We start from the raw sequence: 57,475 nt of genomic DNA, 5'->3' as shown, positions 1-57,475 counted from the left end.
CAGCCTGATCAGTGTGACCGGCAAGAACCGTTTTCCAGCGCAGCGTTCCCTTGTTGGCATCCAGAGCGTAGACAGCGTTTTCGGACATCTCATCGTTGTTCGTACTGTAATAGACCGTGTTGTTGATAACGGTCAGCGAGGAAGCACGGAGATGGGGTACGCTAAAGTCCCAGAGAACCTTACGCGTGTGTATATCGGCCTTGCGAATCAGTGAGTTCGAAAAAGATCCTCTATTCGCCACCATATAGATTCCAGACGAGGTCACGGCGGTTGGAGTCTTTGGAACTGGTCGTGTAGTAACAGCGTTTCCTTGAGCCTGTTTTTTATTGAACGATAGGAAGGTCACTGTTCCCAGAAGTAGTGCCACGATCAACGCAAGAGTGACGATACTCAGAACCTTTGATCGTTGAGTCCAACCAATTCTACCCGAATCCTTCATGGTATGGTTTCCTTTCCTCAGGGGGGGCTCCCAGAGTAATTACTGTAAGATGGGAAAATTACGATCGCCTGATCCTAGACACATGTCCTTGCGTAACCTTGACAGGGATCGTCTGCCTCAACTATAGAGCCGATCAAGGCTAGTGACCAGAGGAATGACTCACTGAATCCTCATTGTTTCCTCACTCTATCCATATACTGCCTACGTTGACGACCCTCCCCTGTGGACTCTTGAGTGTGTGCATCCTCTGGCATTTCCGTGCCATTGCCCAGTCCAATCTGGTCTAGGATAGCGCCAAGCCGATTCCAGGTGACCCCGTCTGGGAAGAGGCGAATAGCTGAATCCTGCAAGGGGACCTGCCCACGGATCTCGATGGTCGCGATGACCTCATAGCGTTCTGTAAAGAGCGTTGCCGCCTCACGTCTGGCGTGGATGTTCTCAGGCAGCGGGAGCACCACAGGTTAGCTGGTTCTCATTCCACATATTTCCCTGTTTTTCTAGAAAGATGCGTGTATTCTACTGCGGAATGCCCAGACACCATCGGTCATCAGTGTAAAGTACAGTTGTCAAGTGGCTCATACGCACTTTTGCTGATTTAGCTGTTTCTTTTGATCCTTATGCAATTTCTCCTGATGCGTCACCCCTGAGCCATGAAGAACTCGGAGACGCAATTGGTCAAAACTCGCTCGTCCATATGCCTGACGTTTGATCAGTTTGAGACGGTGCACCTGAGCCTCCGTCTGTCCATTGCTGTACTCGGTTGAGAGAGCAGCACGAACCGCGTCATAGTCTCGATAGATCCCAGCAGCCAGACTGCACAGTAATTCATGCGTACAACGACCTGGCGTTCCTCTCCATCGGGGAACACCAGTTCAACCCAGATGGGACAAGGTAACTGAACGGTACGATGCGGGCGTGCCGAGCGAATACGGGTCCCCTTTGGACAGACAGAGAGGGCGAACGCTTCCTGAAATGGGGTAAGCGGACGAGTCCTATCAACGGAGGGTGTCAACGTCATGTCCAGATCTGAAGGGAATTGAGTCATTCTTTCTCCTAAAGAGATAATTAATAGGTATGAAGAGCAGAAGCGCTTTCTCGTTTTTCCTCAGTGTACCATAGCCTCTAAAGCCTGAGTGGATTGACCACGAGCAAACATTATCGCCAGGATATTTAGCACTTGTCATTTTTTCTCGGCTCTTCCACAGACAAGCATGCCGTGAGTCCCATTAACCTCTTGTACTCACAGTGTGAGCTCTCCTTGGAGCACCTCACTGTGCCAGCGGAGACGGCAGCCCTGTTACGGGAAGGGAGGGTAAGCAGACTTACAGGTATACATAGCCTTCAGCTGTGAATCTAGTGGGTCAATCGTAACCAGTTCTATTCTTTACCTTCTGAGAGGAGTGGTTCAACCTGAGGAGGCTTCGTCGCTGCCTCCTGCTATGTTTCGTGCGGAGAAGATTGATAAAGGAAGAGGCTACATGTCACATTGAGAGAACTATCATGTGCGAGATTACAAGGTTTGCCTTACATGCTTGTTGCCAGATCTTCAATTTCTACTCGATTTATCTGGATGTGAGTGGGCTTTTGAGGCTCTAGACCTACCAAGCGTTTCGTATTCCCCAGGGGATGCTGTCAGGGTTCATGTTCCGTATCCTCGGCTCAAACACCTCTAGGTGGATCAAGGATACAACGGGAGCGGGAAACGTGGATTGAGAAGCACCTGGGATGGGAGGTGGAGGTGGTGGAACGCTCGCCACCTCGTGGATGGATCATGACTCTTGAGAAGGTGTTGGTGAAAGTGGCCTGCCTAAGTCCTTCGAGCGCCTGGGTCGACGAACGTACCATTGCTTGGCTCACCTTTTGTTGTCGGCTGGCCAAGGACTACGAATTCTTGCCGGAAAGCAGCGAATGTTGGATCTATGCTTCCCAGATCAGTATGCTTCTGCGTCGCCTCGTACGAGCACCATCATGATGGCTTTGCATACAGTTTCTAACAAGCGCTAAATGCTTGACAAAACATTAAACATGATCTATGTTTAATAGACATTAATTTCCTCATGGAGGCCAATGCACGTATGCCCACGCACTACTAATGCACGCTCAACCACGCTGCTGGTGAAAAAACAGGTAACATCTCTCTTCGTCAAATAACGCTATCTTTCCATGTAATGAAAGAATGATTGGCGGATATCGTTTGGCGAGGCTGTTATAGTTACTTGTCTGTGTGTATGTGTAGTTCTGGTGAGACAACGGTACGAGGCTTATCCTCCTTCCAACCCTTTGTTCTCCATGCTTCCTACCACATCATAAAGAGACTTCTCTGCGCGTTTTTTCGCTCCTGCGCTTGCCCACCAGTATGCAATTGATTATTCTCTGTTTAACGATGAACAAGATAGGCACGATGGGGAGTGACTAGAATATCTGTTACAGGAAGGAAGGGAATTATCTATGCATGACAGAAAAAAGAGTAATCCTTTGCAACAAGGAGATATTGAGCGCTTGTGCCGTGAGGTAGAAGAGGCACATCTCCTCGATCTGGAGCACCAGAATCTGTTGAGTATTGATCTGACCAGTGCCGTTTTAGCTAAAATTCATCAATATTCTACCTGGCGTCGTCTGTGGAGGCCCTCTCGCCCAAAGGTAGTACCTTTACTCGGTCAACATCGCTGGTATTATTCTCGCGCTGCGCGCTATTCATCTCGTTCATACCATGCGTATATTACGCATAATATAACGAGGAACAAGGGATGGCAACACAGCCACCGCAGACGCCTATACAGGTGAAAGAGGTCGAGAAAGAGGTTCTGCTGCAAAAAATATGAGGGCCAAAGAAGAGTGTGAGTGGGCCTCTCAACCTTTCTTAGATTGCTATTCTAAACAGTTTGGCGACTAGGACAACCCGCCCTCTCACATCTCTTTTTGACACGCCTTGCACTTGCCCCACGGCGAAAGCCGTGGGGAGGATGTCAATAGAGGCATTTATGATCTGGCTGAGATTGAGAAATTACGAACCAGTGGTGAGAGTCGCCGCAGGAGGTGTTCCCGCAGGAGGTGTCCCGTCTCCTGGAGGTGTTCCTCCACCCGGGCCTCCTCCTACGCCCACAGGATCTGGTGTTGCGTTGGGATCGATGCCAACGACGATTTCGGCCAAAAAGCCCTTCTCGATCTTATTCTTGTTCTTTTGCGTGAGCGTGACTAGTGCTCCACCTGTGCTGTCTTTGGGATAGATCGAGTCTTGGTTCAGCGTGGTGAACGATTGTGTATTGTTCGTATATGGCTCCAATAACTTGACCTGCTCCGTGACCGCTTCATCAAAAAAGAACTGGCCGGTATGGGAGACATGTCCGCCTTGATAGACACCATCCACAACAGAGCCGCCGATGTGAACTTTCACATGGATATGCACAGCGCGTCCAGTGTACCAGCCAGGATAAATCGTGCTAAACTTAGCTACCCCGCTGCCATTGGTAAGCTGCGTGCCACGCAGGTATGTTTGCCCACTTGTCCCCAGTGCCTCCTCCCCAGAGTAACTACCCAAGGCGTCGCAGTGCCAGATGTCAACTGCTGCGTCTTTGATTACTCCGCATGTTGTGGCATCGACGACGGTCACGCGAAGTTCCAGAGGAATACCTGTTCTGTCCTCCGTAATAGCGCTCCTAATATTCTCCAGTGCCACGTAATAGGGCCCCTCTGTGAGTTCTGAGGCCAGTACGCAGGCAGGTGTTGCCGTGGTTGCTGATGTGGTAGTAACCGTGCTAGATGCAGCGTGCACTATCTCCCCTCCAGCACCAATCAAGGCCAAACCGGTAACTCCTACACCCAACGTGGAGAGGATTGTGCGACGATTGATCAGACCTCTATCCTTCCCGTCCTCTTCGCTTCGTGTCGTTTGCTTGTCTGTCTGATTGTTTCTATCAGGCTGATCCATAGAAACTCCTTCTACTCCTTTTGCTTTATAAGTAAAATTCTTGAGCACCTTTACTTTGCTCAATCTAACTATATTCTCGCGTCAATCGCATATAGATTATTCTATATGCAGAAATGTGCAGAGTGCGGATCGTCCCTCTTATCAGTAGTGGATGCTATTAATTTTACCGTACCTATACCTGCTTCCATTGGTGGCCTGCGCTTGTGGATGGTACTTAAACGGATTTCATATTGGCTGTTCACTCACTCTGCTGGCTCAGCATTTTCGCCAACCGCTGTACCTCAGTGTCTGATCTCGTGTCTTCTTGCCAGCGTTCCAGGGGGATGGCTGTGAGTGGGTATCCACGCTCTTGCATCTGTTCTGCGAGTTTCTCGATGTTATCTGCCACCTCCCAAAGGCGTTCTGGTGTATTAAATCCGAGGCACGCTTGATCATGATCCCAGTAGCAGGTAAGCCTGCCTTTGGCCCCGCTGCTCCGAAGGAGGACGTACCAGTCCCAGAACGTAGCAATGAGCTCAAAGTTGGGGGCTGCTCTGAGTTTGCTGGAGAGTTCTTGTAGCATTACGCATTTTCTTTCTAGCATTGCGTCTCTTACAGAAACGTTGTTATTCATATTGCCTGATGGTGATACTGATTCTGCCTGATTCCGTGAAGAGGTCAACAGGCCTAGTATCTGGAATGAGTTTCCTGACGCTGTGATAGCAGTATCTATGCTCTCCTCCAAAGATGAAGACATCTCCAGAATGAAGAATGATATCTTCACAGGGTCCGAAGCGCTCAAATCCACCGAACTCAAAGATCGCATCCTCTCCCAGACTGATTGAGATGACTGGCTTGTTGACTTTCTCTTCATAGTCCTGGTGGCGTCCGATTGATGATCCAGGGGGGTAGTAAGACAGATAGGCTGATTGTGCCTCATACTCAAAGCCATAGGCATCTGCAACATCTTTGCATATATCGAGAATGCTTGCGGGAATGGATGGAAAGGGGTCTCCTGTGGTGGGATGCTTCTGGACGTATGTGGCTCCGCAAGGACGGCCATAGTAACCCCAGGAGCCAAAGGATGTGTTCTTATACTTGGCCTGTATCAGACCTCCTCCTGTCAAACAGGTTTGACAGTTGCCGCTACAGTCTCGTCTGCCAATCCCTCTCCGAGGCGCATAGTTGCTGTAGAGAGGTGCCGCATTGAGGAGGCATGTACAATCCTGGAGGATCTGTTGTTGAAGGTCGATATTGAGTTTTTTGACAACTCCATACATAGGCGTTTCCTTTCACACGAGATATCCTCGACAACAAGCAGTATAGCGCGCATCTATTGAAAATCTATTGGAAAAACATGAGATATTTTTCATAAATAGTTTATGGATGTTGCAACTGGCTGGGGTGGAAAGAGAAGAGATGGGGCCAAGCTATCGTGGTGAAATGGGGACTCCAGAGAGATTGCAAGGTTATGTAGTATGCAGATCTTTGAGCTCTTGGAGAAAGTGACTCGAACATTTACCTTAAGCTTCAGCTGGAGCGAACTGCAAGAGATATGTGAGGTATGGGGAATGCTGACTCACGGTGATCCAGTCTGGAAAGAGGCGAGTGGCGGTATCCTCCAAGAGGGCCTGCCTTGGAACACGATGGTCGCGATGACCTTATGGTGTTCTGTAAAGAGCGTTGCCGCCTCACGTCTGGTGTGGATGTGCTCAGGCAGAGGGAGCACCACAGATTCGCTGGTTCTGATTTTTTACACATTCCTCATCTTCTATAGAGATCTGCGTGTATTCTACCATGTTGCTATCAATGTGTCTACGCATTGTACTGTGAGCGATCTCTCCCGAGCCGTTGCCATCTGTGAGGAAAAATATGAGAAGGTGGCGGGCCATCTGCTTGTGAGGAACACTATGAGAGCTGATCAGCGTGGTGCGTCTCTCTGCATTGCGTGAGTGAGGAGCTGGATCAGCTCTTCCCTCGCTCTTCTTTTAGGAACGCTGGCTGTGCCAGGGGAGCCAGACCCGGCCTGTATCCTCGGGCCGATAGCGGTTTCGCCCAGAGTGGATGTCGACCTGAAACGCTGTCTGTGCCTCGTGATTCACCATGGTGCGGCACACCAGTTCGTGTCTCCATCCGTGTTTCTTCACTTGGAAGTAACATGTATCACGCAGTTCATTGCCATCTTCCTCAGTCGTTGGAATGGACACCTCGAATATAAGCACATCCTTTGGATCGAAAAATGCTTCGATATGGACCCGGTGTTTTGCCATTGACCAGATGTCGGTCGTTCGTTTGGCAAAAGCGGCTGGGGATGCCCTCTCCAGTCGAGACCCTTCCTGACCTGGTTTTGAACTCTTCAGCTTGAACGCCCAAACAAAAGAGCTCAAAAGAGCTCAAAGGAGGTAAGCTGTTTTCAATGACGTGTCCTGTGACGTCATGGCTTGCCTAATTGTGAAAGGGCCGCGACGGTGAGCGCCTGGAGCCCCGTCTTCAGCGAAAGTTCCCGGTCAGGGGCATAGCAGGGCGAATGGGGGCCTGGGACATTCCCGCTTTTCTGTTTATAGAGCTCAGGATCAGTGACGCCGAGAAAGTAATAGCAAGAAGACACCCCTGCTCCTCCTGGAGTATGTCCATAGAGCGAAAAATCCTCACTGCCGGTCAGCGGCGCTATCTCTTTCACGCGGTCGGCTCCAAAGTACCGGGTGAGCGCAATTGCGACATGCCTGGTTGGTTCAGCATCGTTATAGGTTGCCTGGGAGGCTTCCATTATGGAGACCTCGGGGGGCTTAGGTGCGTTGGATGCCGCCGCTTCTGCCTGTGCCATGCGGGTGAGCGCGGAGTAGATGTGTTGAAAGACCTCGTCTTTGAAGGTACGAATACTGAGTTCGAGTTTCGCCGCATCGGGAATAATGTTATAGCGCGTGCCACTGGTAATCGCGCCAACCGTGACAACGGCCATCTCTCCCGGCGTGATCTCACGTGACACGATCGTTTGCAGACGCATCACCAGAGCAGAAGCCATCACGACCGGGTCGATACTCTTTTGTGGCATCGAGCCGTGCGCGCCGACGCCACAAAGACGAATGAGCACATTATGCTCCGCCGCTAAGGTGTAGCCAGGATGATAGCCGATGGTCCCTGCTGGGAAGAACATGGTATGCTGTGCCAGGGCAATATCCGGTTTGGGGAAACGAGTAAACAGTCCGTCATCAAGCATCGCCTTTGCTCCTTGCATCGTTTCCTCACCCGGTTGCGCGACGATCATCAGCATGCCCGCCCAGGTTTGCTTGCCCTGTGCAAGCAAGCTGGCCGTCCCCACCAAGCAACTGGTATGCACATTATGCCCGCACATATGCCCGACTGGCACTACGTCGCCCTCGCGATTTTCATTTTCACGGTGCTGGCATACGGGAGATTCGTCTTCTCTTCAAGCGGGAGGGCATCCATATCGCCGCGTAGCATGATCGTGGGACCTGGGCCATTGCGGAGCAGGCCAACAACTTCTGTACCCCCCACGCCGCTTGTGACCTCAAAACCGGCATCTTTGAGACGTGAAGCCACTTTTGCGGAGGTTTGAACCTCCTGCATCGAAAGCTCGGGATGTTTATGCAGGTCGATATACATCTCCTCAATGCTAGGATAGATGGTATTCAGATTGTGTAATACGGTGGATTCACGTGATTGCTGCTTTGTTGTCATAGAAGCATCTCCTACTCTAATAGGAATTGCTTATCCTAGAGCTTTGGCACTCTTTCTCTCCTTCACTGGTATGCATCTTTGGAAGAAATCGACTCACGTTTTTTGCTGAGAGTGTACATTGGCTTCAGAAGAGGGTATGCTCCAACAAGGAGGCGATTGTTTGGTCTGTTTGGCTCAATGTGCCCTTGATGTACATACGGAGTGAGGAATATGATGCACCCGATCATCTTCAATACGACCCTGGAAGAGGCCCTCAACCTTGTTGGTACCTTTGCCTTCGCGGAGTCTGGCGCCCTGCTTGCCGTTCGCAAAAACTATGATCTTGTTGGCATGGCAGTGCTCGCTTTGATCACAGCAATCGGTGGGGGCGTCATACGTGATGTGATTATTGGAGCTATTCCCCCCGCGGCATTCACAGATGCGAGTTACTTATGGATACCGCTCTTCGCGGTAGGCCTGACTTTCTTCGCACACCCGCTCCTGAATCGGCTCAATGCCGCAGTCCTTGTTTTCGATGCCGCGGGACTGGCAGTCTTCTGCATTTCAGGCGCGACAAAGGCCTTGATCTATGGTCTCGGACCGTTACCAGCCATTACCCTCGGCACACTCACTGCTGTAGGTGGAGGGATCATGCGTGACATACTCGCCCACGATCAACCTGCAATATTGCGGGTCGGAAGTGAGCTTTACGCTCTCCCAGCAGCTCTCGGCGCAACGATCATTGTGATCCTCGCTCGCTTTCCCGGAAACGATTCGCTCATGGTTGGTCTCACGGCGGTTTTCGTGTTTTTGCTACGCCTCTTCGCGTTGCGATATCACTGGAAGGGTCCCCGGCCCTGGCGTACTACCTCCCACTAAGCCCACCTTCCCTGTGATGATTCTCGGGCCATTTCTTGCACTGTTTTTCTGCTTCCTTGCAGGGTTACTGGTTGAACGAGGGAAGAATACCCTTCTTTAAGATGCCTGTCATCTCTGCTGCGGCATGATGAAGCTGAATTGACAATCAGGGAACTGAGATCCTTTTGTCCAGTCGAGTTTCCTCGCAAAAGCATGTGCTGTGTTTGCCTGAACAAGAGGACGCCTTTCCAAATCACGCTGTATCATCTGGTCAAGGTCGCTGCGTTACCCTTGATCAGATGATACAGCGTGATTTACCTGCTCGCGCCTTTATTCACTCTTTATTTGGGGATAATTCGGCCTCTATGTAACACTTATGAAGTGGTCAAGCTCTTGACAGGAGAGACAGTATCTCCACTCTTCTCTACCGAATGGGAAACCGTTCAATCGCCTGATTGTAGGAAGGTCGAGCATCTGAGAGCGAGAGGCACGAGTTTATCTCCAGGGACTGGGCGTGTAGCATGCCCAGAGTAAGGCTGTACCAGCGCGTCATCGATGCCCTTCTTTTTGTAGCGCTACCCCAACTAATCAGATACTCTGAACAGTTTAGTGGAGTGGGAGGTGGCATATCTGCTTTGCCTGGATGCACGTCGCAAGGAATGAGATATTATTCGTTTGAGAGTGGCAGCCGCTGCCACTCTCAAACTCCTGTACGCCACAGGCACACAGAGGCCGTAAAAACTTACGCGTGAAGTTAGTTGTCCTCAGGCAGAGAAACTGCTACATGCTCTGGCAAGGGTGTCGTTATACGCTGCTTCTTAGGCATAGGTGGTATTCGCAATCTCATAAAGAGAAGCCCGGCCAGGATAATCAGAAGGCTCCCGCTAGCATAGAGCGTATCAATCGGATCCCAGGAGTGGCCAAACAAGATAAAGTGCGTATGGTACAATATGCTCGCAAGATAGCTCACTAATGCTACCACTGCTATATCTGCCAGGCCCAGCACTATTGATGTGGCTGCTTGGAAACGGGCTGTTAGATGAGCAGGAACAAATTGTAGCAGAAGTGGAAACAGAAGCAAGCCTGTCCCCCTTTGTACCATTCCCATCAGACCGTAGAGGACCAGTGCTGGTGTGACTTGAGTTTGTCGAGCATAGACGAATAGAAGAATCCCAGAGAAGATGCATCCGATCCCAGCGAGCTTTGCTATCTTGAAACGTGAGAGCAAGGAAGCGACGACGATGGTCACGACCAGGGTTCCTATGCTCGTCGTAGACTCTAGCACCCCATACAAGCCAGGAGAAGCATGCAGATTCTGTGTTATAAAGAGGGAGTTCATCGCAAGAACGCTATCACCGCAACTATATAAGAAAAAGACGAGGAGCAACATGATGAGCGTGCGACTTTTCACGATGAAGCGCGCGCCTGCGCTCACTTCTTCCAGGAAGGGAGGATGTAGCTCCGTTTTCTGAGGCGTCATTCTTTCCATGTGGCGAAACGGGAGGAAACAGAGCGCGGAAATGAGGGCAAAGAGTGCGCTGAAGAGAAGCGCCCACGAGAACCCCAGCAGCGAGAAGAGAAACGTTGCCAGGAGGGGAGAGACTATGCCTGTGATGCTTCCTATCATTCCCGGATAAACCAGCGTTTGCCCACGCAGTGATTTATCTGTGAAAGTGGCAATGAGCGCCGTTGGTGCTATCATGCTGAATTGCCCACAAAGAGTATCGAGCACGATGACCACATACGCGATTGGGAGCACGACCTGGAGGGGCGCAGATTGACTAAAGAGCAGAGACCAGGCCACCACAGGTACCCAGAAGCAACCGAGCAGGAGTGCGTGTATTATCTTTGCATAGAGAAGGGTGCGACTTTTCGGCCAGCGGTCTATCAGCATACCAGTCAACGGAGATGTAAGGAATACAGCCAGAACCCCAATCGTACTAGTTGTGCCAATCACAAGAGGAGCCCAGGACTTTCCCCCGTACAGACTGACAATCCAGAGTGTCAGAACGAGATTATACATGTCTGTGAACCCATTGGCCGCTAATCCAAGCCAGAAGCATTGCCACTTTCGATCCAGGAACAAGTCGCGCTTCGTCGTAGCGGTGAGCTTTCTAGTCGTCGTTGTCGGAAGAGAAGAAGGAGGATCGTGTTGCATAGCGTATCATCCTTTCGTTTTACAAGCATTGCGTATAGTCATGACTCATCCCGAATTTTGAGGGATAAAGAAAAAAGGACGAGGGTCAGAGGCTTGCCAGAGAGCGCTGATGGCCCAGCGAAGTCGATAAAGCGGTACCGCCACCTGGCGGTACCGCTTCCCTGTGCGATGACACCAGTGGCGCAGGAGCCATTGGCGTAAGTCGAAGAGGAAAGGATGCATTAAGGAGAGCAAGAAGGCATACGCTAAGGTCACCATTAAAAGCAATTTGTGCCGATTTTCCCCCTTCCAGACACGGGGGCTCTCCATTCCCAACTCACATTTGTTGTAACGAAAAGTCAATTCAATTTGCCAACGGCGTGCATATGCAAACACCAACTGCCAGCCCTGCTCAAAGGTGACAACAGGCTCATTGGTGACCAAATACCAGGGCTCGCGTCCATTGCCTGGGCGTGCAACAACGAGCCACAATGGACAGGCATATCCAGGATGTCGCATTGGCACAATATTGAGGCCGTAAGGGCGCAATGCTTGTGCTCGCGTATCCCAGATCAGGCGATGGTGCTGGGCTCGCTTGCCTCGAATGAGTTGCCAGATCTTGCATTCTTGCCCAGCGCCATCACGAACCACATGCCCTTTCTTCCAGCGGATCAGAAAACGCACTTCTGCTTCCTGTAAGGCTACTAACCACGTCCGACTGGCATAGCCTCGATCAAAGACATGCAATACCCGCTCTCCCCAGGCTCCTGCAAGCCATTCGAGTAAGCTCGTTTCTACCTCGTGTTGTGTGGTGGCTTGCGCACCTCGCCGACTCCACCATTGCATACTCACCACCGTTGGCAAGGTCCTGATTCCCGCAAGCAAGACCCCTGTCCACTCCAGCCCTCGAACGACGATGGGAGGACCGCTCATTTGGTTATAGACTCCTGGCCTTACACGACGTAAACGACGTGCTTTACTCGAACGAACCGGGCTCAGTCCCTCAATGGACTGGCTTTCAGCCTTTTCGAGCACACTCCCATCCCAGATGCAGAGCGCTCGCTCGTGTTGTTGTTCTAACGCATCTAGTTGAGTATCTGCTCGTCGCCAGAGAAAAGACTCGATAAGGTGAGCATCCCACTTCTTGGATCGTAACAGGTTGCTGAGCCGTTTCGTTCCTGCGGGAGCATGAGCCGGTGAGGTCAGAAATGCGCCTAATTCACTGAGTAAGAGTCCTTGTCGTTGATTGCGGAAGGTGAGAATGATCGCAATGGTTGAAAGAAAGGTTCGAACCAGCCGAAGATCGATCTGCTGATCTAAAACGGCCAGTAAGGGAGCAAGCAAGGCCTTCAATCGGAGAGCTACCGCCTCTGATGCGATGGCAATCTCTTGAGAGGCTACCGCTTTTGTGTCATACTGCTTTAACAAAGGAACCTCCGAGATAGTTTGCGTTTGTGGTTAAACACAGTCTATCTCAGGAGGTTCCTTTTTGCCTCATCTCCCTCAAAATTCGGGATGAGTCATGTTTACGCTCTATGTGGAAACGCGGGAACGGTTCTTTGAGATGTTAAACGCTGCCTGCCTGATGCTTACAGAAGGGGACATCTGCTCTAAAATGAAGAGTTGATCGCTACTATTGTTTCGGTTGTCTGGGAAAGTTGACGGGAATACTTTTCTCCAAGCGTACCCATTGCCCTTGTTGATAGGTCTGTAGCAGCACAATGCTTATCAGAAACCCAATTCCTCCCGCAACGATACATGTCCATAAAGGGAGTGCGAACAGGATAAAAAGAATGCCAAAAAAGCTGCCAGCGAGCACGCTTGTGATAATAGAGACCATGCTTGCCATCGTGAAGAAGCTCTGCAACCAGTTGGGGAGCATCGACTCTTGTGATATGATTTCCCCATCATCATGCGATCCAAGGATGAAGTAAGGCTGCATTTCCGGGGCATGCTCCAGGTAGAGATGCCGGATGCGATTGATTCCTCGAGAATATACAAGATCAGCCATGCCTGATTGCAAAATGCGCTGAAAGGTCAAAAGCCCCATAAAAAAGAGCGTAGGGAGCACGATCAAGCTAAAGGCAAAAAAGGCAATGGACAACTGGGAGAGTTGCGCCACCAGGGCGAGCGCAACTAAACCAGAAGACACGGACCCGACAAAGAGGCTAGCTCTGCCGTTAGCTTCTGAAATCGTCATCGCTCTGCCCGTTTGCAGATTATAGTGCTCAGTTGTCATAATAGAGACGAGTTGCGAACTCAATTCCCTTGATTTCTGCTCGTCTTGCTGTTGTTCCATCTGTAAATTATCCTTTTCAATTGCTTATTTTTGTGTGCTACTCTCAGTTCTGCTTCCCTGGTTTCTTCTCTTGAAACCAATCGTGGCTACGAGCAAGGGAAACGCCAGGATCGGGAACGTTATCCATTGCGTAAGCCAGTCAGAGAAGAAGGGCGAAGTACTCACAAGGAGATCTGACAAAAAGTGTATCATAGTCGGAATTGGGAAGGGAAATAACAGGAGAGGAATGTTCGCCGCGCCGCTAGATTTACCAGCAGCCGGTCTCTCCATCCTTGGTAGTTTGTGGGGAGCTTCCTTGATCCCGGCTCGCGCCAGCGATACAAGATATAAGGATCTTCAGGGATGGAGCTGGCTCGACCCAGGCGGACACCACAAAAAGCGTGGCACCGCCTGAGCGAGGTGCATTGATCTTAGTCCGACCTCTTCATCCTTCCCTGTATCTCGTAGAATCCCATTGCGAGAATGCCCGCAGCTCCTAGTACCATCCAGGTAGATCGCACGCCAATGAGAGTCATGAGCAGCCCATTGAGCACGTTGCACATGATGGTGCAGACCATGGTAGTTGTCTGCATCAAACCAGTGATTCTCTCGCGGAGCCTGTTCTCCTGCACGACAAGCAACGGTGTGCTGTGCTTTCCCGAATACGGATAGGCGATGCACTCTCCCAGCATTATCGCGAGTGTCAGTGGAAGACTGTGTGACAGCCCGGTCGCTGCGATGAGTAGGAGCGACGCTACCGCGCCAGTCAAGACGCCGCGGATGGATGGTTCCTTCGTCCCTAGCAGACGCGCTGCGAGAGACGATCCGATCAGGCTGCCTAGGGCATTGGCAACCATGAACCAGGTATACGCTTGTAGGCCACCGAAAACTTCGGAGGCAAGAACTGGTTGCGCAACGTAGCCACCGTTTGCCCCAAGGGCCAGGATCAGGCGCAAGATAAGCACCCTTTTGAGGATGGCGTCTTGTGACAAAAAGGTGTAGGCTTCCCTGAGCGTTGCCCGGGCGTCCTTCCTCTTTGCCTTGGTTGGCGCATTCGAGATGGTCGTCTTGGGCAGAAGAAAGACGAGCACGACGATCATCGGCAGGTAGCTAGCCGCATCTGCCAGGTAGGTGATTCCTGCGAGATGCGCCTGGAAAAAGAGCAAGCTCCCTGCAGTGCCACCGATGATTTCTCCGGCCTGAGAGTACACCGAGTTCTTGGCATTGACCTGGGCATACTTCTCACCCGCAATGTCCTTCAGCAACCCCGTCCTGGCAGGACCACTTAGCGCAGCGACGATGCCCCCAGTTGTGCCTATGATGTACAGCGCTATGGTTTCTGTATGAAACCGTGTCAGAAGCAGCGACTGGCACATGAGAAACGCTTGCGCTCCCAGAACGATCGTCCACCGTTCGAAACGGTCGCTGAGTATGCCCCCGAAGAGGGGGAAGATTGCCCCCGGCCAGTAGGCAAGCAATGCCGCAATGGCGAGCGCAACCGGGACGGACAGTGATCCTTGAGATGCAATGCCCATGCTCGTCGAGAAGGCCTGCGTCGAGGATCCTACAGTAGACAGGAACACTGCCCACTGGTAGTAGGCAAGTAGTTTTTCTCGTGACACGAGAAGTCCTTCGGTAGATCGGCTTTGATTGGCCTGGAAGGTTAGTTCGTTGCTCCCAGACAGTGCTTATGTGCTCTCCTTCCTTATCTCTTGTCATTGGCAGTAATTGCGTTCCCTTGCTGTGCTGCTGCAAAAAGGGAATATCCCTCTCGCGCGAGACGTCAGAAGGTGCTCTCATGAAACCTCTGCGAGGAGATTTCGTTGCTCATCTGCGAAGTGTCCGCGCGAAGGCAGCAGGACGATGAGCTCTCTTTGGGGAGAGCGAAACGCACCCAAAGAAGTTAATGGCACCATTTTTGAATAGGTGCACGCAAATATACGCATTATGCTAGCACATTTACTTATGAGATACTAGTATGTTTTTGACCTTCAAGACCCCAAAAAAAGTGTATATTAAAAATGCATATAATAGAGACAAGGACGGTTGGTCTGGGGTAAATTCTCCCCGATACCCACGGACCATCGGTTGCGCTTCCTCCTGGTGCTGAAAGTAGAACAAATAGACCAGAAAACCGAGACTTTGGCAAGGTGGGATAGATGTCTCTATTTGCCTACATCTGTCTCAATAATGTAAAACTAACTATAGCCCCTTGCACTCTTTCTCGTATAATCCATGTTTCCCGACTGGACCAGACTGGGGGAAGCTCAAGATAGAGCAGTAATCTTTAAAAAATTTCACCAAGCCGGGCCAGGATGCCCCCGTCTTTTAAGCGCTGACACTTCTACACAACTATGCGATCTCGAGAAAGAATCCGGAAGCGATGCGTTGCAGGTGCCTCGTTTTTTTCACACGAGAGGCGACACACGTTCGGTGAAAAAGTCGTTTGTCTCGCCAAGCTGAAAGCACATCATTGTGCATCGATGCGCGTTTTTTTCCAACACCTTTCCCTCGCATCAAGTTGAAGATCTTTTGCAAACAGACATATTTGTGTGTAAGCATCAGGCTTTAGCTGGGGGAGTGTCAAAGATCTCCTCACTATGCTCATACGAGGTGCTCCGCCTCGCTCCATACTCTCTGCACATGGTTGCGAAGATAAGTCCAATTTGATGGGAGATAGTTTTGAGGATTGAGTGAGGCGCCACCGCTGGGTGTTGTAGATCGCGCATTTGCTCGGGGAAATTCCAACCCGCATAATACGGGTCGGAATTCTCCCTGCTGACGCGAGTTTGGTATACATTGCAGTTCTGCGGGAATAGGTGAACTCGTGCATGAGGCGGGGCAGGGTCCGTTTCGTGGTGCCTAGCGTACGCCAAGCAAGAGTTCAATGGTCAACTGGTCGAGCTTTTCATATTTGTAGCCTCGCAGCGCCAGTGTTTCAGGATGAAAGTCGATAGCCTTGATTTGCTCTACCGCAGCTTTGCTGTATCCGCCGCTGAAGAGGGACGCGTGGGAGGAGTCGCCACTGTTGACCTCCTGTAACAGAGCCTGGATTTCGGGGTCGGTGTTGAAACGACGTGCCTTCTCTTTAAACACGTTATAGGTGCGCATACAGCCAGTAGCGAAGTCCCAGACGCCTTGCTCGTCCTCAGTACGATAGGCATGAGCATCGAAGTGACGCGGGCCTGTATACTTTTGATCCTCTAACAGTTTGACTAGGAAGAAGAGGTTCTTGATGTTTTCACTCCCGAAGCGCAGATCCTGGTCAAAGCGTGGCCCCTTCTGGTCGTTCAGGTCAATATGGAAGAGTTTGCCAGCCTCCAATGCCTGAGCAACACCATGGACAAAATTGAGCCCCGCCATATATTCGTGTGCCACTTCGGGATTGACACCGACCATCTCTGGATGATCAAGCGTGGCGATGAAGGCCATCATATGTCCGATGGTCGGCAAATATGTATCGGAGCGGGGTTCGTTGGGCTTGGGTTCCAGGGCGAAACGCAGGTTATAGCCATTGTCCAGAACATACTCGCTCAGAAAATTGATAGCCTCGCGCATGCGCTTGATGGACTCAACGGGATTCTTGCTTGCCTCGCTATCCACTCCTTCACGTCCTCCCCAGAAGACATAGATGGGTGCGCCTAGTTCAACGCCCAGATCGATGGCACGCATAGTCTTTTGCAGGGCAAAGGCGCGGACGCTGGGATCAACCGACGTAAAAGCACCATCCTTGAAGACCGGATGCCGGAAAAGGTCGGTCGTGGCCTCAGGCACAACCATGCCGTAGTCGTTGAGTGCTTGTTTGAAGTCGCGTACGATCCGGTCGCGCTCCTGGGATGTGGCGTCAAAGGGAACAAGGTCATTGTCATGCAGGTTAATACCCCAGGCCCCTAGCTCTGAAAGTTTTTTAACACTGTACGTTGGCTGGAGTTCGGACCGCACAAAACCTCCGAAGGGGTCACTCCCCCGATTCCCGACGGTCCATAGACCGAAACTAAATTTGTCGGCCTTTGTTGGCGTATACTGATCACTGGTTGCTTCTTTGATCTGAGTCATGTTTTTTTCCTATCCTCTCTCAATCATAGGTAACGTTCTCTCATAGGACTTTGTCTGTTGTGCGCGATAAGGCGGCACCTATCAGGAGGGGTATCAAGTTACATTCTTCAAAATGTCGAATAAACTTTGACAGGACGCTATGATAGAGGCTGATAATGGGTAAACAGCGCATCTATGACGAGACTCGCAGCACCAATTACACCGACATCCTGGACAAATGATGAAAAGACAATGGTACACATTTCACGAGGGCGTCTCATAGCGCGCTGACGTACGACATCTCGCACTGTTTCCAGAAAGAGATCGTCCCCTTTTATGGAGTCGCCCCAGATAATGATGCGTTGAGGGTTGAGTGTGTTAATAATCGTGGCGAGCCCGATACCAAAGTACATGGCGTGCCGACGAAGAAGGTCAATGGCCTCTGGTTGTCCTTCTTGCGCAGCGCGAAAGATCATATGAGCAAGCGTATTAATTACGTCAGGCGCTAGCTTTTCCAGCGACCCATCCTCAGAGCGCACGCGTGTGGGTAGGGGCAACCATGGGACCTGTTCAGACTGATATGCCTGCTCAACCATCCAGGTCGTTGCGGCCAGGGTCTCCCAACATCCTCGATTGCCACATTCGCACAATGGCCCATCCTCCTGGATCGTCATATGGCCGATTTCGCCAGCAGTTTCCCCGACGCCACGATAGAGCGAGTCCTGTAAATAAAAGGCTGCCGAGACGCCGATGCCACTTTCGACTGTGGCAAAGTCTGTACAGGATTGGCCCGCGCCAAAATGACGTTCTGCCAACGCCTGCACATGGCAATCATTATCCACCCATACCTCTATACCCAACTTAGCCTTTAACAGATCTCTCACTGGCACATCATGCCACTGCGGGAAATGCGGGGCAAAATGCACTACTCCTGTCGCAAACGAGGTTAAGCCTGGCACTCCAACCCCTATGCCGAGCAATTGAGCCAGTGTCATGTGAAGCGCAGCTAGCAAGTCCTGCAGGGTCTCAACGATCACATTCAAGACAGGTTCTGGTTGCCGGTCCAGGCCCAGGTGACGCTCAAGTCTCCCCAACACTCGCCCGTTCCCATTGACCAGCGCCACGCGTACAGTATCTACCGTGAGAAAGACACCTGCGCTCTGCACGCCCTCTGCATTAAAACGATACAGCGCGCCTGGTTTCCCTCCGCTGGCCGTTGGTGCGGCTACCCCGACGCGTTCCGCCAATCCCTGTTCTTCCAGTTCGTCGACTAGTTTGCTGATGGTCGGACGACTAATCCGACTATAGTTGGCCAGCGCAGGTTTGGTGATGGGGCCAAATTTGCGCAGCAGATGTAAGACGGTCATTCGATTCATCTGCCGCAAACTGCCGGGAACCGCCGGTATCTCAAGAAACGATGTCACTACTCTTCATCTTTCAACAGTATCTTGATGACTAGTGAGTAAGTTAAGAAACATACTTAACTTACTACTGAAAGTAGCATAACTAACGATAATCGTTATTGTCAAGGATCTCTAAAACTGGTTGAGAAATTATGCAGCCTCCTGAAACTCAGCAAAGAGTTGTTGGGAACGAGCCAGAATATATAAATTGTGCTGGTATGATCAGAAGTCTCTCTAAGACAAGAGGGCGTACCATCGACCCCCGAATGAGGTGATGCTCGCCCGGGGCTAGGTTATGGGTCTAGGCCAATCTGAGTGGCAGAGGGGAAAGACTCGTAGTGGTTACAATGACAATAGCAACAAGAGCTGTTGATCGCTTCTGAAAGCGATCAACAGCTTATTACCTCAAGTTCTCTCCAGAACGCTTGAGGAATGGATAGCTCGGCTAATGTAAGCGTCTCCTCAATCCGCTCCGGACGGCTCATGCCCACAATTGTTGCTCCAAGACGGGGGTCACGCAGAGAAAATTGTAAGGCCGCAGCCGCCAGGGGGACTCCATGCCGCTGGGCAAGCTCATCGATGCACTGGGCTTGCTCAAGCAGAGTTTGATTGGCCTCCGCATACATATAGCGAGGATATGTTGATGGTCCCTTGGCAAGCAGCCCGCTACCATAGGGAGCAGCATTCACAGCAGCAATCTCATGTTGAGCGCATATGTCCCAGAAAGGGTGGGCATCTCTATTGAGTAGCGTATAGCGGTTGTGAGAGATGGCGACTTCGAAGAGACCTGTTTGCACGAAACGAGTCATCATATCGATGGGGCCACCAGCAACCCCAAGATGAGCAATCAAACCTTCTTCCTGGCATTGCCTTAAAACCTCGACAGGGCCACCGGGAACCATAGCTTGTTCAAATGTGATGTGTTCTGGATCATGCAAATACACTAGTTGTAGCTGCTCTATTCCTAGCAAGCGTAGACTGCGTTCCACGCTCCTACGCATTTGGGCACCGCTAAAATCGCCAGTTTTTAAATCGCGATCTGCCTTTGTCGCCAGCACCATCCCTTGTGGGAGCCCTCCTCTTTCGCGAATGACAAGGCCCAGGCGACGTTCACTCTCGCCATCTCCATACGAGGCTGCTGTATCAAGAAAGGTGATCGGACTATCAAAAATAGTGCGAATCGTCGCCAATGCTTGCTCTTCTGCTACCTGATAGGCAAAGGTCTCAGGCATATTCCCAAGAGCTGCGCATCCCACACAAAGCGAGGTTACTTGAAGACCTGTTTTTCCCAATGAATGACGAGGTAGCGAGGGAATCTGTGGCATAGAGTCTCTCCTGTCAAAACTATTCTCATGGTTCTAGCTGTCGACGTTGCTAAAACGCTATTACTCCTTTAAACAAGTCACCCTTACCACTGAACCAAAGTGGTAAGGATTCAAGGGCATTATCTGATGTGGTTCGATGGGTAATCCAGGGAGCGATATTGATGTGCCCCTTTTCAAGAGCCTGAATCACGAAACGGAAATCCTTGAAGGTCGCATTGCGACTACTGAGCACCGTCAATTCGCGGCGGTGAAAATCTGGATCGTGGAAACGAATATCTCCTTGAAAGAGGCCAACGAAAATCAGGCGCCCGCCATAACCAACATAGGAGAAGGCCGCATGCATAGATTGCGAATTGCCGGTCGCATCGAAGACCACCGGGGGAGATCATCTTTGACCTCTTGTTGGAGACGAGCCAGCGCATCACTCGGAGTATGAAGGCAGGTTACTTGAGGCCAGAGGCTATGACAAAATGCCAATCTCTGCTCACTTATATCCATTACTATCACCTGTGCGCCAGCAAGCAATGCACATTGAGTAACAGCTAATCCAATTGGTCCTGCCCCTACGACGAGCACGCGCTCATGTGAAGGCAACTGTGCGCGGCTGACGGCATGGGCGCCTATAGCTAGTGGTTCCACCAGGGCCAATTGTTCTGAGGAGAGAGCGGTGGATGGATGTAATTTTGTCGTTGGGATGTATGCGAATTCGCGCATACCGCCGTCGATATGGACCCCAAAGACATTGAGATTGATGCAGCAGTTTGGTTTATTACGCAAACAGGCTGGACAATATCCGCAATTGAAGTAAGGTTCAACCGCACAGAGAGCCCCCTTTGGTAGGGCGATATCTTCTTGTTCCGTTGCCGCCATCACCTCAACGCTCAACTCGTGTCCTAGAATACGCGGATAAGTGAAAAAGGGTTGCTCCCCCCGAAAGGCATGCAGATCGGTGCCACAGATCCCCACATGACGAGTGCGTACAAGGGTATAACCAGGGCCGGGAGCTTCTGGCTCTTCCTGTTCAAGGAGATGAAATTGACCGGGTTTCTCTAAAAGAATAGTTTTCATATCGCTTATATCGTGCCATCCTTCAATACTTTACTTTTGGGCGGAGATTTTTAGCACAAAGGCATGCTCGCAGGGCTTTTGGGAAGGTAACTCAATAGTGAGCCCAGCTGCATCATGCTTCCACTGAACTTCCTCTTGCTGCCCCAACAATGCGACCTTCTCGATCTGTTTACCGAATATATTGCTATCATTCGCTAGCGATTTGATGGTCACGCGACCATTGTCAGGCCACGCAAGAATAATCGCATAGAGTACGTCTCCCCTCACTGTAAAGCGAATGTCCTGGCTGGTAAAGTTTGTTCTGTGTGTATCAGTAAAGCTGCCGTTTTCAATATGGGTTGGCCCCTCTCCAAAAATTGTCCAGGGACGTGTGCCGTAGATTGCCTCGCCATTCACTCTGAGCCAGCGTCCGATCTCTAACAACATTTTTTCTTCTGCCTCAGGAATTGTTCCGTCAGGACGAGGACCAATATTGAGGAGTAAAGCCCCATTCTTGCTCACAATGTCAACCAGATCGCCAATGACCGCTTCAACGGTTTTATACTCCTGGTTTTTAACGTACCCCCAGGAATTCTTGGAGAGTGATGTATCTGTCTGCCAGAACCGTTGTCGAATAGTTGAGAGCTGTCCACGCTCAATATCATAAACAGCAGCCTCTTCAGGAAATGCCTGGTGTTTATAGTTAACAGCTACACCTCTCTGCCACTGTGCTGCGCGATTGTAGTAGTAGGCGGCAAATTGCTGTAAGTATGGGCTGAAGGCAGGCTGCTCAATCCACCAGTCGAACCAGACGATCTGCGGTTGATACTTGTCCACGAGTTCACAAGTTCGAGCCAGCCAGTCATCAAGAAATTCCTCGTTTGGGGGGAGTGTTTCGGGTTGGGCCGGGCCATACAAGCCGATAAAGCGAGGGTCTTGCACATCGGAGTCAAAGGCCATACCACCATTGAAGAACCACCAGTGTTCGGCTCGGTGACTGGAGAGCCCGAAGACAAGCCATTGTTTGCGTACGGCTTCAGCCAATTCTCCGATGATGTCACGCTTTGGTCCCATTTTGACCGCGTTCCATTCTGAAAAGCTACAATCGTAGAGCGCAAAACCATCGTGGTGTTCAGCCACAGGAACCACAAACTGGGCCCCTGCCTGCCTAAATAAATTCGCCCAGGCATCGGGATCGAACTTATCCGCGCTAAACTGAGCAATAAGATCCTTGTATCCAGATTGCTTCTGTGGACCATAGGTTGCCAGATGATGCTTGAACTCGGGTGAATCTTGCAGGTACATGTTCCGTGGATACCATTCATTCCCAAAACCGGGAACCGCATAGACACCCCAATGAATAAAAATGCCAAACTTAGCATCCTCATACCAGCGAGGGATCGTATAGCCTTTGAGCGATTCCCAATTCGCGTCAAATGGGCCAGCTTGTATACCTTGCTGAATGTCTTTCTTGGCTTCTGTGCTATACATGTTAGCTCTCCTTTTATCGTTAATCTGTGTGAAAAACATCCTTCATATTTGTCCACCAGGAACCCTCGGTATTCTCTTCTACAGGCTCTTGCATAGGATCGGTATAGGACCACCATTGCTGTGTGATGGGGTCTTGTGCCATCCGTTTCATGTCTGCGGTGAAATCATCGCCAACGTATTCGAAGTAAGCAAAAAGCCATGTCTTGTAGCGGAAAATGGTATAGTTGCGCATGTTACAGGCATGAATGGTCGCTAAGACCTCAGGCCAGACCGAGGCGTGCATGCGCTCGTACTCTTCTATACAATCAAGTTTAATGCGTATGACTTGCCCATAGCGGCGCATTGGCTATCTCTCCCTCTAATGGTTAGCGATCCATACCAGTCAATGCTACTCCACGAATAAAGTATCTCTGCGCGAAGAAGAAAGTTATGATAATCGGCAGGATTGAAAGCACAGAAACCGCCATTAACTGGTTATAGGCCGTTAAAGACTGACCATAAAACAAGTTGAGACCGATAGCCAGAGTATAGTTGTCGGTTGAACGCAGGTAGATCAGTGGAGCCAACAAATTATTCCAATTTCCTACAAAGGCAATGATTGCCACCGCACCCAACGCAGGTTTTGAGAGTGGCAGAACAATCTTTGTCAGAATTTGGAAATGAGTGGCACCTTCGAGGCGGGCCGCCTCATCCATCTCTCGTGGAAGGTTGAGGAACGATTGGCGTAGCAGAAAGATCGAGAATGGGTACCCGAGCCAGGGAGGTATGATCAATGTCCATAAGGTATTGATCAAGTGAACTTTACTGTAGAGAAGGAAAATAGGCACAATCGTGACCTCTATCGGAATCATCATGGTAGCAAGCATCAGCATAAATGCGATCCGGCTTCCGCGCGCACGCAACCGGGCAAAGGCATAGGCTGGAAGCGCGCATGATACCAGGTTCCCAATGATCGCAGCTACTGTGACCAGAATCGTATTTGTTAAAAAGCGTGTGAAGGGTAATGCCATCCACCCATCGAGATAGTTGTGCCACTGCGCACTTGAGGGAAGTAGCCTGGGAGGGAAGACGAAGACCTCTTGTGATGGTTTGAGTGAGGTCGAGACCATCCATAAAAAAGGCGAGAGAAACAGCAATGAGCAGGCAATTAGGGTAATGTAGAGCAATAAGCGACGCACATTAGGCTGAAGTCTGGTCGGTGTTGATGGTTTTCCCTGCTCTGGCAGATGTGCCGCTGAGGAGATGGAACGTGAGAGACTGGCTTTCATAAGCAACCTACTTTCGTACTCCCCCTTCATAATAGACCCAGCGCCCCGCCAGGGCGAACTGAATGAAGGTAATGGCAATAATGAGGACAAAGAGAATCCACGCGAGCGCGGATGCATAGCCCATATTGAAGTATTGAAACGCCTGGCGATAAATGTAGAGCCCATATACAAGCGAGGCATTGGCTGGTCCCCCATTGGTCATAACCAGGATCAACACAAATGCCTGCAACGATGAAATGAAGCCAGTCACCAGGTTGAAGAAGATAACTGGGGACATCATGGGGAATGTCACATGCCAGAACTTTGACCAGTGGCCTGCGCCATCAATCGAAGCCGCCTCATACATATAACTAGGGATGCTCTGTAAACCAGACAGGTAGATGATCATAGTATTGCCCGCGCCCCATGCACTCATAAGGATTAAAGCAGGGATCGTCCAATCCTCAGAGTAGAGCCATCCGGGTCCTTGAATGCCAATCTGACCCAAAAGGAAGTTAATCATCCCGAAATCAGGATGGAGAATATTGATCCACAGCAAGGCAGTGGCAATCCCAGAAACGACTGAAGGGAGATAGAATACTGTACGAAACACAGAAATCCCTTTCACCTTCTGATTCAGGAGCAAAGCCAGGGCAAAGGATACTATCACCGTAAGTAGCACACTGCCTATGCCGAAGTAGAGGGTATTCCTGAGCGTCAGGTAAAATAGGGGATCTTGAAACAATTGTATGTAGTTCTGGAAGCCAATCCATTGTGGATTCGAGAGGAGTGACCAGTTGGTAAGGCTAATCACACCTGATGCGACAATAGGGCCTCCCCCAAAAAGGATAAAGCCAATGATCCATGGCAAAATGAAGAGATAAAACTGTCGCTCTTCACGCAGTTCTAACTTACTGAGCTTTTTTCTACGAACTATCTCTTTCGGCTGGTTGGTATGTTTTATAAAAAGTTGCATACGACATCCGCCTCCTTGCTCTGTACATTCATACAGATGAGCAAGCTGGCATACTGACAGCTGCTCATCTGTATCTTGTGCTTTGCTAGCGTAAACCAGCATTTTGCGCCAGTAAAGGATCAATTTGCTGCTTAACCTGCTTCAGCCCATCTGAAACACTCAGTTGCCCATTAATGACGCGGTCCCAAATTGGCTGCGCTGTATTGACAACCTTTGGTGTCGCAGGGAGATAGAGCACATCGTTAGATCCATACTTGTCCAGAGCATCAAGGATATTTCTCGCGCCTTTAGGAGCGAACGGGGATTTGAAATAGGAATCCCAGGCTGATGAGCGTGCGGGGCTGCCTCGACCAGTCATGCCCCACATAAACTGTTGTCCGGCTGAGGAGAGATATTCATTAAGATAGATCCAAGCAGCGTCAGTATGCTGACCGCCTTTGCTAATTAAATAGCCACTTCCTTCAGCCGAGGTTGACTGTGCTTTTGGTCCCTTTGGGCAGGGAGCGATGTCCCACTTGAAGCTAGCGTTTTGGCGCAGACCAGGTGTAATCCAGGAACCATTATATGCCATGGCAGCTCGACCGGCGGTAAACTCGTCGGTTTGCTGCTGCTGCATTGCCTGTTGTTCAGCCAGGCCAGGGGCCGCCTTATATTTGAGCTGGATCTCCATCCACCATTGCATGGCCTCAATTGCTTCTGGCTGATCTATAAGCGACTTGGTTTGATTCTCATTGACATACCGGGCTCCAAAGGGGAACAGGAATGGAGGAGCAATATTAGCTGAAGCCGGTGTTGGCAGGGATGCCAGGCCATAAATTCGGTTGTGAGAGTCGCCACTTGTGAGCTTGATGGCGACTTGCTTCATTGTATCAAGGGTCCAACTGGCATCTGGATACTTTATCCCCGCCTTATCAAAGAGGTCTTTGTTATAGAAGAGGACATAGGGGCCGCAATCATAGGCAATGGCATACCATTGTCCCTTCTGTTCATAGAACCCCATGGACGGTTTCGTGAAATCAGCCATATTGAAGTCGGGCTGCTTCCCAATGTAGTTGTTAAGCGAGATTGGGATACCCTGAGTAATGAACTGCTGAATCCAGCTATAGTGGGTGTACATGATGTCAGGCAAGGTCCCTCCTGCTGCCTGAGCCAGGTACTTTTGCAGATAGTTACTCCATGGCGTATTTTCCGCGGTAATGGTGATATTTGGGTGGCGCTTGGTGAAGAGTTGGTCAAACTGTTGTTGACGGGCCATGAAGGTCGCATCCCAGGCATGAGCAACGCTCAATTGTATAGGAGACGAGGGTTCAGGAACCGCCGTTTTAGGCCATTGAAGCCCATCGGCATCACGAATAGAGTAAATAGAATTGGTATTGCCCGCCTGTTTTCCCTGCTGTGTTTGCGGTTTGATGTCACCGCATGCGGCAAGCACTCCTGAGAGGCCAATTGCCCCGGCAAATTTGACGAAATCGCGTCGATTATAGCCACGTTGGATGAATATATGCTCCAGTTCGTGTATCCAGGTCGCTTTACTTCTTGGTTGGTCCATCTTTTGTTTCCTCCATGAAAAGGTCAACCATTGACCTAATGGCGGTTATTCATCTCCTAACACCATCGCTGGTAAGCCAATGGCCTAGGGATACCTACTACACTGTTATAAAAACACAAATCCTTATCGTGAGGAGATGTGTTCCCGTTGCTAAAGATGGCCAGATCGAGAAAGCGCTTTCTCACACTAGAGTAAATTACTTTTATAGATTTGTCAAGTTTTCAATAGTTCTACCGTAAAAACATAATCAAACTTGCTTAAACATCAGAGATAAGCTATACTATGTCTGTTGGTAATTGAGTAGTTGTCCTTCGAAAACTGGCTTTTTAAGAAAGCGTTTACTTATTACTCTTCTTGAAAAGGACAAAAACTACATTGGTGTTGACCAGATCGTAGTGGTATGGCATCCCTGAAGAGGAGTCTTTAACATTTATGGTAGATTCGACGCAACATTCTCAATTCAAGAAGCCCGTCACCATCCGCGAAGTGGCGCAATTGGCACAGGTTTCTATGGCAACAGTTTCTCGTGTCCTAAATGGCTCTACTACAGTTGATCCTCAACTTGCAGAACGGGTACACTCTGCCATGCAGATGCTCAATTATGAACCTAATAGAGCGGCTCGTGCGCTAGCAGGTAGCCGTTCCGCGCTTCTTGGTTTGCTTGTTTCCGATATCCAGAATCCCTATTTTATGGATCTCATGCGTGGTGTGGAGGAGGTTTCACAGGAAAATGGCTATCTACTTGTTATTTGTAATACCACTGAAGATCCCCAGAGAGAGGCGCAATATATGAAGATCCTGGCAGCCGAGTCAGTAGCGGGTGCAATCATTGTGCCTTCAAGGGAGCGACTAGATACACTTGCCATTCTTCAAGGACGTAATATTCCTATTGTGACCGTCGATAGGCGTGTTCGTGATTCTTCAGTGGATGCTGTTCTCGTCAATAACGCTTTGGCGGCGAAAGAGGCTATAGCCCACCTGATTGGGAATGGCTATCGTCGCATTGGTATCATTACAGGCCCGGGTTCCGTTACAACCGCTAACGAGCGCTTGCTTGGGTATCGGCAAGCATTGCAGGAGGCTGGTATTGCCTACGATGACTCGCTGAAGTACCGGGGACCATTTAGAGAAGAGACTGGTGAGCGTGGTATACAACGTTTGTTGCAAGTAAATCCTCCAATAGAGGCAGTGTTGACCGCTAACAATCGTATCACGGTGGGAGCGTTACGTGCACTCCATGCCAGTCAGAAGCGTGTACCAGCGGATATTGCTGTTGTCGGTTTCGACGAGGTACGCTGGGCTATTCCTGATCTCATCTCCATTACAACTGTGACTCAGCCTGCCTACGAAATGGGAAGAACAGCAGCCCTGCGTTTGTTGCAAATTTTGCAACAGCCCAATCTCTCAAGACAAGAAATTGTTTTGCAACATCAACTTTTGGTGCGTGCCTCCTCACAAGCACGCCCAGTGCATGACATGCTGACTGATTTAACCTGAAAATGCAGGAGATTTTTGGTAATGGGAAAAACAACTGTTGCTGGGAGCACGCGTTGAGCAAGGTAGAAGGTGAAACTACCTGCCCCAAAGGCAATGACGTTTTGAGGGTCTCATGCTGGAAATCATACCAATTCAGTGAAACGAAAAGCAAACGCCAAAAACAGCCATAGTGTTGACCAGTCCGCCGAATTCTTGGCGCGAAACTCCGCACGTGGCTCACCCAGACCGCTCTGCGCTGCGACCTGGTATGCTCTTGGGCTGAGAGGATCTACTGCCTCCATGCTTGCACCTCCGAAGCGTGTTCTTTATTTTTTCTGCGCTCTAAGCGAGCGCTTCCATAGTATACGCTTCCTATCTTATCCAAGGCAATCCTCATTTATGCATCAAACACGCGAGCCCTGGGGATGGCTCAGGGCTCACGCATTGTGTACTCTTCGCGCTGACCACTCACAACCTTGCCAAAGCGTAGCGGCTCACCATAATACTGGTGAGCCGCTCCCAGGCTCTTTCACGTTTGATGAGACTGGGAGCGGTTTTCAGCCTACCTGCTTGAGAGGGTGCCCTATCAAAGCCAGGAATATCAGTTTCTCCGTGGCTTCTTTAAATGGTTGCGTTCTGACATGACCCATCAGACGATCAGCACGAAAGAAGCTGGGCTGATCCGCTTTATAAAGAGGGACATCGACACAGCCTTTTTATTCTACATGTATGGGATGACTGCAGGCGTTGCCTATGGTTCCAGCCGCACTGTAGAGAAGATGTCCTGTTGATACTGGCGTGAGAGGTTGGTGGGGGAGGTGCAGGGAGGAACTTGACCGAGAATAGCCATTCTCCGACAAGTTCATAAAAGATCAAGCACACGCCGTAGAACCCTTCCTGCAAATAGAGACAGGCCCAGAATACGTGTAAAACTTGTATCCATTTCAGAAGGGTCATGCAAAAAAGGGAGGGATGGGATGCCCTGACAGGGCGTGGAGGCAGCAGAAACGCATTGCGCGTATGGGTGAGGGGAGGGAATGCGTCCTGTGGGTCTCGTTTTCCCACATAGCGGGGACTCTCACGTAACAGCAGATTCTCCAGTGGGCAGACTCCCTGGTTGCCCATTCGCATTGCGCGCTTCCCGCACGATTCTGGCCTTTTGTACAGGGAATATCTCTCCCTCTGGACAATGAGGTCAGACCCTTTTCCCCCTATACTCAAGAGGCGATGGGATGCAGTCTTGTGCTGTATCATCATCGGGCTCACACATAGATGAGAACGTCTTGATAGTCACCCCTGCAGAAGAACACAGCTTTTGCTCGTCTCACGAAGTGAACGAATAAAAATCATCAAGACACGCATTTTTTGAGAAAAGAGAACATTCTTCATGACAATGAAATTTGGAATAGCGCTCCCGCAAGGCACGCTAATGGAATTTGCCGGGATCAAAGACCCGGTCAAGGCCTATGAGACGATGACGCAGGTGGCCCTCACTGCTGAGGAAGTGGGCTTTGACTCGCTCTGGCTCTCCGATGCTCTTTGGGCTGGCGACAGCGAGCAATTTCTCTTTGAATGCTGGACGACAACTGCGGCGCTCGCTCGTGACACCAGTCGCATACGCATTGGTCAAATGGTCACCTACAGCGGGTTACGCAATCCAGCGCTGCTGGCGAAAATGGCGAGTACGGTTGATGTCATGAGTCATGGTCGCCTGACCGTTGGGATCGGATCAGGTTTTCCTGCCCTCGCCTCTCAATTCCGTGCCTATGGCTACGATTATCCTGAAGAGGCGGCTGTTCGCTCACGGCAATTAGAGGAAGCAGTTCAGATCTTACTTGCTCTGTGGACGCAGGAGGAAGTCACGTTCGAAGGGGCATCGTATCAGGTACGCGGCGCGATCAATCAGCCGAAGGGAGTGCAACGGCCTCACATTCCCTTGTTGATCGGGGGCAATGGCGAAAAGAAAACGCTCAAACTGGTCGCGCACTATGGCGATGCTTGCCACGTATTTGGTGATCCAACCACCATCGCGCATAAGTTCGCGGTGCTCAAAGAGCATTGTGAGGCTATCGGTCGCGCGTATTCGAGCATCCGGCGGGCAACCATCGCCATCTGTGTGATCGCTGATACTGATGAGCAGGCCCAGGCCAATGTGCCAGAAGCAGCAAAAGTCTTCGGAGGCGGGCTGATTGGCAGTCCTGACACGATTCGCAGAGGAATCGCAGCCTTAGAGAAGGCAGGAGTACAAGAGTTGATGCTCAGATTCCCGAATAGTCGTGACCTGGATGGGCTTCGGCGTTTCGCACGCGAGTTTATCGCGTAGAAGAGGGGAGAATGATCATGGCGCAACAAGCTATGCGAGCAATTCGTGTTTCTGGCTATGGAGGACCAGAACAGCTTAAGCTCGAACGGATAGAGCGACCACAGCCACAGGCGGGTGAGGTGCTCCTGCGCGTCTATGCAGCAGGCGTGAACCCGATTGACTGGAAGATTCGTCAGGGCTTGCTTAAGGAGTTCATGCCGATGACATTTCCCTATACTCCTGGTATCGAGGTAGCGGGAGTGGTCGAAGAGATCGGTCTAGGTGTCACGACTTTCGGGATTGGACAGGCCGTCTTTGGGCAGACGACACAGGGCGGCTATGCCGAGTATGTCGTAGCGCCTGCTCATGCGCTCGCACTCAAGCCACAGACCTTGAGTTTTGCCGAGGCAGCCACGATCCCGGTCGGGGCAACAACCGCCTGGCGAGCCCTTTTTGAATACGGTGGCCTGACCCCTGAGCAGCGGGTGTTGATTGGGGGGCAGCTGGCGGAGTCGGGGTGTTCGCAGTCCAATTGGCAAAATGGAAAGGGGCACAGGTGATCGGCACAACCTCCACAAAGAATCTCGCTCTTGTACACTCACTTGGGGCCGATACGGTTGTGGATTATACAACAGCATCGCTTGAGAGTATGGTGCAGGATGTGGATCTGGTGCTTGATGGTGTCGGGGGAGAGACCCAGTTCCACTCGCTGGCCGCACTCCGGCGTGGAGGAATGCTGATCTCAATAGCCAGTCCACCTCCGCAGCAAGAAGCCCAGATGCGGGGCGTTCGCGCCATGATGATCCACTCCCAGCCTTCGAGCGACCTCTTACAGAGGTTAGCCAGCTTGATCGATGCGGGACAACTCAAGGTGATCGCCGGGAAGACGTTTCCGCTCAATGAAGCGCAGCGCGCCCATGAGTACAGTCAGAGCGGTCATGGATATGGCAGGATTGTGCTAGAGCTTCGCGGATAAAAGAGAGGTCACATTTGCCGCAGAAGTTCCACTGGGCCCCCAACAGGTTGCAAGGGACGTGAGCTGTTTAGAAACGAGATGCCATATGAGCAAGTTTACCAGGGCAGAGCTGGAGTACTTACAGTCGCAACAGATGGGAAGGCTAGCAACGGTTTCTCGACGTGGGGAACCACAAGTCAAAGCGGTCGGCTTCCGGTATAATGCGGAACTTGACACAATTGATATTGGCGGACTCGAGATGGAAAAGTCGCAGAAGTTTCGCAATATCGCCAACAATCCCAGTGTCTCTTTTTAGTAGATGATGTCCTTCCAAATGGCAGCCCGGGCTTCATCGAGATACGGGGATATGCTCAGGTTTTGTCCGAGGGCGGCCAGAGCCTTGATCCCGCCCTTAGTCCAGTGCTGCTTCGTATCTCTCCCAGACGTATTCTTGCCTGGGATCGGTCCGGCCGCTTCCCTCCATCGTTTCGCAATGTCGAAGAGAGCAGCTATCAAGAGCGAGATGAGCTCCCCTCAAAGAGAAACGGATGAGCCTAGGATAAGAAAGAAGAATTGTCGGGGTGTCATATAACGATCCCACCTCTTCCTGATTCATATGTGGGGTCAGCGTATCCAGACCTTAGCGTACAATTTTCAGGTCTGGATACGCTGACCCCTACTACGAGAGATCATACTATCTACGAAGACAAATCAAAATCCACCTCTTCTATCAACTCGATTACCTCACCATTTGGGCTATGAATAAGGGCATTGCGTACTTGTAAGGGCGGTTGACCTAGTTGTAGTGTCATTGGTTCTATACATTTGGTTGCACCGAAAGCGAGTGCTTTTTCATAGACTTCATCTACATCATCAACATAAAATGCAACATGCAGCAAGGCACCATGACGAACATCATAGGGTGTTTCTGCTTTTTTGCCTTGAGCAGCAATTACTGCATCATTGTCAAATATTTCAAGGCAAGTGCGACCATCTGGCGAAACTAGCATCGAAGCTTCAATAATCTGAAACTGAGGAAAACTCCAAAAGTGTCCTATTTTAAAGCCGAGTACTTCTTGATAAAAATGGATTGTTTTTTTATAATCCAATGCCTGAATGGCGATATGGGCAAGCCCTTTGCTACTCATCTGGCTACTCCTCTAAGAAAGAATGGTATTATTATAAGAAGTTTCGGATAGCTAAATAAATGACAAAACAGAGGTAAAGGTGGCAATTTACCTTTGTTTCGAAGAATCTCTTCGTAATAAAAACTCGGGAAAATTGATATGCATACAAAAGAATTTGATGAAATAGATTTGAAAATTATGCGTTTGTTGGAGAAAAATGCTCGTATTACTGTAGCGAGTATTGGTAAACAAATTGCCATGTCTGCACCAGCTGTAAGAGAAAGAATTGCTAAATTAGAAGCAAAAGGCGTTATAACCGGTTACCAAGCAAAATTCAATTGGGAAAAGTTAAATAGGGGAACAACCACTTTTTTAGTGGTAAAAACAGAGAAATGCCAAAGTTTTGTTGTTTTTTGTAAGCAATCGCAAGAGATCACAGAAATGCATCGAATCAGTGGGGAATATAATTATTTGCTTAAAGTGCAAATTGCTTCAATGGAAGAATTAACCGAACTGCAAAATAATATTTTATTGTTTGGTTCATCTAAATCATTTGTAGGCATGGAACAACTAATTCCAACAGGAGGAATCGTATAAACAGGGAGCCTGCTATTTGAAACAAGGATTCACGAGGAATGCGAAAGTGGTTTGGGGAGATGCTTGTATGGCTACTCATTCTCACTTTTGATGCACCTTTTTCAAAATGGCTGAAACCCTGATGAGGCTTATGCAAGAAGGAAAGAGCGGTGAGACGTCCTGAGAATACCTTGGACTTGGTACAACGGGTGCTCCAGCGTTTGTGCGAAGCGCAGGTGGAGGTCTGGCTTGTAGGAGGATGGCAGAAGAATTGCGAGGGCTGCGCCCAGCAGGTCTGCATGGGGATATTGATCTGTGGTATCCAGGTGCCAATTTTGGGCATGTGGATCAGTGGTTGGCCCATGTGAATGATCTGGTGGAGATCCCAGCGAAGCAATTTTCGCACAAATGGGCCTTTTTCTGCGAAAGAGTGATGATCGAGGTGCTCTTGCTACAACCACGAGATGGAGGTCTCATCACCCGGTTTTTCGATGGGAGATATGTATTGGCCTGGCCTAGAGAAACGTTGGGGGACGTGCAGGTGGGAGGTCAGAGGCTTGCAGTGGTGAGTGTCCAAGCGCGGAAGCTATATCGGGAGCACCATCCACAGATTGCCCATGCCTATCAAGCTTTTCTCTCACAAGCGTGAGTCTTCTCACATGTTGTGACGAAAAGAGAATGCCGGCGTCGTGCGGTGTAGACCACCAAGATGCAGCATGTGCGTTTGGAGATCAAGCCCTCCTGAAGCTTTTGGATGGCGACATCCTTGGGGAAGTCGGAAGAAGCGGAAATGCTCTCTCAGTGAGGAGAAGGAGGCTTTGAGAAGAGGTGTTCTTGCCTCCTTTCGCGACAGGCTCCTGGCCGAAGGGGAGGCATCTCATTGCTCGTTTTGCACGTGGGTCGCCTTGGGTCAGCAGATTGCCATTATCGTCATAGGTTAGCTTCCAGGCGCTATCGCTGGAACTGCTACATCCCGCAGGTAACGGAGTCGCGCTACACGAACCTGCATCCGAATCATCATAGCCAATCTTGCGCTGTAAGGCATCATAGGTTGCGTTGTATGTTGCCTTGAGCGTTCCACTGCTATCAAAGGTCTGCGTTGAAAGCGTATTGTTCAGTATATCATAGGTGTGGCCAACTGTCCGGACCACGCTATAGGGCGTTGCAGTTCCCGAAAAGACCTGCTCATACCGCTTGCGTCCCAGTCCATCTGTAAAGAGAATACTTTGATTCTGGTAGGCATCATAGGTGATTGTCTGTTCAAATGGAGTTGTCTGATCCGTCGTCAGGCTCATGATACCCTGTCCAACAGCATATTTGAGACTGGTGCTTAGGGCAATGGTCGTGGCATCGCTATAGGTCACAACCCCTGCTCGCCGAATCCGCGAGTACAAGATGGGTCGCCAACAGCTCACTGCTGTTGCGCTGGGCGGCAAGACATACATCAATTGGATGCCGCCTCTCCTGCTCCTGCGTTAGGTTCTGTGATGACGACGCTCGCCCTCCCGCTCACAGCGATCAGTCTATTGCGTGCCACGCCGTTTCAAATGGGAGGGCTCTCTGGTGGGACCCTCGGTCCAGTGTAGCCTTTCCAGTGTCATGGGTGCTTATCAGGGAGACATATCCTCGCCGAAGAGGGCTTTGGCAAATGCTACTGTCGGAGTAACATTTTTATTTGAGGGAGCCATCTCGCTTTGGTAACATTCTTATTTGATTTGACACAGGGGTCGCATTCCCTCTCCGAAGAGTTTCGTTCACTTGCTCACAGGATTGAAAATATGTTGGTGGGTTAAAAAGAGGGACTCAGTGTTCCTTCTCTTTCTGTCATCTTGCCGCTGGCTCTATTGTGGCACCGAGCTTTTTTCTGGACGTTGTCTCACGCAAAAAACTTAAAGTAGAGCTTCTTTGTTAGCTCTTGCGCATCTCAGGCTTATCAGACCCCATCTGATGCGGTCTCTTCTTTGCCAACGTTCAGTGTGTGGGAAATACAGGCTTAGAGTGGCAGAGGCATCCAGAGGCGTAATTTTGATGACTATCACCTCTCCAAGCCAACAGGGCGTTGAGGTAATGGAGTACGAAAAGGTCTGGATAAGTACCGCCGAATCCATCATATGTTTACATATGCCTCCTTTGTGAGAAATCTTTTCATTCTTCCTCATTAAGAAGACATGTTTTAGGCTGGCTCGCTACGATGACACCTCGTCGTACAGTTCGTGGGCTGTACATCCCATGAGGCGTATCCAATTCGAATAGAGATGCGCTGATCCCTGCGTAAGCGGAACGATTTTGACCGCTTTTTGTGCTACTGTGGACCTGAGAAAGTAAAGCCATAAAGCAAGACATGGGAGGAAGAATGACCATTTCCCTGACAAACGATCACGTTCGCCAGCTTCGCCTGGATGCGCAGAGATTGGCACGACAGCACCCCAATCCCGGAGCTTCTGTGGTTCATCTGGTAAAAGAACTTGGTGGGATTCAAGCGCAAGATCCCCGCGCTGCTACACTGGCAGTTCGCGTGCGCAGTGCTGGACTGGTCGCTGCTGATGTGGAGCATGCACGAATACAGGAGCGCTCGGTCGTTCGCACGTGGGGGCTGCGTGGAACTCTTCACCTGCTGGCGACGGAAGATCTCAGTTGGCTCTTACCGCTCATCGGTCCGACATTTATAGCGCTTGATCGACGACGGCGTACGGAACTGGGTTTAGATGAGGATACCTGTAGACGAGGCATCCAGATCATCCGCCAAGTGCTCGCCAATCGGGGACCCTTGATCCGAGACGAACTCATCGGGTACCTGGCGACGTATGGTCCCCGACTCGTAGGCCAGGCTCGACCTCATCTGCTAAGTCGAGCAGCCCTCGAAGGTGTCATTTGTTTCGGGCCTGACCAGGATGGCGAGCCAACCTATGTGCTGCTGAGCGACTGGGTGGAACAAGAGAACAGTAAACGCTCGTTGTCAGACGCTGCCGCCCATGCTGAACTCACACGCCGCTACCTGGGTGCCTATGGCCCTGCGACACCACAGGACCAGGCAGCATGGTCAGGTATGCCAATGAGTCAGATACGAGCTGCGTGGCAATACCTTGGCAACCACCTCCTGGAGGTAGAGATTGCCGGCGCTCCTGCCTGGATGCTCAAGGCAGATGCTCCTCGGCTTAATGAACTACCAGCCCCTATGTCCATCGTCCGCCTGCTGCCAAGTTATGATACCTATTTGCTTGGCTACCAGAAGCGAGGCCTCATCGTGTCACCTCAGTATGCAAAGCGGATTAATGCTGGAGGTGGATTCCTTCGTCCGACGCTCCTTTCTGATGGTTGCGCCGTGGGGACATGGAAGAGCAAGCGACAGAAGAATCACCTGGAAGTGCAGATAGAACCATTTGACCACCTGGCGTCAGAGGTATCTGCGGGAGTGGAGGCCGAGGTGAGCGATCTTGCTCGCTTCCTCGAAGCACCCACTATGTTGCGTATGATGATCCCCATGCCGTAGCACCTCCACAACCTGTTCTTGCGCTGATGTGAATGAAGATGCGGTCATCTGTTGCATTCTCTAAAGATCGTTATGTGCCGAAGGAAACATCTGTGGTTGGGAACCTCGCCAGGGCCGGCGCGCCGGCCCTGGCGAGGTTCCCATCTTTTTCCACAAGGAGAATATCTCACCAATATGTCCGTTTCCGCTCTTAGGATAGAAATTATGGCTATGGCGGCTATTTCAGCACACCATCCGTCAACCCCCTGATGAAATACCGTTGCAAGAATAGGAAGAGGAATACCGCTGGCAACATACTTATCAGGCAACCCGCAGCCGCCCAGTTGATATTATTATGGTACTGAGAGAAGAAAGCCGCCAGGGCCACAGGAAAGGTTTGTACCTCTGGTTTCTGAAGGAAAAATACAGAGAACTGGTAATCGTTCCAGATGGCAAGCCCGGCCAGGATAATCACCGTTGCCGTCACAGGCTTTAAGAGGGGGAGCAGCACGTGAAAGAAAACGGTAAAGCTATTGCACCCGTCAATAAGCGCGGCTTCATCTAATTCCCGCGGTATCGTGCGCAGGAAACCGGTATAGAGGAATATAGTGAGCGGCAAGAAGAACGTGACCTGAACAAGGATAATTGCCCAATAGGTATCGATTCCGTTGATATCCACCAGAAGCTTGTACAGGCTCACCAGGATGGTGAGGCCGGGGACAATCATAGACGCAATGCAGAGCGTATAGACGAAGTTATTCCAGCGACTTGGGAAGCGTGCCAGTGGATAGGCAGCCGCGGCGCCAATAAGTACGACCAGGATCACCGATACAACTGTAATGAGAGAGGTATTGAGTAGCGCTTGATCCAGGTGCGCACTTTGCCAGGCATTGATAAAATTGTCGAAGAACCAGTAAGTGGGGGTTATCCACTTCGAACTGGTATCATTCGGCGACTTAAAGGCAATATTGACTAGAATAAAAAAGGGAATACTATGTATCAGGCCAATGAAGGCCGTAAGCGCCCCCAGCGAGATCTTTTTCGTCATAGCTGCACTTCCTTTCCTCTGAGAGAGCGTAATGAGAATATGCTGATAATGCTGATGAGAAGAAACATCACGATCCCCATTGTTGCTGCGTACCCAGCATCCTGGCGCGCAAAGTAGAGATTGTACATCATGGTTGAGAGGGACTGCGAAGCATAGCCTGGTCCACCTTGGGTCAAGGCAACAATAATGTCAAATAGTTTTAAGCCACCTATAATGTTGTAAACAATGCTAATAGTTACCGAAGGCATGAGAAGAGGTAGTGTCACATCTTTGAAACGACCAAATGAGGAAGCTCCATCGAGCGCGGCAGCTTCTAAATACTCCTTGGGGATAGCTTGTAGCCCAGCAAGGTAAATCAGCATGGCAATCCCAACATATTGATAGGAATTGACAAAAGTGATGATCCAAACAGCGAGCGTGCCATTACTCAACCAGTCGCGTGGAGGATTGCCAAATATTTTCAGAATGTCATTGACAGCACCACCATCATATTGGAAGAAAAAGTAGCCAATGTACCCCATAATCAGTGGGCTAATGATAATTGGAAGGTATATGATGGTGCGGACAATTCCCTGTCCGCGCACTTTGCGGTCTAAAAACAGTGCATAAACCAGGCCAAAAATATTTTGTAGCAGGGTGCTACCCAGCCCATAAATCAGGGTATTCACAATCGTATGGAGAATGTCTGCATCAGTCAGTATGCGACGAAATTGCAACCAACCTACCCACTGCATCTCATCAGAATAGCCATCCCAGTTGGTAAAGGAGAGACGAATGCCCTGTAAAAAGGGATAGAAAATAAATACCACTAACAGGATGAGCGCGGGCACATACATAAGGTTAACCAACCAGGTCTTTCGTTTTTTCCCCTTGTGAGTTTGTGTTAATAATCGCGGTTTTGCCAGTCGCAGTTGAGCCTGAAAACGCACTGTTAACTCCTCACTACTAGAAGCCGTGTGATACATGCGTCATCCCAAATTGTTGTCCACGAGCTTTCCAGATAGGAAAGCTCTCTGCGAGCCCCTCCCAGGGATCAGGATTGCCGGTGGTGAAGTTGCAAACCCAACCACCAGCATCTTGATCCCTGGAACGCCAGAGACGCGCGAGGAGCACAGCAAGCCAACATAGATGTGAATATTTGGAGGTGAGCATGTTTAGCTTCAGAATATCAACTAATGAGACCTTTTAAGCCGGTCATACTCTTGTTTCAAATTCGCGGAATATTGGCTGGGCGTGATTGCCCCCGCCAGCATATTCTGTGCATTCTTACAGAGCGGGTCCCACATCCCATTCGGCAAGTAGACGCGATCAAAGTATGGATACACAGGTGTCGAACTGTATTTTTGATAGTATTGAGTCATTTCACCAAGATCCACCTGAATGCCTTGCAGTCCTGCCGGTGCCTCGCCAGTTTTCGCGAGGTACTTGATATTCTCAGGCTGTGCCATGAAGTCCAGTAACTGCTTGGCTTCTTGCAGGTGAGGAGAGTCTTTCCATATCCCTAGAGTTGTTCTTTCACCACCAGCAAAACTTGGTTGATCTCCCGCAACCATGGCGGGAATAGGCATCAGTCCAAGATTGACATTGGGATTCACCTTCTTTGCCTCATCAACAATGTACGAGCCATAGAAGCCAAAGGCTGCTTTTCCCTGCGCCAGAGCTTGTGCCGAATCACTGTACTTCGCAGTCAGCACATCTTTATTCAAACACCCCTTTTTCTGCAGATCCAGAAAATCCTGTGCGAGCGGCGTATAATGCGACCAATCGAAGGTGCCATTGAGTAGATCTGTTGTGTAGTTCTTCTGTGGGCTGATAAGGAGTGACGTTGAAAAATAGTCGAAGTAGTTTCCTAATGGCCATGAATCCGCGCCGCCGATGTGCATTGGCGTCACCTGCCCGTGACTCTTCTCATTGATCGTCTGACAGGCTGTGACAAGTTCATCATAGGTCTCAGGGATGGCAATCCCGTATTGCTTTAAAACATCGGAGTTGAACATTAGGCCCGATTTGTCCTCATCGATTGGGAGGACATAGACCTTTCCGCTGGAATCAGTAATGTTATCCTTAATGGTTGGGCTTAAATGGCTAGCCCATGGCCTATCGCGCAGATCAGCCAGGAAGTTCCCATAACGAATCTTTGCCCATCCATGCGTCGAAAATATGTCTGGTAGATGCTTTGAGGCCATCTTCACCTTCATAATATTTTCATAGTCCGCCCCTGGCGCAGTCACGTCAACTTTAATAGTAGGGTGCAGCTGGGTAAATTTTTGCGTGAGCGCTTCAATTGCCTGCGCTTCAGCATCTGTCACGTTTGTCTCCAGCGTCAGCGTAACAGTGCCTCCATTAGAGCCACCGCCACCTGAACCACAAGCACTCAATAAACAGAGCAGAAGACAAAAACCTGCCATTATGGTTTGTAATGTGCGACGCCGCATAAATGCCTCTCCTGTTCTTTCCCTGGAGAGTGAGCTCAACGAGCCCGGACAGCCCATATAAACCGCTGCACCTGGCTCCAGGAACTACTGGATACGCCAGCAGATGTACTCTCCAGAAAAATGTACAATAACGTTGAAGTGCCTTAAGTGCTTTGTATAATAGCCACCTCTATTACTGGCCGCTTGCTTCTTGACAACAGATAAACGATCAGCTACCATTCACCTCAGGACCTAATAAAAGATTAATCCGTATTATTGTGTTTGTGTATGCTGTAAAACTACGATATGCGCGCTCATTTCTCTTCATTGGGTAACTACTTCAGATATATTCTTGCTCACGGCATTCCTGCCCACACCTCCATACCTGGAAGAGCCATGTAGTGGCGAGAAGTCCTGCGAATTGGTCGAACATCGTTTTCAAGGAAGAGGCAATGAAGTTCACAAAATCATTGCGGATGAAGCTGTCAGTCTTGTATCTGCTGACGACTGTTATACCCCTGGTTGTTATTGTTTTTGCGATGCCCAGCTATACCGAGGGAGTCATCACCCAAGATACGCAAACCTTGACTACCGCTACATTGACAGCAGTGTCGCGCAACATTGATACCTACCTCGATGACTTAGACCGCCTGACCCTGACCCCTTATCTCAATAGCGAGGTGATGTATGCGCTTAAACTCAAGGCGAGCAACGAGTATGCACACGCGACACCTTACCAGCGGCTCATCGCGGACCAGGCCCTGTATAGCACCCTTCCTAATTACCTGCGCATTACCAGAAAAGACATCTTAAACACCATTATTTTGCCACTTGATGGTTCTGTTTTTGTGGCGTCCAAATATCCCTCCTCCAGTCCCGTTCCCAGGTATCCATTTACAAAACAGGAGTGGTATCGAAAAGCCATCCAAGCAGACGGAGACATTGTCTTTGTGAATCCACATTCACAGGATTATCTGCTAACGTCCACCGCGACGCAGGTTTTTTCCGTCGCGCGGCTGATCAAGGACCCCGATTCCGGGCTTCCCCTGGCTGTTATAATGGCGGACGCTGACACAGTGGTATTACATGATATCGTCAACGGCATCAAACTGAATGTTAGTTCGATCATCGCCGTATTTGGTACAAACGGAAAACTTCTTTACTCCAGTCAGCCACTCTCTACGAATGTGGAAAACGCAATAGCCCGCAGAGATCCAGGTACCCAGGGTGCCACTGATAATTACATTCCAGTCATCCAGTCTACGGCCTCAGCGCAGTGGAAAGTCGTGATATTACTCTCACAAGCAGAAATAATCGCGAAATTGCGCTGGCTGTATATCACAGGGATTGGCTTTGCCATCGGCGCGGTCTGCATTACCCTTCTTGTATTTTTCTTTCTCTCGCGCTGGATTATCACGCCTTTTCAACATATGATTGTTGCCATGATGCAGGTGCAAGAAGGGAATCTGCACACGCGCTTTGTCACTGATGGAGAAGATGAAATTGCGCAGCTAGGGATTGCCTTTAACACGATGGTTGCACGCTTGAATACACTCATTGAACGCGAATACGTTGCGACATTAAATCAACGCAATGCCGAATATCATGCGCTCCAGGCGCAAATACAACCACACTTTCTTTACAATACCCTCAATGGCTTTATTGGCCTCAACCGTTTAGGTGAGAGAAAAACGCTGGAGAGCGCCATTATCGCGCTCAGTGGCCTGCTGCGCTATGTGCTCAATAGTGATGAGCAAGTCATCCTCAAGGAAGAGTTTCTGTTCGTAAAGCGTTACTGTGAGCTTCAGGCACTTCGCTTTCAGGGTAGATTGACTTATCACCTGCAATGTGAAGATGGGCTAGCAGACTTTATACTCCCCAAGGTTCTTTTACAACCCCTGGTTGAGAATGCCATGATTCATGGTATCGAGCCCTCGGACCGTCCATGTCACCTGAATGTCTGTGCGACCTCGTTGTCAGATGAAGAGACCGGACAACCCATAATACACATCCTGATTGAAGATGATGGAGTAGGTTTCTCTACGGCTGCACAGAGTGAACGGTGTGGACTTGGCCTGAACAATGTACGCGAGCGCCTGAAAATGGCTTTTGCAGCAGCCTCTCTAACGATCAACAGCCAAGTGAGTCAAGGAACACGCGTAACTATTAAAATCCCCAGAGGCGAGGCGGTAAGGACATGAATATTCTCATTGCTGACGATGAACACCTGGCACGGATGAGCTTAAAAAGCATGTTACAAGAAGCAGGTCTTCCCCTAGAAGCTATGAAAGAAGCTATCAATGGCGAGGAGCTGGTCGATCTGGCTTGTCTCCACAAGCCCCTTCTTGCGTTCGTAGATATTAGAATGCCCAGGCTGAATGGTTTGGAGGCTATCAAACAGGCCAAACTTCTCTCACCGCAGACGCGCTGGTTTATCCTCACAGGCCTTTCGGAGTTCCAGCACGCCCATGAAGCGTTACGTATAGGGGTCTCCGACTATCTCCTTAAACCAATTGATCCGGCAGAGATACATACGATCATAACAAAGGTCACAAGAGAACAGAGACAGCACCTGCTCGATCGCAATAAACAATTCGCTATGGATCTCACTGCTATCTATCATGGTGTTAGTCCTCTATCGCAGGAAGAACAGGATGATATCCTGCAACATGCATGCCTCATCGGCACCATATTTTGTATTGACACGACCTTATCAGCGATAGAGAAGGCCACGCGCCAGGATTCTCTGCTCCAGACCGTACAGTCTATCATTGACGAAATGGTGACCCCTGAGTTCAAAATGACGGTCTTTGTGCTCTCTAATGGCGAAATAGCCTTAATTGGCACTTGGGGATCAGAAGATGCCGATCAGGGGATGCAGCATTGCCTGAAATGCCTGTACCAGATTGAGCAAACTGTATGTTGTCCTCCAGATACCGGTTTTGACGTGACGCTGCTACAAACAAGTTTTTGTTCATCCTACAAAGATTTGTTCTATCAGTTCAACTGGCTACAACAATTTTCTAGCTTGCGAGTGATTTACGGGATTGGCAAGAAAATCCAGCAACGCGACCTCTTACCCTATGCGGATACTACACGTTTTCTCGCTATAAGTAAGCTGGTTAGTACCTTGACTGATTACTACAGGCAAAGTATGTATGTAAACTACATGAGCACGCTCGACCGCTTCATGAAAGCGTGTGCAGAAGAGTGTGCCATTGACTACGGCGTAAAGAAAAGTGTTGCGGAGTTCTTCAGTCAGATGCTTCCCTGCCAGATTTCCCCTCAACAAGACCTTGCCGACTGGTATCAGATCTTGAAGGACTGTGGAGAACATCTCTTACATACTCAACCTCACAAGGAAGCTGTTGGCCTGGTTGAGTGGGTCATAGCGACTATTGAGCAGGAATATCATGCCAACATTAGCATCGCTCAGATCGCTGTAAAGTTAGGAGTATCACCAAACTATTTGAGCACCCTCTTTCATAAGAAAACAGGAATGACCTTTGTAAGGTATGTAACAAAAGTTCGCATGCTCAAAGCGAAAGAACTGCTTAACAATCCTTCTTTGCAAGTCCAACAGGTTGCCGAACAGGTAGGCTACTACAGTGTGCGCCACTTCACCAAAGTATTCACCGAGTTCTTTGGCTATTATCCGTCAACCCAACGTAAAAAGCGAGACAAAAATACCACGCCTGCCCAAGTGGAACAGCAACCTTAGTTGTTTTCATGAAGGCTTCTTGACGGCTTCTATGCAGAGCTCAATGCGCGTGTCGTATCCGACAAGAGAGATGCCCATGTCCAAGACCTGGTTGAAGTGCATACCAAACATGCGCCGGTCGATGGTAGCAACTGAGAGGAGGCCAAGTCGCCAGCCATAATTGCTTACTTTCGCTAAAAATATATTTTTATACAGGCTATGTCCTTATAAGTGAGACGCTCTAGGGAGTTTTACTGTTTACGTTGTTGTTGTCTGCTGCCGCAAGATACATACAAACTCAGCACGAACAAATGATTCAGGCCGGTATGCAAAGGTCATTAATCAAGTCAAAAATTGTTTTGATCTTCCTTGGCGAAATCATCATCTCACGCCAATTGACAAAAGCAGGAATTCATATTATCATTTTCATGAAAAACGATAGGTATAACATAATATATGACTACAACAAAACTCATCGATGTAGCGCGCACTGCTGGTGTCTCTCCAACGACAGTCTCGCGCGTATTGAACAATACGGGGCCAGTCAACGAAGGCACACGCGCGCGCGTGTTAGCAATCGTTGCCGAATTAGGCTATAAGCCAACCGGTGGAGTACGACCACAACCTAGAAAAGAGCAGCGCACTATCGCCCTCCTTATTAGCGATATTCTTAATCCTTTTTTTCCTGAAATTGTACGCGGGGTCGAAGATGAGGCAGGCACGAATGGATTGACTATGCTCCTTTGTAACACGTCAGAAGACCCGCAAAGAGAGGCCCAGGCGCTCACGACACTCATTGAACGCCAGGTGGATGGAATTATTGTCTGTGCTTCGCGTATTGAGAGTAGCGCCCTGGTTACGCTTTATGAGCAGAGCAAGATCCCCCTCGTGATCATTAATAAAAATCTTAATCATCCCGAAATTCCTTGCGTCCTCATCGATTTTGAAAACGCGGCTTATCGCTCGACACAACATCTACTCAGGCTCAATCATACACGCATAGCGTATCTAGCAGGCAACAGTCTTGCCAGCCCTTCTTTAGCCAGAAGGCGAGGTATCGACATGGCACTTCGCGAGAGGAATCGGACATTGCAGCCTGAATGGTGCCCTACCAGTTTTCCTAACGTTGAAGGAGGATTTCAGGCGATGAGCTCACTCCTCTCGCGCCCTCGTGCCGAACAACCTACCGCTGTGATAGCTTACAACGATATTATGGCATTAGGCGCCCTCCATGCTATTCGCACATACGGATTACGTGTCCCAGACGACATTTCGGTCGTTGGTTGCGATGGTATCGTGATGGCGGCTCACTCCAACCCACCTCTCACCACTATCGACCAGCCAAAGTATCGTATGGGACAACTAGCCATGCAGATGCTTCGATTGCTCATTGAAGGGCGGAATGTACCGAGCAGCGGCTACACACTCATGGAAAGCCCCTTGATCGTACGGGAGTCTACCGCCCCTTGTGTGCCTTAAGCCAACAACTAGCTCCCACTCCATACACCATCTCTCTCTGGACTCTTCTCCCTCTTTGCTTTCATGAAAATATTACATATATTTTCACCTTCCATTGAGTAAGCCCCGGGAGCGCAAACAACACATTTGCGCTAAAGCCGGGGAAGAACCTGCATTTACGAGCTCATATTAGAGAGGTTTGTTCTTTTTTACTGACACTGGTATGCGCAGGCTTTACAAGGCCAAAGGTGAAATCACTGAAAGTGCTCCTTGACAGAAGGGGTAATCATATGCTACCTTCTGAAAAGTAGTGAAATATTTTCACCTTTTTCTGGTAACTAGCTGGCATTAACAAGGAAGGTGTGTCGCAAGAAAGATCAGTACTTCCCTGGCAGGTATATTTACACACTACCGCATGACAGAGGAGTTATATCGGGTAGTGCGATCAAGCGCGCTTATGGCAATTCGCGTCAAACTACGGTGACTTGTCGTCAGAATAGTACTTATCAAGGAAGAGGTACACAGTGCAAATGGTGAAGAACCCGCTAAGGTCGCCAGTTCTCCGTATCGTATTTCTAGGCATGGCCTTTCTGCTTGCTGGATGCAGCGGAACTGGAGGATCGCCTAACACCAACCACCCCATCATATTACAGGTAGTCGATGCCGGAGGATATACCGCGCAAGTAAAACCCATGCTCGACGCCTACCAGAAGGCTCATCCTGACAAGGTATCAAAGGTCGTCTATCCTGCACGCATTCAGGCCCCCCAACTTCCTGGCAAGCTCAAGGCCGAAGAAAATGCCGGTAACATCCAGGATACACTTATCATTACTGGCTATGATGCTGTCGCGAGCACTATTCAACAGGGGCTGGTCGAACAACTGACACCGGCTCATAACGACAAATTCCCTAATCTCGACGCAAACTATCTGCCCGCGGCAAAGGCTTATAACGACCTGGCTCAGGGTTACGGCCTGGTGTTTACCTATACACCAAGTGGCCCCGTCTTCGAGTATAATCCAGCTAAGGTGTCCAATCCCCCCACAACCATTGAAGAGCTACAAGCCTGGATTAAAGCCCACCCACACCAGTTCCTCTATGCGCGTCCCTCAAACTCTGGACCCGGACGAACAATGTTGATGGGCCTGCCCTATCTGTTAGGTGACAAAGACCCCAAGGACCCGATACATGGCTGGGACAAAACATGGTCATTCCTTAAAGATGCAGGCTCCGCTATCGATGCGTATCCAACACGAACCGGAGACACAATGAAAGCCCTTAGCACTGGTGAAGCCTCAATCATCGCCAGTACCCTGGGATGGGATATTAATCCCCGCTACCTCCAACAGGTCCCCGCGGGAGACAAAACTTTTGTCCTTAAGGACACGACCTTTGTGGCCGATGCGGCCTTCATGATGATGCCCAAGGGACTGGACCAGGCACGCCAGAATGTCATGCTGGACGTGATGGCCTGGATGCTTCGACCAGATCAGCAGGCATATAACTACGATTCTGGATACTTCTATCCCGGTCCAGCAGTAAAGAACGTGCCAATCTCTCTGGCACCAGCTAGCAGCCAACAAGTTATGCAACAGTACGGTCGCCCAGAATACGACACGCTCATTAAAAACATCAAAATCGAGCTGCCATTGAAAACTGACCAGCTCGTAGCAGCTTTCCAAAAGTGGGATAGCGATATTGGTAGTGGCAAATACCAAACTTCTTAAGGCTTTAAGCGAAGACTGTGGTGCAGGAGGAGAATTTCCTCCTGCATCTTGCTAGAACCGAATACACCATCAAACCAGGACACAAGAAGCATGAAGAAAATAGAGAAGCTCGTGATCAAGGGCATGACGCGCCGCTTTGGTGATGCGATAGCCTTACACAACTTTACCCTCGAAATAGCTGGCGGTCAGTTTATTACCCTGCTGGGTCCTAGCGGCTGCGGCAAGTCCACAGCGCTCAATTGCCTCGCTGGACTCCTTGAATTGACTGAAGGCGAGATCCTACTCAATGGTGCACCTGTCCAACACTTACCAGCGGAAAAGCGCGGCTTTGGCATGGTTTTTCAGAACTATGCCCTGTTTCCGCATCTTACCGCACAACGAAACATCAGCTATGGACTGGAAATTCGCCGTGTTCCCAGAGCTGAACGAGAACAACGTGTCCGTAAAGCCCTGAATATGGTCCATTTGCAGGATTTCGGGAAACGCTATCCAACCCAGATGAGCGGCGGGCAGCAGCAGCGGTTAGCGATTGCGCGTACGATTGTTCTGGAACCTTCTCTCCTTCTTTTAGATGAGCCGCTCTCTAACCTGGATGCCAACCTGCGCAACGAGATGCGTATCGAAATTAAGCGCTTACATACTGAGCTCGGTCTGACAACCGTCTATGTGACGCACGATCAATCCGAAGCCATGTCGCTCTCAGACAAAGTCGTCGTCATGCGCCAGGGTCGCATCGAACAGATTGGGACGCCACAAGAAATTTACAATCGCCCTCAGAGCCTCTTTGTCGCCAGATTTATGGGGTATCTCAATCAGTTCCCTGGCACAGTTATAGGAAGAGATGGCGAGTACTGGCTCATTCAGACGGCATCCGGTGTGCAATTTACCGCCAGTAGTACAGCGGCAGAGAGTACCAACTGGCAAACGGGGCAGCGTGTACTGGCATGCATACGTCCCGACGAAACACTGGCTGATCCGTTGCCCGCCGAGAACCACGTCCAGGGCCATGTGCGACTGGTGGAATATGTGGGGCGAGCATATGAGATTCTGGTGCAACTTGCGGACGAGAGAGGCACACAATTGCTGGTGCACAGTGCCCACGCGCCAGAAATTGGCACTCCGCTTACATTTGGCGTGCAACCCGACAGGCTTTTGCTCTTCCCTGACGACGAAATGACAACAGGTCACACCAGCGAGGAGCAGGATCTAGTAGATGTCGCGGCGATGAGAGTCGAGAGATAATGCGATGGCAGATATACCTCATTCCTCCGTACAGCGCAAGATAAACAGGCGCGGACTTCCTTTCAAGGTCAATAGCAGCGCGGTGTTGCTCTCGCTACCAGCGATCATGCTGGTACTTATGCTGTTTTTCTATCCTTTGCTCTTCGGCCTTGATATCAGCTTACGTTCAAGCGAGCAGGCACCGTCCTGGAGCCCGACAAACTATTTCCAGTTTTTTAGCAATTCCGACCTGGTTGCCACCATCTGGACAACCTTTCGTGTCGCCTTGCCTGTGACCCTCTTTAGCGTGCTGGTCAGCATTCCCCTCGCCTATTATATGCGTCGAGGAATTAAGTTTGAACGCCTGCTCACCGCAATTTTGATTCTGCCCATCACGCTCGGAAACGTTATGGTGGCCCAGGCGATGCTGGACTATTTCTCGCCTACCGGTTGGTTCAATCGCGTGCTCCTCTTGCTACACCTCATACAGCAACCCATGCTCCTGTTGCATCACTGGCTCGCGGTCGAGATCGCGCTCTTTATCCAGGGCTTTCCCTTCACCTTTTTGTTGATCCTGGGCTATATGTCAGCGATCAGCCCGGATCTGGAAAGGGCCAGCCGGATGCTAGGAGCGAGGCCGTGGCAAACCTTCTGGCGCGTTATACTTCCCCTCTCATTACCGGGTATCGCGGTCGCGTTTTGTCTCAATTTTGTTGCCAATTTTAGTGTTTTCCCTTCAGCGAACCTGGTTGGAGAACCATCGCATGAGACGCGCGTGCTGGCCATCGCCGCCTATGAAATGGCCTTTACCAATTACAACATCCCGCTTGGCACGGCGATATCGTTGATCATGGGCGTTATTGAATTGCTGGTGATTGCATTGGTCCTGTGGTTGCAACGCAAAACGGCACGTGGCGCGACCATCAGTGGCGGCAAGGGGGTATAGGCAATGAACATTGAGGTTTCCCAGAATACTGTCACCAGTACCACGAACAATGTGCCAACTCGTTCCTCGGAGGAGCCACGACGTCAGAGACGCAGGGGACATTTCTGGAGTATGCTCGCCTTTTACACTGCGATCGGCTTCTTTATTCTTAACATTCTGGCCATGGTCTGCACAGTTGTGCTCGACTCGCTGGGCAAGCAGTGGTTCGCGACCTGGCTTCCGGAAGGACTATTTACTACACAATGGTACGCCTTCGCATTTAGTGACCATGATATTGTGCAACTCCTCTCGAATACGCTCATTGTCGCGCTTGGCGCAACCTTTATTTCCATGCTTGTAGGCTTCCCCGCCGCCTACGTGTTGGCGCGTCAGCAGTTTCGCTTCAAGGGAGCGCTGATGGGCTTTTATCTGTTACCAATGCTTGTACCGCCACTCGCGTATGGTATTCCGCTCGCGACAGTTTTGCTACGCTACATTGGTGGCGAATTACCAGGCGTCATTCTCATCAATGTTGTGCCCACGCTGCCCTTCGTTATACTCATTCTCGTTCCTTTCATCGAACAGGTGGATATCTCGCTGGAATCAGCCAGTCATATGCTCGGCGCGAATCGCTTACAAACGTTCTGGCGAATCGTGCTCCCCCTGGTTATGCCAGGTTTGCTCACCGCGGGCATACTGGCGGTTGTGCGCGTTATCGCGATGTTCGAGCTGACCTACCTGGTTGCCAACGCCGATGCCGGAACTCTCATCGTCACCCTGTATGGAGATGCCTTTGCTTCGGGTATGCGGCCAGAGCAAGCAATCAACGCGATGGCTGTCGTCTATATGCTCACCACCATGGCGCTGCTGATCATAGCGCTCTGTTTCGTCAAGCCGACGCAATTCGTTGTGCGCTTGAAAGGGAAGTAACAGTATTGAAAAATGCTAGCAAATGTTAGCATAATTTTCATTTATGCCCCTACTGCGAGAGGCACGGGGTGGTAGGGTAAGAGGCCAGGTCTTGGCTTTCCCAAGAACACCAACCCCCCCTCCGAACAGTGCTGGCGCATTTCTACGCACACTGCTCTCCAAGAGCCTCATTCGGCTGAATGGCAATCTTGCCTTGAGGTAAGCTCGTTTTGAGGGGAGGAAAGAGACCATTTCAAGCTCGCCTCATGTGAAGATTGCCATTCAGCGTTTTTTTCACCTCCCTCGACTTTCAAAAAGCCCTGATCCTGATCTGTGCCGCTCTTGACAATACCCATGGCTGTAACTGTACTAGTTATAGGAGGAGAGAAAACGCATGAGTGCAAATAGCCGTTTTACCATCGCACTGCATATCTTAAGCTGGATGACTCTCGCTGCACGACAACGAGAGATTGTGACCTCAGAACAGATTGCGGCCAGCGTCAATACCAATCCCGTGTTTATTCGACGGATTCTTGGATTGCTTGAAAAAGCACATCTGGTCATCGTGCAACATGGGACAGGGGCAGGCTGGAAATTGGCTCGTACGCCCGAAGCGATCTCGCTGCTGGATGTCTATCAAGCCGTCGAGCAATCGCCGCTCTTTGAATTGCACCATAGTCAGCCCAACCAAACCTGTCCTGTGGGGAAAGGCATTCAGCCAGCCTTAACACGCTTTTATGAGGATGGCGAGCGCGCGCTGAAACAGCAGTTCGCCCAAGCGACGGTGGCTGACGTTTTGCGTGAAACGCTCACCCCTTCGTCCTAAAACCAGGCCCTTTTCAGAAAGGGCTTTTTTTGGGCTGAACGGAAAACTTCACTGGAGCAGGCGAGCTTCGATTCTAGTTAAATAAGCGGCAGGATGTTTGCGAAAACGCTACTGCTGCCGACGAGCCTCCTCCCGCTGGCATAATTGTCGCCGCAGCTCGCGCCAGCGCTGGTAATCCCTGGGCCGCAGTTCATCCACTGAAAAGATCTGCTCTTTGCTGGTCACCGCAGCCATCACGCGCACCGAGCCTTGAACAACGACGCCGGGAATGGCTCCCCGCCGACCGGTGGCGCGTCGTTCATGCACGCGCGCGACCCCAAAGCAGTGCTCCAGGTCATTGTTGGTGCGTGGCAGGCCCACGATGTCATAACACCGAAACAGCCCTGCTGAGAAGTTGTCGGTAATGTGGCAAAAATGCTCAAAGGCCTCCGCAAGCGGCCCCAGAGAAGCAAGGTTCTCTCGCATCTGGGCAAGCAGGGTCAGATATCTTTCCCGAATGAGTTGAGCGAATTCCTGTGATTCGTTGGCCAGGATGGCTTTGGCTTGATCCAAGAAGCCGTACCCATGCTCAAGCGGCGGCCAGAGCCCGGCTGTTGCCTGCAACCCTTTGCCGAGCATCTGGTGCAATTGCTTTAACGCGGGGGGCAATCTTTTTTTCCCTGCACTCGCTCGATGGAGTTGCTGATCTGGGTAATGCGTGTAAATTTGGGAAATAAACGGCTCTTCCGCGAAGTTGATGAATAGCACTGATTGCTTGCTTGTCATTGAACGCTTCCCCGTTTACACTTGTCGTAGATGATGATGGATGGATGGAACAAGACGACAAGGAGCGTTCAATGGCGAGCCAGGTTACCTCTTTTCTTCCCGATCCGACCTATTTGCATCTCAGCCATGTAGAAGCGTCCGGGAGCGCCATCCTGATGGTGGTGAGAACCATTTCCGACCAAGCGTGTTGCCCTGTGTGCCTGATCCCAACTGCTCATGTCCACTCTCACTATATCAGGCTGATACTGACGGGTCATTCCTCAGAATCATCGAGGTTGCGCAAGAGCCTGGGAAATGTTGGGATTTACAAATAGTCATTGTCTGATGGCATAAAAAGAGCAATTCTCATGAGGCCTGTGGCCTCAGATCCTGCAAAAAGGTTTTCATCGTGACCTTGGCCGCTGATGAGAGGACATCAAAACGTCGTTGAACCAGCCCAAAGACAAATTCTTCATTCAGGTCTGCAACGGGAAGCGCGACAAGCTCAGCACTCAGGCTTGAGCGCGTCATGCTCGGTGGCAGGAAGGTGACGCCAATTCCCAACTTGATAAGCGCCTTGAGTCCTTCGATGAGATCCACTTCTACTACTGGTTGCACAGGAAAGCCGTGCTGCTCATAAACACGCTCGATCACCCGGCGCGCTCCGAATCCTTCGCTTAAAAGAAAGAGGGGCTCGCGGGCAACCTGCTCAAGCAGAATGTGTGATCCTTTCAACTGTGCCAAAGGATGGTGTGGAGCGACAAGGACGTGCAGGCGATCGCGAAAAATCTCTTGCACCATCAGCGTCTCAGGAGGTTTTCCACGATCAAAGGTCATCCCGACCACAACAAAGTCTAGTTGTCCTTGCTCAACGAGTTGGAGCAATTCGTCTGTTCCACGTATACAAATCTGCAAGCGAATATGGGGATAGCGTTGGTAGAAGCGCGTAAAGATCTCTGGCAGCCTATCGAAGGCAAAACCCTCAATACAGCCCATCCGCACCAAACCTCGTTCGCCTTCGTGTAGCTCGGTCATCGCCTGCTGACCCTGGTGCAATGCCTCCAGCGCATGCTGTGCATACACAGCAAACTCACGACCTGCTTCAGTTAAATGGACGCGTTTGTGAGTACGCTTGAAAAGCTCGACCCCTAGATCCGCCTCCAGTGCCGCTATTTGGCGACTGAGCACCGGTTGGGCAACCGAGCAGAGCTCTGCTGCACGCCGAAAATTGTTAGTCTGTGCAGCAGCCAGAAAATACGTGAGCTTGGGAATCTCCACCACATACCTCTCTCTTGCTGAAAAAATGTTGATACCTTCCAGGTATCAGGAAAACAGAAAAAAAGTATTGGACAAATCAACTGCTTCTCACTATACTCGCTACGACGGCCCCTGGCAAGAAGAACTGTACGAAAGAGAGACATGATGCGTTCAGATCAGATCAAGCTCGGCTTCGAGCGTGCTCCTCATCGTGGTTTGCTGCGTGCAACCGGTGTAGTGGGTGAACAGGATTTCAAGAAGCCATTTATCGCGGTGTGTAATTCGTATGTTGATATCGTTCCCGGTCATGTTCATTTGCAGGCCTTTGGCAAGGTTGTCAAAGAAGCTATCCGTGCTGCGGGCGGCGTTCCCTTTGAGTTCAATACCATTGGTGTTGACGATGGTATCGCCATGGGTCATATTGGCATGAAGTATTCGCTGCCCAGCCGCGAACTGATTGCCGACTGTGTAGAGACCATGATCGAGGCTCATCGCTTCGACGGTATGGTCTGCATTCCCAACTGCGATAAGATCGTTCCCGGCATGCTGCTGGCCGCGATGCGTCTGGACATCCCCACGATCTTCATCAGCGGTGGTCCAATGAAGGCCGGACTGACCGCCGACGGGCGCAGCGTCGACCTGATCAGCATCTTCGAGGGCGTCGGAGCTTACCAGGCGGGCAAAATGAGCGAGAGTGAGCTCACTGAACTGGAGCGGGTTGCCTGTCCTACCTGCGGCTCCTGTTCAGGTATGTTCACCGCCAACTCGATGAACTGCCTGATGGAGGCACTTGGTCTGGCTCTGCCCGGCAATGGCTCCTACCTGGCTATCTCTGAAGAGCGCAAAGAGCTGGCTCGCGTGGCTGGTCGGCAGATCATACGCCTGATCGAGGCCAACCTGACCCCGCGTCAAATTGTCAACCAGGAGAGCATCGATAACGCCTTTGCGCTCGATATGGCTATGGGCGGCTCGACCAACACCGTCCTGCACACCCTGGCTCTTGCTCGCGAGGGCGGCATCGACTACTCGCTGGAGCGCATTAACGAGGTGGCGGCGCGGGTGCCCCATCTGTGCAAGGTCAGCCCCGCCGGCAAATGGCACATGGAGGACGTGGATCGCGCGGGTGGCATCAGCGCGATCCTCAAGGAACTCGCGAAGAAGCCCGGCACGCTCAACCTGGATCGCCCAACGGTGACGCTGCGCACTCTGGGCAAGAATATCGCCGAGGCCGAGGTGAAAAATCCTGAGGTGATCCTGCCCATCGAGGCCCCACACAGCGAGCGCGGCGGCCTGACCATTCTCTTTGGCAATCTTGCCCCCGATGGGGCCGTGGTCAAGGTTGCGGCGGTGGACCCGATGATGATGAAGCATGTTGGCCCGGCAAAAATTTTTAATTCGCAGGAAGAGGCCTGCGCGGGTATTCTCAACAGGCAGGTCAAAGAGGGCGATGTGGTTGTGATCCGTTACGAGGGCCCGCGCGGCGGTCCCGGCATGCAGGAGATGCTGGCTCCAACCGCCAATATTGTGGGCATGGGTCTGGGCGATAAGGTCGCGCTGATTACTGATGGTCGCTTCTCTGGGGAACTCGCGGTGCCTGTATCGGTCATGTCTCCCCGGAAGCTGCAGCAGGCGGTCCCATTGCCGCACTAGTAGACGGAGATCTCATTCACATTGACCTGGTCGAGCGCCGCTTGGATGTTGCGTTAGCGCCGGAGCAAATAGAAGAACGTTTGAAAGAGGTCAGGCCGATCAAAAGACGTGTGAAGAGTTCCTGGTTGCGCCGCTATGCCTCTCTAGTCACATCGGCCAACACAGGAGCCGTCTTAGCCGATCCAGGAGATATCTAAAACAGGTGAAGGGCAACCATCCTCATCTGCTGTTCTCAAATGTGGTGTCAATCCCAGGATACTGTCGGGAGAAATGGGTACAGGTGTCTGGGTGGGCAAGCGGTTTGAAAAGACGGACTTTCGGCAGGGAAGGGTGTAAATCCCAACATTCCCAGGCTCTTACGCATCCTCGATGATTCTAAAAACAGATGAGATACGAGGAAAAGCATAAGTCGCTTAGTGAGCAGACTTTGACCCCATTCGTTGCTCTGCTTGAGCTTTCTATCATCGAGGTTGCGTAAGAGTCATGTTATGGGTCAAAAATAGCCTGGACACAATATGGGTCAATTTCATAAAGTTGTCCAGGCTCACAAAAAACTGCAATCTCATTGGAATGTAAAGCATTTAATTCCGTGATTTATACCCTAGAAATCCCAAAGCAAGGTACTATGCCCCATTCTTCAGCACATTCTTGAGACGGAGAAGGGAATCTATTCGCGTCCAAACGCCCACGCCACCATGAGCAGGAACTCTTTTCGCCAGAACGCGCCGCCGTGCGATCCGACTCGCTCTTTCATGACAACGTCCGCACCTGCATCGCGCAGCGCGTCCGCCCACCTCGTAGCGTTCTCAAGGAAGAACGGCTCTTGCGTGCCGGCAACAAGGTACGTGCGCGGAATCCGAGGAGGCATCACCTCAGTCGGTTGGTAGCCCGCTCCTGGCGAGGCGCAGAAGATCGCACCGTAGACGTCCGGGTGCCGAAGCCCCAGGGCCAGCGCCAGCTCGCCGCCCGCCGAGGCACCGAACACTGCGGTGCGTTCAGTGGGCAGCGCTCCTGCAAACCGCGACGCTGTCCATTGGCGGACGTCTTTGACGAAGAACTTCTCATGTGCCGCGAACCGTTCCGTGTTAAAGACCGGCGAGTACTCCTGGAGTCGCAGATTCTCGTCCGTCAGCCCGTGTACACCGACGATCATCGTGGATGGGACGTCGGCTGCCTCGAGGAACCGGCCCCACTGCGAGATACTCTTCCCGTCACCGGCGAAGACGACTGCCTCGGGCGGATCTGGCGGGACGTACACCGTCACAGGCCTCCCACCGTCGTAGTCGAACGTCTCGGTCACAAACTCTCCCGCGATTGCTCGGTCATTCATTTTCGCACCTCTGCTTCATATTCGATCATTTACAAATGATAGCTTACCGCTCTATTGTTGTATTGCCCAAATTGTTCCTTGCCTGATCCACAAGGGGCCTTTGTTCACGCGCGCGATGCGCAGCGGTGTGTGAGGGGGATAGATGACGAACTCGCCCCGTATGGTTGCCTTTCTGGTTGCTCCGCACGCCGGACACTGGAGCTTTTCCACTCCTGTCGCTCGGATTTGTGCTGACTGAAGTTCCACAACTGTCCCAGAAAAAGGACAATTCTCCGCACTCACTTTGTCTTGGGGTTCACCCACCTCAAGGCAGATGGGCTGTTGTTCGCCAACACGAGACTTCTGCTGAAAAACGAGTTTTGACACATATCCTAGGATATGTGTCACTGGCGAGGACAAAGAGATTGGCGAATCACACACTAGCTTCATGTGCTTGGGTCTGTTCAAATGAGCTCACTCTTCGTCCTGAACGGATCATGCGCACTGTGTGGAGCAACCATGGTCACAAGTTGCGAACGTGGATGGATCGGTTGCACTTGGGATCTGTTGAGTTTTTCCACCGAAAGTGACCAAGACCCGATTTTGTACTGAAGGGTGGAATTTGACGCTTCAATGCCTGGAAAACTGCTCCATATCTAGGAACGCATCAGCGAAAGTGGTCAATACCTCGAATGCTCCAAACAACTCCCGCGTCCTTGTCGTCTGGATATGGTCCGATCATCATGGTACATCTGCTAGATCGTGAGTCGATTGATGACCAATCAGGTTCAACAGGCCATCTGCTAAAGACCCACGCCAACAGAGAAATTCATGACCGCCGTTAAACTCGGCGTAATGCACCTCATAGCCTTTTAGAGCCAATACATCACGCAGATGTCGGTTACTGGGAACTGTTGCAGCGAGTCTGCCTTGTTCCTGCAAACCAGCCTCCAAATAAAAGCGCACAGGAACACGGGGACTCGTGATAAATTGCTGCGTGAGCCACTCCTGCGGAATATTCGTTTCAGAATCAGTGTTCCATTGGAACTGTCCCGATTGCGACAAGACATTCCCAAAGAAGTTTGAGGCTCGTAGACCAGCGAAGGCGGCAGCTAATCCCCCATAGCTTGATCCAGCTATCGTCGTCTGTGCTGGATCATGAGTCACGGAATATCGCTCATAGACCCATGGCAAGAGTTCCTGTGTCAAAAAGTCCACAAAAGGTTGGTGACACGGTAACTCTTGGTTGCGCGTTTGACCGAGAGTGTCGATCAGTACGGTGACAAGTGGGGGGATTTCCCCTTCGTGCAACAGGTTATCCAAAATCGTCGGGGTGGGGACCAGATGAAGATATTCCCCTCCATCAAAGAGCAGCAGAAGACGGTAGGGTTCGCTGCTCTTTGTGTATTTTGGTGGGGTATAGACCCAAATACAGCGCTCATTGTCGAGGATCTGGCTCCGCAGACGATGCCGTTCGACCTGACCCTGTGCCACACCTGGGCGAGGAAGAATCCAGGTTTGGCGAGGAGCCTGCGGCAGTTCAAGAATAGACATCACGAGGTCTTGTGCTTTGGGGTCTTCTTCATCCTTTGGATAGGTAAAGTGGCGCGTATTCAATGGATCGGGAACCAGTCGCGTCCAAAACTCCTGGTACTGGATGGGAGTCAGAGGATCGTTAGGAGAAAACTCATAGGTGGTGCGCAGGTCTGCTCGCAACCAATATGTCTTGTACCAGAGATCAGTATCCAGGAGGCGAGTCATCTGGTGGTCCGTGGGACGTTCCCAACTGGCAGGGCCAATAAAGACCACGACACTGTGTGTGTTTCCATGTCCGCGCCAGAGGAATGTGACTAGAACGTGTGTGTCATCCCCTTCGATGGCTTCAATCAAGGGAGCGCCATGCGCCGCCACATCCAGCCAAAACGCTTCAAGAGCTGTGGTGTTTCCTGTGAGAAGGAGGTGTTCGAGTGAAATCATACGCGGACTTACCTGCATTTTTGGAGAAGCCATCT

The 57,475-nt window shown here is 50.6% G+C and carries 55 protein-coding genes and 1 pseudogene (1 of these 56 running past the window's edge); 20 read left to right on the top strand and 36 right to left on the bottom strand.

Going from position 1 to position 57,475, the window contains the following annotated elements; all coding sequences use genetic code 11:
• From K3T82_RS27065 to K3T82_RS27020, 10 genes are all read right to left on the bottom strand, one after another.
• On the bottom strand, positions 1-439 hold the start of the coding sequence (locus K3T82_RS27065) for an outer membrane protein assembly factor BamB family protein (protein WP_220196680.1). The gene continues 851 nt to the left of window position 1, outside the view; only the first 439 of its 1,290 coding nucleotides appear in the window; the start codon lies at positions 437-439; the stop codon falls past the left edge of the window.
• Between the two features lie 170 nt (positions 440-609).
• Entirely contained in the window at positions 610-897 is a 288-nt protein-coding gene (locus K3T82_RS27060) for a hypothetical protein (protein WP_220196679.1), read from the bottom strand.
• Positions 898-1,014: 117 nt separating this feature from the next.
• Positions 1,015-1,239, bottom strand: a complete 225-nt coding sequence (locus tag K3T82_RS27055) for a transposase (protein ID WP_420799354.1) — start codon at positions 1,237-1,239, stop codon at positions 1,015-1,017.
• A complete protein-coding gene (locus K3T82_RS27050; protein ID WP_220196678.1) occupies positions 1,149-1,484 on the bottom strand; it encodes a hypothetical protein in 336 nt (111 codons plus the stop codon). Before K3T82_RS27050 ends, K3T82_RS27055 begins: the two co-directional genes overlap by 91 nt.
• Before the next feature lie 1,959 nt (positions 1,485-3,443).
• Positions 3,444-4,367: an intradiol ring-cleavage dioxygenase gene (locus K3T82_RS27045; protein ID WP_220196677.1), complete on the bottom strand. Its 924-nt coding sequence runs from the start codon at positions 4,365-4,367 to the stop codon at positions 3,444-3,446.
• Positions 4,368-4,605: 238 nt separating this feature from the next.
• Positions 4,606-4,929 carry a hypothetical protein gene (locus K3T82_RS27040; RefSeq protein ID WP_220196676.1) on the bottom strand — a complete coding sequence of 108 codons (324 nt, stop codon included), beginning with the start codon at positions 4,927-4,929 and terminating at the stop codon, positions 4,606-4,608.
• Positions 4,930-4,972: 43 nt separating this feature from the next.
• Entirely contained in the window at positions 4,973-5,626 is a 654-nt protein-coding gene (locus K3T82_RS27035; RefSeq protein WP_220196675.1) for an alpha-ketoglutarate-dependent dioxygenase AlkB, read from the bottom strand.
• 708 nt (positions 5,627-6,334) lie between these two features.
• A complete protein-coding gene (locus K3T82_RS27030) occupies positions 6,335-6,616 on the bottom strand; it encodes a hypothetical protein (RefSeq protein WP_220196674.1) in 282 nt (93 codons plus the stop codon).
• Positions 6,617-6,780: 164 nt separating this feature from the next.
• Positions 6,781-7,713 (bottom strand): amidohydrolase, encoded by a 933-nt coding sequence (locus tag K3T82_RS27025; RefSeq protein ID WP_220196673.1) that lies wholly within the window; start codon positions 7,711-7,713, stop codon positions 6,781-6,783.
• A complete protein-coding gene (locus K3T82_RS27020) occupies positions 7,713-8,045 on the bottom strand; it encodes a zinc-binding metallopeptidase family protein (protein WP_220196672.1) in 333 nt (110 codons plus the stop codon). The genes K3T82_RS27025 and K3T82_RS27020 overlap by 1 nt, the downstream gene beginning before the upstream one ends.
• 210 nt (positions 8,046-8,255) lie before the next feature.
• Here K3T82_RS27020 and K3T82_RS27015 point away from each other — a divergent pair, with 210 nt between their 5' ends.
• The gene (locus K3T82_RS27015) at positions 8,256-8,903 is read left to right on the top strand and encodes a trimeric intracellular cation channel family protein (protein WP_220196671.1); all 648 of its coding nucleotides are present in this window, start codon (positions 8,256-8,258) and stop codon (positions 8,901-8,903) included.
• A 403-nt stretch (positions 8,904-9,306) separates the two neighbouring features.
• On the opposite strand, the gene K3T82_RS49215 is transcribed toward K3T82_RS27015, so the two are convergent.
• The 4 genes from K3T82_RS49215 to K3T82_RS27000 form a co-directional block, all read right to left on the bottom strand.
• Positions 9,307-9,435, bottom strand: coding sequence for a hypothetical protein (locus tag K3T82_RS49215; RefSeq protein ID WP_268886678.1), 129 nt, complete (start codon positions 9,433-9,435; stop codon positions 9,307-9,309).
• A 201-nt stretch (positions 9,436-9,636) separates the two neighbouring features.
• A complete protein-coding gene (locus K3T82_RS27010) occupies positions 9,637-11,040 on the bottom strand; it encodes an MFS transporter (RefSeq protein WP_220196670.1) in 1,404 nt (467 codons plus the stop codon).
• Between the two features lie 45 nt (positions 11,041-11,085).
• Complete coding sequence (locus K3T82_RS27005; RefSeq protein WP_220196669.1) at positions 11,086-12,447, bottom strand: transposase; 1,362 nt, start codon at positions 12,445-12,447, stop codon at positions 11,086-11,088.
• 205 nt (positions 12,448-12,652) lie between these two features.
• Positions 12,653-13,318: a hypothetical protein gene (locus K3T82_RS27000; RefSeq protein ID WP_220196668.1), complete on the bottom strand. Its 666-nt coding sequence runs from the start codon at positions 13,316-13,318 to the stop codon at positions 12,653-12,655.
• A gap of 226 nt (positions 13,319-13,544) precedes the next feature.
• Here K3T82_RS27000 and K3T82_RS26995 point away from each other — a divergent pair, with 226 nt between their 5' ends.
• Positions 13,545-13,712 (top strand): hypothetical protein, encoded by a 168-nt coding sequence (locus K3T82_RS26995; protein ID WP_220196667.1) that lies wholly within the window; start codon positions 13,545-13,547, stop codon positions 13,710-13,712.
• A 16-nt stretch (positions 13,713-13,728) separates the two neighbouring features.
• On the opposite strand, the gene K3T82_RS26990 is transcribed toward K3T82_RS26995, so the two are convergent.
• The 11 genes from K3T82_RS26990 to K3T82_RS26940 all read right to left on the bottom strand — a co-directional run bounded on the left by K3T82_RS26990 (position 13,729) and on the right by K3T82_RS26940 (position 26,370).
• Positions 13,729-14,919, bottom strand: a complete 1,191-nt coding sequence (locus K3T82_RS26990; RefSeq protein WP_220196666.1) for an MFS transporter — start codon at positions 14,917-14,919, stop codon at positions 13,729-13,731.
• A gap of 1,240 nt (positions 14,920-16,159) precedes the next feature.
• Positions 16,160-17,353 (bottom strand): xylose isomerase, encoded by a 1,194-nt coding sequence (gene xylA, locus K3T82_RS26985; protein WP_220196665.1) that lies wholly within the window; start codon positions 17,351-17,353, stop codon positions 16,160-16,162.
• A 137-nt stretch (positions 17,354-17,490) separates the two neighbouring features.
• Positions 17,491-18,756 (bottom strand): ROK family transcriptional regulator, encoded by a 1,266-nt coding sequence (locus K3T82_RS26980; RefSeq protein WP_220196664.1) that lies wholly within the window; start codon positions 18,754-18,756, stop codon positions 17,491-17,493.
• A 368-nt stretch (positions 18,757-19,124) separates the two neighbouring features.
• A complete protein-coding gene (locus K3T82_RS26975; protein WP_220196663.1) occupies positions 19,125-20,060 on the bottom strand; it encodes an aldo/keto reductase in 936 nt (311 codons plus the stop codon).
• Between the two features lie 49 nt (positions 20,061-20,109).
• On the bottom strand, positions 20,110-20,403 hold the full coding sequence (locus K3T82_RS26970; RefSeq protein ID WP_220196662.1) for an MDR/zinc-dependent alcohol dehydrogenase-like family protein: 294 nt from the start codon (positions 20,401-20,403) through the stop codon (positions 20,110-20,112).
• Positions 20,361-21,128, bottom strand: a complete 768-nt coding sequence (locus K3T82_RS26965) for an alcohol dehydrogenase catalytic domain-containing protein (protein ID WP_220196661.1) — start codon at positions 21,126-21,128, stop codon at positions 20,361-20,363. The genes K3T82_RS26970 and K3T82_RS26965 overlap by 43 nt, the downstream gene beginning before the upstream one ends.
• 30 nt (positions 21,129-21,158) lie before the next feature.
• On the bottom strand, positions 21,159-22,598 hold the full coding sequence (locus K3T82_RS26960) for an alpha-L-fucosidase (RefSeq protein ID WP_220196660.1): 1,440 nt from the start codon (positions 22,596-22,598) through the stop codon (positions 21,159-21,161).
• 19 nt (positions 22,599-22,617) lie between these two features.
• Positions 22,618-22,941, bottom strand: coding sequence for an L-rhamnose mutarotase (locus tag K3T82_RS26955; protein WP_220196659.1), 324 nt, complete (start codon positions 22,939-22,941; stop codon positions 22,618-22,620).
• Positions 22,942-22,963: 22 nt separating this feature from the next.
• Positions 22,964-23,866 carry a carbohydrate ABC transporter permease gene (locus K3T82_RS26950; RefSeq protein WP_220196658.1) on the bottom strand — a complete coding sequence of 301 codons (903 nt, stop codon included), beginning with the start codon at positions 23,864-23,866 and terminating at the stop codon, positions 22,964-22,966.
• Positions 23,867-23,873: 7 nt separating this feature from the next.
• The gene (locus K3T82_RS26945; RefSeq protein WP_220196657.1) at positions 23,874-24,821 is read right to left on the bottom strand and encodes a carbohydrate ABC transporter permease; all 948 of its coding nucleotides are present in this window, start codon (positions 24,819-24,821) and stop codon (positions 23,874-23,876) included.
• A gap of 85 nt (positions 24,822-24,906) precedes the next feature.
• A complete protein-coding gene (locus tag K3T82_RS26940; RefSeq protein ID WP_220196656.1) occupies positions 24,907-26,370 on the bottom strand; it encodes an ABC transporter substrate-binding protein in 1,464 nt (487 codons plus the stop codon).
• Positions 26,371-26,802: 432 nt separating this feature from the next.
• Between K3T82_RS26940 and K3T82_RS26935 the strand changes: the two genes are divergently transcribed.
• Positions 26,803-27,867 carry a LacI family DNA-binding transcriptional regulator gene (locus K3T82_RS26935; protein WP_220196655.1) on the top strand — a complete coding sequence of 355 codons (1,065 nt, stop codon included), beginning with the start codon at positions 26,803-26,805 and terminating at the stop codon, positions 27,865-27,867.
• Between the two features lie 122 nt (positions 27,868-27,989).
• Here the strand turns inward: K3T82_RS26935 and K3T82_RS26930 are convergent, their stop codons facing one another.
• A complete protein-coding gene (locus K3T82_RS26930) occupies positions 27,990-28,148 on the bottom strand; it encodes a hypothetical protein (RefSeq protein ID WP_220196654.1) in 159 nt (52 codons plus the stop codon).
• 1,085 nt (positions 28,149-29,233) lie between these two features.
• Between K3T82_RS26930 and K3T82_RS26925 the strand changes: the two genes are divergently transcribed.
• From K3T82_RS26925 to K3T82_RS26910, 4 genes are all read left to right on the top strand, one after another.
• Positions 29,234-30,169: a TIGR03560 family F420-dependent LLM class oxidoreductase gene (locus K3T82_RS26925; protein WP_220196653.1), complete on the top strand. Its 936-nt coding sequence runs from the start codon at positions 29,234-29,236 to the stop codon at positions 30,167-30,169.
• Positions 30,170-30,186: 17 nt separating this feature from the next.
• Complete coding sequence (locus K3T82_RS26920) at positions 30,187-30,708, top strand: NADP-dependent oxidoreductase (protein WP_220196652.1); 522 nt, start codon at positions 30,187-30,189, stop codon at positions 30,706-30,708.
• Positions 30,705-31,124, top strand: a complete 420-nt coding sequence (locus K3T82_RS26915) for a zinc-binding dehydrogenase (protein WP_220196651.1) — start codon at positions 30,705-30,707, stop codon at positions 31,122-31,124. The genes K3T82_RS26920 and K3T82_RS26915 overlap by 4 nt, the downstream gene beginning before the upstream one ends.
• An 85-nt stretch (positions 31,125-31,209) precedes the next feature.
• Positions 31,210-31,419 carry a pyridoxamine 5'-phosphate oxidase family protein gene (locus K3T82_RS26910; RefSeq protein WP_220196650.1) on the top strand — a complete coding sequence of 70 codons (210 nt, stop codon included), beginning with the start codon at positions 31,210-31,212 and terminating at the stop codon, positions 31,417-31,419.
• Positions 31,420-31,801: 382 nt separating this feature from the next.
• Here K3T82_RS26910 and K3T82_RS26905 read toward each other — a convergent pair whose 3' ends face one another.
• Complete coding sequence (locus K3T82_RS26905; RefSeq protein ID WP_220196649.1) at positions 31,802-32,251, bottom strand: VOC family protein; 450 nt, start codon at positions 32,249-32,251, stop codon at positions 31,802-31,804.
• 138 nt (positions 32,252-32,389) lie between these two features.
• On the opposite strand from K3T82_RS26905, the gene K3T82_RS26900 reads away from it, so the two are divergent.
• A complete protein-coding gene (locus K3T82_RS26900) occupies positions 32,390-32,827 on the top strand; it encodes an Lrp/AsnC family transcriptional regulator (protein ID WP_220196648.1) in 438 nt (145 codons plus the stop codon).
• A gap of 238 nt (positions 32,828-33,065) precedes the next feature.
• The gene (locus K3T82_RS26895; protein ID WP_220196647.1) at positions 33,066-33,455 is read left to right on the top strand and encodes a hypothetical protein; all 390 of its coding nucleotides are present in this window, start codon (positions 33,066-33,068) and stop codon (positions 33,453-33,455) included.
• Positions 33,456-33,537: 82 nt separating this feature from the next.
• On the opposite strand, the gene K3T82_RS26890 is transcribed toward K3T82_RS26895, so the two are convergent.
• Positions 33,538-34,170, bottom strand: coding sequence for a hypothetical protein (locus K3T82_RS26890; RefSeq protein WP_220196646.1), 633 nt, complete (start codon positions 34,168-34,170; stop codon positions 33,538-33,540).
• A 989-nt stretch (positions 34,171-35,159) separates the two neighbouring features.
• Here K3T82_RS26890 and K3T82_RS26885 point away from each other — a divergent pair.
• A complete protein-coding gene (locus K3T82_RS26885; protein ID WP_220196645.1) occupies positions 35,160-36,296 on the top strand; it encodes a winged helix DNA-binding domain-containing protein in 1,137 nt (378 codons plus the stop codon).
• Positions 36,297-36,513: 217 nt separating this feature from the next.
• Here the strand turns inward: K3T82_RS26885 and K3T82_RS26880 are convergent, their stop codons facing one another.
• Genes K3T82_RS26880 through K3T82_RS26865 form a run of 4 tightly spaced genes read right to left on the bottom strand, consistent with a single transcriptional unit; the run spans position 36,514 to position 39,758 of the window.
• Complete coding sequence (locus K3T82_RS26880) at positions 36,514-37,323, bottom strand: carbohydrate ABC transporter permease (RefSeq protein ID WP_220196644.1); 810 nt, start codon at positions 37,321-37,323, stop codon at positions 36,514-36,516.
• Positions 37,320-38,252, bottom strand: a complete 933-nt coding sequence (locus tag K3T82_RS26875) for a carbohydrate ABC transporter permease (RefSeq protein WP_220196643.1) — start codon at positions 38,250-38,252, stop codon at positions 37,320-37,322. The genes K3T82_RS26880 and K3T82_RS26875 overlap by 4 nt, the downstream gene beginning before the upstream one ends.
• A 16-nt stretch (positions 38,253-38,268) precedes the next feature.
• Positions 38,269-38,475: a hypothetical protein gene (locus tag K3T82_RS26870; protein WP_220196642.1), complete on the bottom strand. Its 207-nt coding sequence runs from the start codon at positions 38,473-38,475 to the stop codon at positions 38,269-38,271.
• 20 nt (positions 38,476-38,495) lie between these two features.
• Positions 38,496-39,758, bottom strand: coding sequence for an ABC transporter substrate-binding protein (locus K3T82_RS26865; protein WP_220196641.1), 1,263 nt, complete (start codon positions 39,756-39,758; stop codon positions 38,496-38,498).
• A gap of 431 nt (positions 39,759-40,189) precedes the next feature.
• On the opposite strand from K3T82_RS26865, the gene K3T82_RS26860 reads away from it, so the two are divergent.
• The 8 genes from K3T82_RS26860 (at position 40,190) to K3T82_RS26825 (ending at position 50,503) form a co-directional block, all read left to right on the top strand.
• Entirely contained in the window at positions 40,190-41,938 is a 1,749-nt protein-coding gene (locus tag K3T82_RS26860; protein WP_220196640.1) for a sensor histidine kinase, read from the top strand.
• Positions 41,935-43,458: a response regulator transcription factor gene (locus tag K3T82_RS26855; RefSeq protein WP_220196639.1), complete on the top strand. Its 1,524-nt coding sequence runs from the start codon at positions 41,935-41,937 to the stop codon at positions 43,456-43,458. The genes K3T82_RS26860 and K3T82_RS26855 overlap by 4 nt, the downstream gene beginning before the upstream one ends.
• 435 nt (positions 43,459-43,893) lie before the next feature.
• A complete protein-coding gene (locus K3T82_RS26850) occupies positions 43,894-44,916 on the top strand; it encodes a LacI family DNA-binding transcriptional regulator (RefSeq protein WP_220196638.1) in 1,023 nt (340 codons plus the stop codon).
• Positions 44,917-45,425: 509 nt separating this feature from the next.
• A complete protein-coding gene (locus K3T82_RS26845; protein ID WP_236031657.1) occupies positions 45,426-46,622 on the top strand; it encodes an ABC transporter substrate-binding protein in 1,197 nt (398 codons plus the stop codon).
• 90 nt (positions 46,623-46,712) lie between these two features.
• Positions 46,713-47,864 (top strand): ABC transporter ATP-binding protein, encoded by a 1,152-nt coding sequence (locus tag K3T82_RS26840; protein ID WP_220196636.1) that lies wholly within the window; start codon positions 46,713-46,715, stop codon positions 47,862-47,864.
• A 4-nt stretch (positions 47,865-47,868) separates the two neighbouring features.
• Positions 47,869-48,789, top strand: a complete 921-nt coding sequence (locus K3T82_RS26835; RefSeq protein ID WP_220196635.1) for an ABC transporter permease — start codon at positions 47,869-47,871, stop codon at positions 48,787-48,789.
• A gap of 3 nt (positions 48,790-48,792) precedes the next feature.
• Entirely contained in the window at positions 48,793-49,698 is a 906-nt protein-coding gene (locus K3T82_RS26830) for an ABC transporter permease (protein WP_220196634.1), read from the top strand.
• Positions 49,699-50,071: 373 nt separating this feature from the next.
• The gene (locus tag K3T82_RS26825) at positions 50,072-50,503 is read left to right on the top strand and encodes an Rrf2 family transcriptional regulator (RefSeq protein ID WP_220196633.1); all 432 of its coding nucleotides are present in this window, start codon (positions 50,072-50,074) and stop codon (positions 50,501-50,503) included.
• 108 nt (positions 50,504-50,611) lie between these two features.
• Here K3T82_RS26825 and K3T82_RS26820 read toward each other — a convergent pair whose 3' ends face one another.
• Positions 50,612-51,268 (bottom strand): hypothetical protein, encoded by a 657-nt coding sequence (locus K3T82_RS26820; RefSeq protein WP_220196632.1) that lies wholly within the window; start codon positions 51,266-51,268, stop codon positions 50,612-50,614.
• Positions 51,269-51,339: 71 nt separating this feature from the next.
• Between K3T82_RS26820 and K3T82_RS26815 the strand changes: the two genes are divergently transcribed.
• The gene (locus K3T82_RS26815) at positions 51,340-51,582 is read left to right on the top strand and encodes a hypothetical protein (RefSeq protein ID WP_220196631.1); all 243 of its coding nucleotides are present in this window, start codon (positions 51,340-51,342) and stop codon (positions 51,580-51,582) included.
• A gap of 31 nt (positions 51,583-51,613) precedes the next feature.
• Here the strand turns inward: K3T82_RS26815 and K3T82_RS26810 are convergent, their stop codons facing one another.
• Positions 51,614-52,528, bottom strand: a complete 915-nt coding sequence (locus tag K3T82_RS26810) for a LysR family transcriptional regulator (protein WP_220196630.1) — start codon at positions 52,526-52,528, stop codon at positions 51,614-51,616.
• Positions 52,529-52,669: 141 nt separating this feature from the next.
• On the opposite strand from K3T82_RS26810, the pseudogene ilvD reads away from it, so the two are divergent.
• A pseudogene (gene ilvD / locus K3T82_RS26805) lies at positions 52,670-54,351 on the top strand (dihydroxy-acid dehydratase).
• Between the two features lie 470 nt (positions 54,352-54,821).
• On the opposite strand, the gene K3T82_RS26800 reads toward ilvD, so the two are convergent.
• Both K3T82_RS26800 and fes read right to left on the bottom strand, forming a co-directional pair.
• The gene (locus K3T82_RS26800; RefSeq protein WP_220196629.1) at positions 54,822-55,484 is read right to left on the bottom strand and encodes an alpha/beta hydrolase; all 663 of its coding nucleotides are present in this window, start codon (positions 55,482-55,484) and stop codon (positions 54,822-54,824) included.
• 720 nt (positions 55,485-56,204) lie between these two features.
• On the bottom strand, positions 56,205-57,473 hold the full coding sequence (gene fes, locus K3T82_RS26795) for an enterochelin esterase (protein WP_220196628.1): 1,269 nt from the start codon (positions 57,471-57,473) through the stop codon (positions 56,205-56,207).
• Between the last annotated feature and the right edge of the window lie 2 nt (positions 57,474-57,475).

The sequence above is a fragment of the Ktedonospora formicarum genome (assembly GCF_016587355.1).
In the GTDB taxonomy this organism is placed as follows: Bacteria; Chloroflexota; Ktedonobacteria; order Ktedonobacterales; family Ktedonobacteraceae; genus Ktedonobacter; species Ktedonobacter formicarum.
This window is presented reverse-complemented; position numbering and strand designations above follow the sequence as displayed.

Coding starts and splice junctions, on each gene's coding strand:
- K3T82_RS27050 (WP_220196678.1), bottom strand. CDS start 1,484: ATGACTCAATTCCCTTCAGATCTGGACATGACGTTGACACCCTCCGTT.
- K3T82_RS27045 (WP_220196677.1), bottom strand. CDS start 4,367: ATGGATCAGCCTGATAGAAACAATCAGACAGACAAGCAAACGACACGA.
- K3T82_RS27040 (WP_220196676.1), bottom strand. CDS start 4,929: ATGCTACAAGAACTCTCCAGCAAACTCAGAGCAGCCCCCAACTTTGAG.
- K3T82_RS27035 (WP_220196675.1), bottom strand. CDS start 5,626: ATGTATGGAGTTGTCAAAAAACTCAATATCGACCTTCAACAACAGATC.
- K3T82_RS27030 (WP_220196674.1), bottom strand. CDS start 6,616: ATGGCAAAACACCGGGTCCATATCGAAGCATTTTTCGATCCAAAGGAT.
- K3T82_RS27020 (WP_220196672.1), bottom strand. CDS start 8,045: ATGACAACAAAGCAGCAATCACGTGAATCCACCGTATTACACAATCTG.
- K3T82_RS27015 (WP_220196671.1), top strand. CDS start 8,256: ATGATGCACCCGATCATCTTCAATACGACCCTGGAAGAGGCCCTCAAC.
- K3T82_RS49215 (WP_268886678.1), bottom strand. CDS start 9,435: ATGACGCGCTGGTACAGCCTTACTCTGGGCATGCTACACGCCCAGTCC.
- K3T82_RS27010 (WP_220196670.1), bottom strand. CDS start 11,040: ATGCAACACGATCCTCCTTCTTCTCTTCCGACAACGACGACTAGAAAG.
- K3T82_RS27000 (WP_220196668.1), bottom strand. CDS start 13,318: ATGGAACAACAGCAAGACGAGCAGAAATCAAGGGAATTGAGTTCGCAA.
- K3T82_RS26995 (WP_220196667.1), top strand. CDS start 13,545: ATGTTCGCCGCGCCGCTAGATTTACCAGCAGCCGGTCTCTCCATCCTT.
- xylA (WP_220196665.1), bottom strand. CDS start 17,353: ATGACTCAGATCAAAGAAGCAACCAGTGATCAGTATACGCCAACAAAG.
- K3T82_RS26975 (WP_220196663.1), bottom strand. CDS start 20,060: ATGCCACAGATTCCCTCGCTACCTCGTCATTCATTGGGAAAAACAGGT.
- K3T82_RS26970 (WP_220196662.1), bottom strand. CDS start 20,403: ATGCATGCGGCCTTCTCCTATGTTGGTTATGGCGGGCGCCTGATTTTC.
- K3T82_RS26965 (WP_220196661.1), bottom strand. CDS start 21,128: ATGAAAACTATTCTTTTAGAGAAACCCGGTCAATTTCATCTCCTTGAA.
- K3T82_RS26960 (WP_220196660.1), bottom strand. CDS start 22,598: ATGTATAGCACAGAAGCCAAGAAAGACATTCAGCAAGGTATACAAGCT.
- K3T82_RS26955 (WP_220196659.1), bottom strand. CDS start 22,941: ATGCGCCGCTATGGGCAAGTCATACGCATTAAACTTGATTGTATAGAA.
- K3T82_RS26950 (WP_220196658.1), bottom strand. CDS start 23,866: ATGAAAGCCAGTCTCTCACGTTCCATCTCCTCAGCGGCACATCTGCCA.
- K3T82_RS26945 (WP_220196657.1), bottom strand. CDS start 24,821: ATGCAACTTTTTATAAAACATACCAACCAGCCGAAAGAGATAGTTCGT.
- K3T82_RS26940 (WP_220196656.1), bottom strand. CDS start 26,370: ATGGACCAACCAAGAAGTAAAGCGACCTGGATACACGAACTGGAGCAT.
- K3T82_RS26935 (WP_220196655.1), top strand. CDS start 26,803: ATGGTAGATTCGACGCAACATTCTCAATTCAAGAAGCCCGTCACCATC.
- K3T82_RS26930 (WP_220196654.1), bottom strand. CDS start 28,148: ATGGAGGCAGTAGATCCTCTCAGCCCAAGAGCATACCAGGTCGCAGCG.
- K3T82_RS26925 (WP_220196653.1), top strand. CDS start 29,234: ATGACAATGAAATTTGGAATAGCGCTCCCGCAAGGCACGCTAATGGAA.
- K3T82_RS26920 (WP_220196652.1), top strand. CDS start 30,187: ATGGCGCAACAAGCTATGCGAGCAATTCGTGTTTCTGGCTATGGAGGA.
- K3T82_RS26910 (WP_220196650.1), top strand. CDS start 31,210: ATGAGCAAGTTTACCAGGGCAGAGCTGGAGTACTTACAGTCGCAACAG.
- K3T82_RS26905 (WP_220196649.1), bottom strand. CDS start 32,251: ATGAGTAGCAAAGGGCTTGCCCATATCGCCATTCAGGCATTGGATTAT.
- K3T82_RS26900 (WP_220196648.1), top strand. CDS start 32,390: ATGCATACAAAAGAATTTGATGAAATAGATTTGAAAATTATGCGTTTG.
- K3T82_RS26895 (WP_220196647.1), top strand. CDS start 33,066: ATGGCAGAAGAATTGCGAGGGCTGCGCCCAGCAGGTCTGCATGGGGAT.
- K3T82_RS26885 (WP_220196645.1), top strand. CDS start 35,160: ATGACCATTTCCCTGACAAACGATCACGTTCGCCAGCTTCGCCTGGAT.
- K3T82_RS26880 (WP_220196644.1), bottom strand. CDS start 37,323: ATGACGAAAAAGATCTCGCTGGGGGCGCTTACGGCCTTCATTGGCCTG.
- K3T82_RS26870 (WP_220196642.1), bottom strand. CDS start 38,475: ATGCTCACCTCCAAATATTCACATCTATGTTGGCTTGCTGTGCTCCTC.
- K3T82_RS26865 (WP_220196641.1), bottom strand. CDS start 39,758: ATGCGGCGTCGCACATTACAAACCATAATGGCAGGTTTTTGTCTTCTG.
- K3T82_RS26860 (WP_220196640.1), top strand. CDS start 40,190: ATGAAGTTCACAAAATCATTGCGGATGAAGCTGTCAGTCTTGTATCTG.
- K3T82_RS26855 (WP_220196639.1), top strand. CDS start 41,935: ATGAATATTCTCATTGCTGACGATGAACACCTGGCACGGATGAGCTTA.
- K3T82_RS26850 (WP_220196638.1), top strand. CDS start 43,894: ATGACTACAACAAAACTCATCGATGTAGCGCGCACTGCTGGTGTCTCT.
- K3T82_RS26845 (WP_236031657.1), top strand. CDS start 45,426: ATGGTGAAGAACCCGCTAAGGTCGCCAGTTCTCCGTATCGTATTTCTA.
- K3T82_RS26840 (WP_220196636.1), top strand. CDS start 46,713: ATGAAGAAAATAGAGAAGCTCGTGATCAAGGGCATGACGCGCCGCTTT.
- K3T82_RS26835 (WP_220196635.1), top strand. CDS start 47,869: ATGGCAGATATACCTCATTCCTCCGTACAGCGCAAGATAAACAGGCGC.
- K3T82_RS26830 (WP_220196634.1), top strand. CDS start 48,793: ATGAACATTGAGGTTTCCCAGAATACTGTCACCAGTACCACGAACAAT.
- K3T82_RS26825 (WP_220196633.1), top strand. CDS start 50,072: ATGAGTGCAAATAGCCGTTTTACCATCGCACTGCATATCTTAAGCTGG.
- K3T82_RS26820 (WP_220196632.1), bottom strand. CDS start 51,268: ATGACAAGCAAGCAATCAGTGCTATTCATCAACTTCGCGGAAGAGCCG.
- K3T82_RS26815 (WP_220196631.1), top strand. CDS start 51,340: ATGGCGAGCCAGGTTACCTCTTTTCTTCCCGATCCGACCTATTTGCAT.
- K3T82_RS26800 (WP_220196629.1), bottom strand. CDS start 55,484: ATGAATGACCGAGCAATCGCGGGAGAGTTTGTGACCGAGACGTTCGAC.
- fes (WP_220196628.1), bottom strand. CDS start 57,473: ATGGCTTCTCCAAAAATGCAGGTAAGTCCGCGTATGATTTCACTCGAA.